Source organism: Streptomyces sp. NPDC059861, from assembly GCF_042731435.1.
GTDB lineage: Bacteria > Actinomycetota > Actinomycetes > Streptomycetales > Streptomycetaceae > Streptomyces.
Window position 1 is genome coordinate 1 of the sequence record NZ_JBHWJQ010000035.1, and the last position, 56079, is coordinate 56079.

A 56079-nucleotide genomic window follows, 5' to 3' on the forward strand; every position below is an offset into this window, starting at 1 on the left:
CCCGCCGCCTGCGCCCAGTCCTCTGCGGTGGGCTCGCCCCGGTCGCCGGGCCCGAACAGCACGGCCTGCGCACCCACCGGCGGCTCGTCTCCCCCTAGGTCGACGACGAACTGGTCCATCGCGATCCGTCCCGCGACGGTCCGCCACTTCCCGCCGATCAGCACCGGCCCGGTCCCCGAGGCGTGCCGCGGGATGCCGTCGGCGTAACCGAGCGGGACGAGGCCGAGGGTGGTGTCGCCGGGCGTGGTGTACCCATGGCCGTAACTGACCCCGTGCCCCCCGGGCACCTGCTTGACCAGTGCCAACGACGCCGACAGCGTCATCACCGGCCGCAGCCCGAAGTCGGCCGGCGTGCCGATCTCGGGGCTGGGGGAGATGCCGTAGAGGGCGATCCCCGTGCGTACGAGATCGAAGTGGGCCTCGGGAAGCGTGAGGGTGGCGGGCGAGTTGGCGATGTGCCGCACCTCGGGGCGGACGCCCTCCCCCTCGGCGTACGACACCATCTCCCGGAAGCGGCCGAGCTGGAGGGCGATGGAGGGGTGCCCCGGCTCGTCGGCGCACGCGAAGTGCGACCACAGGCCCGTGACCCGGACGAGCCCCTCGGCCTCCGCCTGTACCGCCGCCGCGACGAGCTCGGCCCAGTCGTCGCCGGGCTGGCATCCGTTGCGCCCGAGCCCCGTGTCGGCCTTGAGCTGCACGCGGGCGGGCCGGCCCGCGCGCCGGGCGGCCTCGGTGACCTCGCGCAGAGCCCACATACCGCTCAGGGACACGTCGATGTCGGCCTCGACGGCCGCACGCCAGGGCCCGCCGGGCGTCCACAGCCAGCACATGATCCGGACATCCGCCGGGATGCCCTCGGCCGCCCGCAACGCCAGGGCCTCCTCGGGCGTGGCGGTGCCCAGCCAGCCGGCCCCGGCCGCCACGGCCGCCCGCGCGCACGGCAGCGCGCCGTGCCCGTACGCCTCGGACTTCACCACGGCCATCAGGGCCGCGCCGGGCGCATGGGCGCGCAGCGCCCGCACGTTGGCGCGCAGCGCGCCAAGATCGATCTCAGCCCGACCGCGCAACGGGGCGGTGCTCGGCAACTGTGCAGTGGTACTCATCGCGCCCAGTCTCTCAGAGCGATCGGACACCCCTTCGACCCCGACCCCACGGACCGGGGCGCGGAGCGGCACGCTCCGGCTGGGGCCCCGTGGGGGCGCACTGCTCAATCCCGCCGCACATCCCGCCAGGCCCCCGGAATCGCCTCCGCCACATCGAGGGCCCCCACCGGCGCGCCGTCGGCCGCGAGCCTTCCGGCCAGCCCATGCAGGTACGCCCCCACGCTCCCCGCGTCCCGCGCCGAGAGCCCGGCCGCCAGCAGCGACCCCGCGAGCCCCGACAGCACGTCGCCGCTCCCGGCGGTGGCCAGCCAGCCCGTCCCGGTCGGGTTCACCCGTACGGCGACTCCGCTCCCCGCGTCGGCCACCAGCGTCGTGGATCCCTTCAGCAGCACCGTCGCCCCGTACCGCCCCGCCAACTCCCGCGCGGCGCCCAGCCGGGCGCCCTCGACCTCCTCCCGGCTCACCCCCAACAACGCCGCCGCCTCGCCCGCGTGCGGAGTCATCAACGTCGGCGCGCTCCGCCCCCGCACCGCCCCGGCCTCCGCCAGCCGCAACCCGTCCGCGTCCACCAGCACCGGCACATCGGCCCTCAACACCTCGGCGACCGTGCCCGCGTCGTCCCCGGCCCCCGGCCCCACGACCCACGCCTGCACCCGCCCCGCCCGCCGCGGCCCCCGGTCCGACACCAGCGTCTCGGGGAACCGCGCGATCACCGCGTCCGCGGCAGGCCCCACGTACCGCACGGCCCCCGCCCCGCCCCGGAGCGCCCCGGCGACCGCCAGCACGGCGGCGCCCGGATAGCGGGCCGACCCGGCGGCGATCCCCACGACCCCGCGCCGGTACTTGTCGCTCTCAGGAGCCGGCACCGGGAGCAACGCGGCCACGTCCGCGTACTGGAGGGCCTCCAACTCGGCGCTCCCGCCCGGCAGCGCCAGCCCGATCTCGACGAGCCGCACCGACCCGGCGTACTCCCGCGCGGGATCCACCAGCAGCCCCGGCTTGTGCGTCCCGAACGTCACCGTCAGCTCCGCCCGGACAGCCGCCCCCCGCACCTCCCCGGTGTCGGCGTCGACCCCGCTCGGCAGGTCGACGGCCACCACGGCCGCCCGTGCCCGGGCAGCGGCCTCCGCCAACGGCACGGCCTCGGACCGCAGCCCGCCCTTCCCCCCGATCCCCACGATCCCGTCGACGACGAGATCGGCCCGCTCGATCAGCGCCTCGGCCCCGTCCACCCTCGCGAGGGAACCTCCGGCCCGCCGCAGCGCGGCGAGCCCACCCGCATGAGCCCGCTCCGGCGAGAGCAACACGGCGGTCACGCCCGCGCCCCGCCGGGCCAACCGCGCCCCGGCGTAGAGCGCGTCGCCCCCGTTGTCCCCGCTCCCGACCAGCAGCACCACGCGGCTGCCGTACACGCGCCCCAGCACCTCCGCGCAGGCGACCGCGAGCCCGGCCGCCGCCCGCTGCATCAACGCCCCCTCCGGAAGTCGCGCCATCAACTCCCGCTCGGCCGCCCGGACCGTCTCCACGCTGTACGCAGTACGCATACGCCCGAGTCTCCCGCACACCACCGACACCGGCCCACCCAGGGACGGGTTGCCACCCCGTTGCCATGGACAACCCTCGGTCGACCGGCCGACGCGTCCGCCCCTCGACTCGGCCCGGGGGTCTCACCCTTCCGCGATGACGACGGCGGAGGCCACCCCGGCGTCGTGGCTGAGCGACACGTGCCAGGACCGCACGCCGAGCTCCGCCGCCCGCGCGGCGACCGTCCCCACCACGCGCAGCCGCGGCTGCCCGCTCTCCTCGACGTAGACCTCGGCGTCGGTCCAGTGCAGCCCGGCCGGCGCGCCGAGCGCCTTGGCGACCGCCTCCTTCGCGGCGAACCGCGCCGCCAGCGAGGCGATACCCCGGCGCTCCCCGCTCGGCAGCAGCAACTCGCTCCGGAGGAACAGCCGCTCGGCCAGCGCGGGCGTCCGCTCCAGCGACGCCCGGAATCGATCGATCTCGGCCACGTCGATCCCGACCCCGATGATGCTCATGCCGAGCACCCTAAGCGCGAGGCCGGGCGCCGGCATGGAGGCGCTGGTTCCCTTGCGCACCGGCGCCCGGTGCGACGCGAGTGCCCGGCGGGCGGGAAGTGATGCCCGATTTCACACATTCCGCGCACTGTGCACCCTGATGGGTCACATCACCCGGGAGTGAACGCCCGAAGGGCCCGGTCAGTGACCGGGCCCTTCGTTTCGACGCGCACCCTTCGGAACGCTCTACCAGCGATACCAGCGGCCACGCTTCCCACCTGTACCTGCGGGCCGGACCAGGAAGCCCAGCAGCCACAGCACGATCACGATGATCGCGATCCACCACAGCGCCTTCAGTGCGAAGCCGGCACCGAAAAGGATCAGAGCCAGCAGAAGAACGAGAAGAAGGGGAACCATATCTATCAACCTCCAGGACGACGAGTTCCCCGCTTCCGAGCGGACAAGCACACGGGATTTTCGATCGTTTAGCCCTCGCCGAAGCGGTAACCCGGACATCACCAAACGCCGTGACGACGTTGGGATGTGGAAACTCATGACTGGCAACCAGAAGGCGAAGGCCAAGGCGGAGCAGCTGGTGGGCATGGCGAAGGAGGCCCTCGGCCGCACGTCCGGCAACCGCCGCATGCACGCTTCGGGCCGCTCCAAGAGCGCCCAAGGCGACGCACGCCAGGCCTGGGAGAAGGCGAAGGACGCCTTCCGCCACTGAGCCCGGACGGGACACCGGGACAGGGACGGTAATGGGTGCGGGCCCCTTTTCGATCGGGGTCCCGCATCCATTACCGTCCCTTTTCATGCCGCACGGATCTCACACCACACGAATTTCCCCCGATCGCCCTCCCGCGCCAATGGCTGCCACCCCCACACATCGGCGCACGCCCGCACGAGCGCCATTCCCCGCCCCGCCTCCACCTCCTTGAGCTCGCCCCAGGACCGCGGCGGTTCGGGTGGCTCCGGATCGGCATCCCACGCCCCGATCCGCAGCACCCCTTCCGCCCACCTCACCCGCATCGCGGCGGGCCCCTTGGTGTGCCGCACGGCGTTGGACACCAACTCGGCCGCCAGCAACTCGGCGACATCCACGAACCGGGCCAGCCCATGCAGGGCGAGGATCACCCGGAGCGTCCGCCGACTGACGGTGACGGCACGGAGGTCGTTCGGGATGTGGAGGGAGTACTCCCAGGACTCGCTGTCGGGCATGCGTGAACCCCTGTCGTTCGAGGTGAGGTTGGAGACGCGACGGCCACCTACGAACTCCACAGAGTGCGCGTCGCGTCACTGAAGGTAGGGCCACAATTTGGGACGGTGCAAGTCGTTGCCATAATCTTCCCCTCGAACGAGTCACTGCTTGAGGGCAGTTGGGGCCGAGGAGAAGCCGTGCCGCGCAGACGACAGCCCACCGCACGCCAGGAGCGCCTGGGCGCCGAGCTACGCAAACTGCGCGAGGCCGCAGGTCTGAAGGGCCGTGAAGCCGCCACGCTGCTGGGCACCGACTCGGCCCAGGTGAGTCAGATCGAGTTCGGCACGGCGGGCGTCAGCGAGGAACGCGTCCGACGGCTCGCATCGCACTACGCCTGCACCGACCCCGATTACGTCGAGGCCCTCGTGGCCATGGCAACCGACCGAACACACGGCTGGTGGGAGGAGTACCGGGGAGCCCTGCCCACACCGTTCCTCGACCTCGCCGAACTGGAGCACCACGCCACGCTCCTGCGAGAGGTCGCCCTGCTGTTCATCCCGGGCCTCCTGCAGACGGAGCAGTACGCCCGTGCCGTCTTCTCATCCAGGGTCCCCGAACTCACGGACGACGAATTGGAGTTGCGGATCCGCCACCGGATGGCTCGCCGTGCGATCAGCGAGGGTCCCTCCCCCGTCCCGTACGCAGCGGTGATCCACGAGGCGGCACTGCGGATCAGGGTCAGCGACCGCGCGACCTCACAAGCCCAACTCGCCCACCTCCTGGAAACCTCCGAAGCGGAGCACATCACCGTGCGCGTCATCCCCTTCGACCTGGACGGCTTCTCCAGAGCCTCAAGCACCATGACCTACGTGGGTGGCCCACTGCCCAGGCTGGACACCGTGGTGCGCGACGCACCCCACGGCTCGGTCTTCATCGACTCCGAGGCACAGCTCAACGCCTATCGAACGCGCTTCCGTAAAGTGGAAGCCGTGTCACTTGAGCCCGCACGGTCGCGCGAGTTCATCCACAAGCTGGCGAAGGAGCTGTGAGGCGCCATGACCACCCCCGACAACTGGCGGAAGTCGTCCTACTCCGGCGAGGGCGACGGCAACGCCTGCGTGGAAATCGCCAACTCCCCCACCCAGGTGGCCATACGCGACTCCAAGTCACCCACCGCCACCCTCACCGTCCCCACCGAAGCCTTCTCCACCTTCGTGAAGGCCCTCAAGATCACCCGCGCCTGACCGGCGGAGCAGCCCTCACTCCACCGTCACCGACTTGGCCAGGTTCCGAGGCTGGTCCACGTCATTCCCTCGCGCCGTCGCCAGCTCGCACGCGAACACCTGCAACGGCACCGTCGCCACGAGCGGCTGAAGCAGCGTCGGTGTCACCGGGATCCGGACGAGATGGTCTGCGTACGGCACCACCGCCTCGTCGCCCTCCTCCGCGATCACGATGGTGCGCGCGCCCCGGGCCCGGATCTCCTGGATGTTGGACACGATCTTGTCGTGGATCAGCGACCGCCCCCGAGGTGAGGGGACGACGACCACCACGGGCAGGTCCTGCTCGATCAGCGCGATCGGCCCGTGCTTGAGCTCGCCCGCCGCGAAGCCCTCGGCGTGCATGTACGCCAGTTCCTTGAGCTTCAGCGCGCCTTCGAGGGCGACCGGATACAGGACGTGCCGCCCGAGGAACAGCACCGTGTCCTTCTCGGCGAGCGAGCGCGCCAGCTCTCGTACCGGCTCCATGGTCTCCAGGACCCGCTCCACCGCTCCACCGATGTTCGACAGGTCCCGGATCACGTCCTGGACCTCGTCACCCCACTTGGTGCCCCGCACCTGGCCGAGATACAGCGCGACGAGGTAGCAGGCCACCAACTGCGTGAGGAACGCCTTCGTTGACGCCACCGCGACCTCCGGCCCGGCGTGCGTGTAGAGCACCGCGTCCGACTCGCGCGGGATCGTCGAGCCGTTGGTGTTGCAGATCGCCAGCACCCTGGAGCCCTGTTCGCGGGCGTGCCGCAGCGCCATCAGGGTGTCCATGGTCTCGCCGGACTGGGAGATGGCGATGACCAGCGTCTGCTGGTCGAGGATCGGGTCCCGGTACCGGAACTCACTCGCCAGCTCCACCTCGCACGGGACACGCGTCCAGTGCTCGATGGCGTACTTCGCGATCAGCCCCGCGTGGAACGCCGTACCGCACGCGACGATGACGACCTTGTCGACCTCCCGCAGCGCCCCCGCAGGGATCCGCACCTCGTCCAGCGTCAGCGAGCCGGACGCGTCGATGCGCCCCAGCAACGTGTCGGCGACCGCCTTGGGCTGCTCGGCGATCTCCTTGAGCATGAAGTAGTCGTAGCCCCCCTTTTCCGCGGCCGACGCGTCCCAGTCGATGTGGTACGAACTCACGTCCGCGGGGCGGCCGTCGAAGCCCGTCACCCTGACACCGTCCCGGCGCAGCTCCACCACCTGGTCCTGCCCCAGCTCGATCGCCGACCGCGTGTGGGCGATGAACGCGGCGACGTCGGAGGCGAGGAAGGACTCGCCCTCGCCGACGCCCACCACCAGCGGCGAGTTCCGCCGTGCCCCCACCACCACGTCCGGCGTGTCGGCGTGCACCGCGACCAGCGTGAACGCCCCCTCCAGCCGCCGGCACACCAGCCGCATCGCCTCCGCGAGGTCCGCGCTCGCCGCGAACTCCTCGGCGAGCAGATGGGCGACGACCTCGGTGTCGGTCTCGGACGTCAGGTCGTGCCCTCGCTCCGCCAGCTCGGCCCGCAGGCTCGCGAAGTTCTCGATGATGCCGTTGTGGACGACGGCGACCCGCCCGGCGTTGTCGAGATGCGGATGCGCGTTCGCATCCGTGGGGCCGCCGTGCGTGGCCCACCGCGTGTGCCCGATCCCCGTCGAGCCGGTCGGCAGTGGCCGCTCCACCAGCTCCTTCTCCAGGTTGAGCAGCTTCCCGGCCCGCTTCGCCGACGCCAGCCCGCCGTCCGCCAGCACGGCGACGCCCGCCGAGTCATAACCCCGGTACTCCAGCCGCTTCAGCCCGGCCGTCACGACCTCCAGCGCCGACTGCGACCCCACGTAACCCACGATTCCGCACATGACGGGCAGCCTACGATCCGACAGCCACCCAAAAAGGCTTCCGCGTGCCCGAAATCGGAAATACCCACGAGAGTACGAACGCGGGCGGGCACCCGACGGAAGACCGATATTCAGCCATTCTCAGGGAGGCGCCCCAGGCGACGTCATCACTGCTCCCACACAGGAAACACACAGAAAGCCCCTGATGCGGGAGAGGGCTGGCGCCTCCGATGGGGTTACCGCGCGGTAGCACTGTTCGCGCCAGCCTCATCGGCAACCGAAATCACTCCTTGCCCCAGCCTGTCGCCATATGGCTATGGTTGGGCCGCGCATGACCGGATCATGACCAGTTCCGTCATCGCGCACGTCATTCGGCGGCCGGGGGAACAGTGCCGTCACGGGGGAAGGATCACCATGCCGCGATACCGGCCTGTTGCGAACGCCTGCTTGAAAGCTGCTGCCGCCTGCAGCCCCGCCGGCACCGGTACGGCGAGCTGACACGCGCGTATCCCACTGCCTCTTCCTGCGGTCACCCCCGCCTGCTGTCGCTCACCACGAAGGATGCTCCTTTGCGCTTCAGATCGAGGCTGTACAACCCCAGATCACGAACATCCGCAGTGTTCACCTCTGCCGTCACCTCCGTTGCCGCCCTGGCGGTCCTCGGTGGCCTGACCGTCCAGCCTGGCCAACTCGGCCGGCACACCCAACAGCGTGTGGCCGCGGCGGGCGACTCGTACGACGGCTTCGACACGAAAGCGGCTGAACAACTGCGCGAGGATCAGTGTGTTGCCGCTGACGCACTGCGCACAGGTGGCCCCAACTTGTTCGCCCTCGCGCAGAACTCCATCGGGCTGCCTCCCGATCAGCTCCACCAGAAACTCAAGCGGGACCTCTTCGACGGCACCACGCCCCTGCACCAGGCCAACAACGCGGACAGCGCGGGCACCGACCAGTGGGTCAAGAAGGTCAATGACCAGGAGCGTGCGTTTTCCACCTCCGTCTCCGGCCTCAGCTCCTACCCTGGCGAACCGCGCGGCGAAAACGAGATCTACGACAAGACCGGCCTGCTGCCGTGGCTGTGGCAGGCGTACGGCAAGTCGGTCGACTTGTTCTCCCCGTTCTACGATCCGTCGCCCACGGCCGACGACAAGACGAAGGCCGCCGCGCTCACGATCGGCGATCAGCTGTACACCACCGGAGGGACACCGGAGGAGCAGCAGGCGTGGAAGCTGTGGAAGAAGAACTCCGGCAAGATCGAACCCAATCAGTTCTTCGTTCCCCGTGTCTTCGCCGATGACGCCCGCATCTTCCTCGCCTCGGGCGGCTTCCCTCGCACGGCCCCGGCCCCGGACACCCCGGAATTCCGCATCGCGGTCGAGGACTTGAAGGCGCGCTTCGCGTCGTGTGCCTGGCATGCCCCGATCGACCCGAACCGCGTTCTCGGCAAGGAGGTGGCGCAGGCTTCGGCCGAGTGGCAGCAGGAGATCGTCTCGCAGGCGAAGCAGCGCCAACAGATCCTCGCTGCCAGCGCCACCGCCACGAAGGCATTGCAGGACGGCTCGTTCATCCTGGGCCAGGTCCTCGGCCAGTCGTGGCTCGCGGACTACGCCACCCGTTGGCAGGACTACTGGTCGGCCGGCGGATTGGGCTGGATCGGCGACAGCCATGTGACGATCGAGGTGCCGGGCGCCAGGGGCAACTGCCTGGACGTCCAGGGCGGGGGCAAGACCAACGGCACGCCCGTCCAGATCTACACCTGCAACGGCGGCGCGGCCCAGCAGTGGACGCTCGAGGGCAGCGAGGACGACCTCCACCTCCGCAACGTCGGTTCGCAGAAGTGCCTTGATGTTGCCGGGAACGCGTCGTCGAACGGCACGAAGATCCAGATATCGGACTGCTACAAGTCCGCGGGGCAGTCATGGGAGGGCGACGTCCGTGCCACCTCGCCGCTGAAGAGCGCGACCACGGGTAAGTGCCTGGACCTGAGCGCGTTCACCAAGAGCACGGACGCGCGGCTGTGGGACTGCAAGAACGCTGCATCGCAGAAGTTCCTGATCAAGCCGTCCGGTCACCAGGGCACGGACAGCCCCCTGTACCCGGAAAAGGCGGAGTTCGACAAGGCGAAGAAGGTCGTCACCGGCGCCCAGACGTCGGCGAAGCAGTATCTGACGGCTCTTAAGACCCAGTTGGAGAACGCCAAGAAGGCGGCCACGGCCTCCGACTCCGCCGAGCAGGCGGCGTACGGCATCGCGGATGCCGTTGGTATGCCGCGGGGTCGCGGTCTTCTCGTCGGACAGCAGAAGGCGCAGGTCACCAAGGGCACAGTCGCGGCGCTGACGGCAATGCTGAAGGCCGCCGAGACCGCCGAGGCAGCGACCCGGGCATCCGCCGGCGACAGCCAGACCATCGCACAGCGGGCTCTCGCTCAGGCCGCGCAGTCAAACGCGGAGTTCCGCAAGGAAGCCGCCCGGATCGCGGAGTTGCAGGCGAAGGCGGCGTCCGACGCGGCGAAGGTCCACCGGGACAACGCGAAGAAGGACAAGGAGACCGCCGAGGCCAAGCTGGCCGTGGCGCTGAAGGCGGAGGCCGACGCGAAGTCGGCGGCCGCGGACGCCCACGCGAAGCGGCTGGCCGCCGAGGCCGAGGAGAAGACGGCGAAGGCGGAGAAGGAAACCGCCGCAGCCAAGCAGGCCGAGGCCGCGCAGCACCGGCGGACCGCCGAGACAGAGGCGACGAACGCCAAGGACGCCAAGACCAGGGCGGAGGCCGCCGAGGCGACGGCGGTCGAGAAGAGGGACGCCGCGGTCAAGGCCCGCGACAACGCCCGCGACCTGCGGGACGACGCCTGGGACGCCGAGCAGAAGGCCGACGCCGCGCGCGCCAAGGCCGACGCCAAGGAGGCCTACGCCCAGGCCCACGAGTCCGACAGCAACGCCCAGGAGGCCAGGGCTGCGGCCGACGCCGCGGCCGGCCACGCCGACGACGCCGAGGCGGCCGCAGGACGGGCCCGTACGGCGGCCGACGCCGCGACCGAGGCGGCCGCAGACGCGGACGCCGCGGCCACCCGGGCCGAGGCCGCCGCCAAGCGGTCCCGCGCGCACGCCGACGCCGCCCAGGCGGCGAAGCTGAAGGCCGACGCCGCGGTGAGGACCGCGACGGCCGCGGTGGCGGACGCCATCGCCGCGGCCAAGCACGCCGCGTCGGAGGCGAACGCCGCGGTCACCATGGCCGACGAGGCGGAGAAGCAGGCCAAGGCCGCGAAGAACAACGCGGACGCGGCGAGCAAGGAGGCGGCCAAGGCCGTCGCCGCCTCGGCGAAGGCCGCGGGCTTCGCTTACGTCACCGCCCAGGCGGCGGCCGACGCGCACGCCGCCGCGGCGCAGGTCGCCCAGCCGGCCAACGACGCCATCCAGATCGGCTCGCCGTACGTCGACGCCGACTCGGCGGCCTCCCTGGTCGTCCTGTCCGGACAGGCGTCGAAGTCGATCGCCGACCAGCAGAAGGCCGTCGCCGACGCGCACGCCCGGAACGCGCAGGCGGAGGCCGCGGCAGCGAAGAACCTCGCCGAGCAGGCGCAGGGCGACGCGAAGCAGGCGTACGTCCACGCCGCGAACGCCGCCGCACACGCTGCGACCGCCCGCGGCTACGCCAAGGAGGCCCTCGGCTACGCAGCCGACGCCGCCAAGGCCGCGTCCCAGGCGTCGGCCTCGCTGGCCCGCACGATCGAGTACGACCGCCAGGCCACCGAGGACGCGGCGGCGGCCGACCGTGCGGCGGGACGCGCCGAGGGCTACGCCCAGGAGGCCCGCGACTCGGCCGACCAGGCCGCGCTCGACGCCTCCGCGGCCCGCGCGGCCGCGGCCGAGGCGGAGCAGGCGGCCAAGGACGCCCGAGCGGCGGCCGACCGCGCCGACGCGGCGGCGACGGAGGCCGAACAGGCGGCCAAGGACGCGGAGAAGTACGCGAAGGAGGCCCAGGAGGCCGCGGAGTCCGCGGAGCGCAAGCAGGCCAACCAGCAGGTCACGAGCGGCGCCGGAACCGGCGTCGGCGGCACCTTCTTCGTCGTCGACGAGGACAGCATCGAGGTCACCGAAGCGAAGCAGGACAATCCCTGTGAGCTACCGCCCGGCTTCGGTACGAGCTGCACCGTCACGTTCACGTTCAAGTTCAACGCCACCGTCGACTTCTACCTGTGCACCAAACCCGACGTGCCGGCCACCCAGTCCGGGTGCCCGTCGTCGGACACGGTATTCCTCGGTTCGGAGCCGTTCAAGGGCCTGCAGAAGAAGGTGACCCGCACCTTCACGCAGGCCGACATCCTCAAGGGGCTCATCGACACCTATCTCAAGATCGGAAAGGCGCTGCTGGTCCAGGACTTCGTGGACTGCTGGCACGGCAGCGCCAGCGGCTGCGCCTGGGCGGCCTCCAACTTCATCCCTGGCAAGGCTCTCGGCAAGGCGGTCGAAGCGCTGCACGCCCTGGACGCCGCGATGCGTACGGGCATCGGGGTCCGCGAGGCGTTCACCGCCCTGAAGGCCCTCGACCTCGACCCCTCGACCCTCGCCAAGATCGAGAGCACGGTCAATGGATATGAGGACGTGGTCACCGCCTGCAGGGTCAACAGCTTCCCGGGCGACACCGACGTCCTGATGGCCGATGGCACCAGCAAGGCCATCCGCGACGTGCGCGTCGGTGACCTCGTGCTGGCCACGGACCCGGAGACCGGGAGGCCGGCCACCCAGTCGGTGACCGACACGTTCCGGCACGACGCCCGGCGGCTCGTGGACATCACCGTGGCCGGCGGGCTGCTGACCAGTACGGCGGGCCACCGGTTCCACGTCGACGGACGGGGCTGGACGCTGGTCTCCGAGCTGCGCGTGGGCGATCGGCTACGCGCACCCGACGGTTCGCGCGACACGGTGACGGCCCTTCGGGACCGTAGTGGCCTGGCTCCGCGCACGGTGTACGACCTGACGGTCGACGGGATCCACACCTTCTACGTCGGCACCAGGGGGCTCCAGCCGCGGAACGTCCTCGTCCACAACTGCACCGACATCATCGGCGACGAGGGCCTGGAAGGCGCCCACACCCTGAGGGACCACGTGAACCGCACCGACAGCGAGATGGCGGACAAGGCCGATAAGTCGAAGAACGGCATCGCGACCAGGTGGACCAACGAGGCTACCGCCGCCCAGGCTGTCCAAGAGGCCATGGACCAGTGGATCAAGCAGTCGGGCAAGGCACGGGAGCTGGATGCCTGGAAGATCAGGCAGGCCCAGCGCATCGGCAAGAAGGAGCCCTTCATCCCGGACAGGGACCTGAAGACCATCCGCTGGGACGTCCGGAACATGGGAAGCTCACTCGGGAAGAAGTGGGTGAGGAACGGTCCGCAGGGCGCACCGGCGGGCACCACCGTGGTCATCCAGTTGAAGTACGTGGGCAAGCAGCACAAGCCCAGCAAGTTCGTCGTCTACACCGCCTACCTGGAGGGCTGACCATGGCGGACGACATCGGGCTGACATGGCTGGCCGCGCAGTGCGACGACCTGGAGGACCTCCCTCCAGAGGAGCTCGACTGCCTCGCCGAACAAGGTCCGGTCGCGGCCGTGCTCCGCGTCGCGGAGAGGACGGTGACCGATCTCGGCCGCACCGCGGCGCTGCAGCTCGGGCGGGATGTACGGCGGCTGCTGGACTCCCCGCTCCCCGACGAGACGCTCCGAACGGTGTGGCTCGGCGCCACGGACAACGTCTTCGATCCGGCCAAAGACGGCATCAGCTCCCGTACCTGGCTGCGCAGGATCGAGGAGGCGTGGCTCGCGGCGGAGCGTCGCGGCGACCCCACGTTCGTCGCGCCCCCGGCCGATCCGGTGACGGACGAGGAACTGCGGCAGGCCGTCGTGCGGACGATCCAGTCGGTCGTCGGTGATCTGACGAACGCGGTGGAGAACCGGACCTACCCGCTCCCGTTGCCCGGTCTCGTACCGGCACTGGAGCAGGTAGCTCTCCAGTCCTGCGCGGATCTCGGATACCGGCTGTTCCTGCGTGCGCTGAAGGCGTCCTTCCTGGAGATCGACAAGCACAGCCACGCCGCGTTCATCGCTCTCGGGGAACGCCTGGGTCATCCGACGTCGCTTGTCGACCACGGCCTGAACATCCGCCAGTGACCAGCGCGCAGCAGCGTGCCTGAGGCCCGGTGATCGGCGGGGGTGGAGATGCATTCCGCCCCTGCCGATCACCGGGCCCCTCCCCACTCCCCCGCGTGACGCATCCCACGCCCCCCTCCGTCCACACTCCCGTAACAATGGACTGTGATCTCTCCGGTCTCCCCGACGCGGAGCGCCCACCGGCCCCGGCCGGAGGCGACTCCCTACGTCGACCTCACCCGTGCCGAGTGGAGCGCGCTGCGCCACAAGACCCCGCTGCCCCTGACGGCGGAGGAGGTCGAGAAGCTGCGCGGCCTCGGCGACGTCATCGACCTCGACGAGGTGCGGGACATCTACCTCCCGCTCTCCCGTCTGCTCAATCTCTACGTCGGCGCCACCGACGGCCTCAGAGGCGCGCTCAACACCTTCCTCGGTGAGCAGGGCTCCCAGTCCGGCACCCCCTTCGTCATAGGGGTGGCCGGCTCGGTGGCCGTCGGCAAGTCCACCGTCGCCCGCCTGCTCCAGGCCCTGCTCTCCCGCTGGCCCGAGCACCCACGCGTCGAGCTGGTCACGACCGACGGATTCCTGCTCCCCACCAAGGAACTGGAAGCCCGCGGCCTGATGTCCCGCAAGGGCTTCCCCGAGTCGTACGACCGCCGCGCCCTGACCCGCTTCGTCGCCGACATCAAGGCGGGCAAGGACGAGGTCACCGCCCCCGTCTACTCCCACCTCATCTACGACATCGTCCCCGGCGAGCGGCTCGTCGTCCGCCGCCCCGACATCCTGATCGTCGAGGGCCTGAACGTCCTCCAGCCCGCCCTCCCCGGCAAGGACGGCCGCACCCGCGTCGGCCTCGCCGACTACTTCGACTTCAGCGTGTACGTCGACGCGAGCGCCGAGGACATCGAGACCTGGTACCTCAACCGCTTCAAGAAGCTCCGCCACACGGCCTTCCAGAAGTCGGACTCCTACTTCCGCAAGTACACCCAGGTCACCGAGGAAGAGGCCGTCGACTACGCCCGCACCCTCTGGCGGACCATCAACAAGCCCAACCTCGTGGAGAACATCGCCCCCACCCGCGGCCGCGCCACCCTGATCCTCCGCAAGGGGCCGGACCACAAGGTCCGCCGCCTGAGTCTGCGCAAGCTGTGACCCGGCCCTGTTAGAAAGGCGTCATGCTGCATCTCCGGGTCATCACGCCGTCCGACAGGACCGAAGCCGTTGTCCGCGTCATCGAGGAAACGGTCGGCACCACGCACCTGTGCGTGATGGCGGGCGCCGCCCGCAACCCGGCCGGAGACGTCGTGACTTGCGACGTGGCCCGCGAGGCGGGCGACGAACTGCTCGACAGGCTCCAGGAACTGGGTATCGAGGACACCGGCTCGATCGCCGTCGAGGACATCGACCTGTCGCTTTCCAAGCGCGCCGACCAGGCCGAGAAGGACGCCCCCGGCGAGGCCGCGGACGCGGTGCTCTGGGAGCACCTGACCGACGCGACCCACGAGGAGTCGACTCTCTCGATCACCTATCTCGCGTTCATCACGCTGGCCACGATGATCGCGGCCTGCGGCGTCGTCCTCGACAACGCGATCCTGATCGTGGGCGCGATGGCGGTGGGCCCGGAGTTCGGCCCGCTGGCGGGCATCTCCACCTCGGTGGTGCAGCGCCGCCCCCGCCTGGCCCTGCGCTCAATGATCGCGCTGCTGGTGGGCTTCGCGGCGGCGATGGCGGTGACCGTGCTCTTCAGTCTCCTGATGGACGCGCTGGGCCTGTTCACCGAGGCACAACTGGAGGCCGACCGCCCGCAGACCGGCTTCGTCTACGCCCCCGACGCCTTCTCCTTCGTCGTGGCCGTCCTGGCCGGCATCGCGGGCACTCTCTCGCTGACGTCCTCGAAGTCGGGCGCCCTGGTGGGCGTCGCCATCTCGGTGACCACGATCCCGGCCGCCGCCAACGCGGCGGTCGCCCTCAGCTACGGCGACACCAGGCAGACGGTCGGCTCCACCGAGCAACTCCTGCTCAACCTGCTCGGCATCATCGTCGCCGGCACCCTGACGTTGCTGGCCCAGAAGTGGTTCTGGGCCAGACAACGAGCCGAGCACAAAAACGCCGGTTAGGGCGACCCCTCAGGGACGCGGGAACTGCGCGACCAGCCGAGGCGGACCCGCGGCCCGCCGGCCACAGCACCGGCCTCCGCCTACCCGGCGATCACCCCAGCACCGACTTCACCCCAGCGCCGACTTCACCGCATCGGCCAACCGCCCCGCCACGGACCGAGCCTGATCGATATCCGCCGCCTCGACCATCACCCGCACCAGCGGCTCCGTCCCGGACGGCCTCAGCAGCACCCGCCCGGTGGCCCCCAGCTCCCGCTCCGCCTCGCCGACGGCCGCCGCCAGATCCGCGGACGTACGCACCCGCGACTTGTCGACGTCCGGCACATTGATCAGAACCTGCGGCAACCGCTCCATCACACCGGCCAGCTCCCGCAGCGAGCGCCCGCTCTCGGCGACCCGCGCCGCCAGCAGCAGCCCCGTGAGCGTGCCGTCCCCGGTCGTCGCGTGGTCGAGGATGATCACGTGCCCGGACTGCTCACCGCCGAGGGCGTAGTCGTGCTCCTTCATCTCCTCCAGCACATACCGGTCGCCCACCGCGGTCTGCACCAGCTGGATGCCCTCGCGCTCCATGGCCAGCTTGAAACCCAGGTTCGACATCACGGTCGCGACAACGGTGCCGGAGCGCAGTGCGGAACGCTCCCGCATCGCCAGCGCGAGCACGGCCAGAATCTGGTCGCCGTCCACCTCCTCACCGGTGTGGTCCACGGCGAGGCACCGGTCCGCGTCACCGTCGTGCGCGACACCGAAGTCGGCCCCGTGCTCGAGCACCGCGGCCTTCAGCTGTCCCAGGTGCGTCGACCCGCACCCGTCGTTGATGTTCAGCCCGTTCGGCTCGGCCCCGATCGTGACGATCTCGGCGCCGGCCCGCGTGAAGGCCTCCGGCGACACCCGGGCCGCCGCCCCGTGCGCCTCGTCCAGGACGATCTTCAACCCGTCCAGCCGGTTCGGCAGCACGGCGACGAGGTGGCCGACGTACTGGTCGAACCCCTCCTCGTAGTCGCGCACCCGTCCGACGCCGGACCCGGTCGGCCGCTGCCAGGGCTCACCGCGCCGGTGCTCCTCGTAGACGGACTCGATCCGGTCCTCGAGGTCGTCCGCCAGCTTGTGCCCACCGCGCGCGAAGAACTTGACGCCGTTGTCCGGCATGGCGTTGTGGCTTGCGGAGAGCATGACACCCAGGTCGGCCTCCAGCGCCCCGGTCAGATACGCCACCGCCGGCGTCGGCAGAACGCCGACCCGCAGGACGTCCACACCCGCGCTGGCGAGGCCGGCGACCACTGCGGCCTCCAGGAACTCTCCGGACGCGCGCGGGTCCCGCCCGACCACCGCCGTCGGCCGGTGGCCGGCGAAGGTGCCCGCCTCGGCCAGCACGTGGGCCGCCGCGACGGACAGACCGAGCGCCATCTCGGCCGTCAGATCCGCGTTGGCGACACCGCGCACGCCGTCCGTGCCGAAGAGTCGTCCCACTTGTCCTCCTGAGGAAACGTCAGTTCGGGTAGCCCCGCGGACGCGGCCCGCGCCCGCGGCTCCCGTATCCCAGGCATACGATGCCTGGACATCCCATCACACAAGACTTTGAGCGTCTTGTGCCGTTATACGCCTGTGTCTGTGATAAACGAACGCCCCGGCGGCACAGTGGCGTGCCGCCGGGGCGTTCGGAGTACAGCCCGCGGTTTAGCGCTTGCTGTACTGCGGAGCCTTGCGGGCCTTCTTCAGACCGGCCTTCTTGCGCTCGACCGCACGGTCGTCGCGGCGCAGGAAGCCCGCCTTCTTCAGCGCACCGCGGTTGTTGTCGACGTCGGCCTCGTTCAGCGCACGGGCGACACCGAGACGGAGCGCACCGGCCTGGCCGGAGACGCCGCCACCGGCGATACGGGCGATGACGTCGTAACGTCCCTCGAGCTCGAGCACCTTGAAGGGCTCGTTGACTTCCTGCTGGTGCACCTTGTTGGGGAAGTAGTCCTCGAGGGTGCGACCGTTGATCTTCCACTTGCCGGTGCCCGGAACGATCCGGACACGGGCGATGGCGTTCTTGCGACGGCCCAGGCCGGCGGCCGGCTGGGGCTCGCCGAAGCGGGACGCCATCGACTCCGAGGTGTACTCACCCTCGACGGGGACCTCGGACTCGGTGGTGTAGCTGTCGATGTCAAGCTCTTCGAGCGGCTGCTCGGCAGTGGTCTCGGCCACGATTCTCCTCAGATTCTCTTCGGTCTTAGGGGGTGGCCGGACTTACTGCGCGACCTGGGTGATCTCGAACGGAACCGGCTGCTGGGCAGCGTGGGGGTGGTTCTCGCCGCGGTAGACCTTCAGCTTGGAGAGCATCTGACGGCCCAGGGTGTTCTTGGGAAGCATGCCCTTGACGGCCTTCTCGATGGCCTTCTCGGGGTTCTTGTCGAGCAGCTCGTCATAACGGACGGAGCGCAGACCACCCGGGTAGCCGGAGTGGCGGTACGCCATCTTCTGCGTCCGCTTGTTGCCGGAGAGGTGCACCTTGTCGGCGTTGATGATGATGACGAAGTCACCGGTGTCGACGTGGGGAGCGTAGATCGGCTTGTGCTTGCCCCGCAGAAGGGACGCGGCGGTGGTGGCGAGACGACCCAGGACGATGTCCTGAGCGTCGATGACGTGCCACTGGCGCGTCACATCGCCGGGCTTGGGGCTGTACGTACGCACGGTTCGTAGCCTTCGCTTCGAGTGAATGGTCCTGAACAGGTCACCGAAACGATCACGACAGCCCTGACCGCACAGCGGTGACGCAAACCGCGTGCTGGTCGCTGGTCATCGGCCCGGTGGACCGGTGTAAGGGCCCGTCCCGTGAGAATGAGCAAGCCAATACACAACGAAGAAGCAGGATACCTGTGGCGTGTCCACCCGGTCAAAACGGGTGCACCACGAGCACGGCATCCAGCTTTCCTGCCCATTTTACGGCCTCGCCACCCACCATTTCTCAGGACCTCACCCGCTCGCACCGCATGGTGACGGCCGCCGCACAGAACGTGAGCGCCCGCCGCGCCCGCCGGCGCACCCGCACCGAGCAGCAACGCGGCACGACCAGCAGCAGAAGGTCGTACGACGGCCCCGGCACCCGGGTCCCCGAGAGCACCAGACCCACGGCGATATCGACGAGCACCCCCCACAGACCGCCCGCGACCCTTCGTACCAACCACCCGGAGATGCCGTATTTGCCCGTGCTCATGGAGCGAACGCTAGGGCTTTTAGGGCTCGTTGAGACGGACCAGCACACCCCTCGGCCCGTCTAAACTGCGCCCCATGAGCTATGGGCAGGGGGGACCCCAGTCCCAGTGGGATCCCTGGAAACCGCAATCGCAGCAGCCCTGGAACAGCGGCAGCGACCAGACACCGGACTGGGCGGCACTCGCCGAGGCGTCCGAGTCGCGCCACAAGCGGCGTCGGCTGCTGTTCATCGGCGGCGGCGCGCTCGCGACCGTGGCGGTGGGCGCCGCCGTCGCGGTGGCCGTCGTGTCCGCGAACGGCAACAACCAGGCGTCGAACAACCAGACCTCCCAGTTGCCCGCGACCGCCGACATCCCCAGCGAGTCCGGCGCGCCGGCGCCGTCCTTCGCACCGACCAGCGCGCCGCCGCCGCTGGACCCGAAGGACTTCATCTCCAGCAAGACCAAGGACACCGCCCCGCTCAGCGTGGCCGGTCTCTTCCCGGGCACCCAGCTGACCATGGGCGAGACCGTCTACAAGAAGGGGCCGACGGCCGACACCAAGAACTGCGCCACGGCCGCCGCGGGAAGCCTCCCGAAGGTGCTCAAGGCCAACGACTGCACCCGAATGCTGCGCGTCACCTACACCAAGGACGGCATGGCCGTGACGGTGGGCGTGGCCGTCTTCGACACCGAGGCCCAGGCCGCCAAGGCCAAGAAGCAGGCCGACAGCAAGAGCATCGTGAAGTCGCTGTCCGGCGGTGGCGTCAAGGCGTTCTGCAACGCCGCGGTCTGCCGCTCCACGACCAACTCCCACGGCCGCTACGCCTACTTCACCATCGCCGGCTTCACCAACGGCAACGACGTGACCCCCAAGGACACGGCGGTCTTCTCCACCGGCGACGACCTGGCCGAGTTCACCTTCCGCCAGATCCGCAGGCGGGGCGAGGCCCAGGCCTCGGCGGCGGCGAACGAGTAGGCGCCGCCGGGCGGCGCCCAGGTCAGCAGCAGCCCGCGGCCGGCAGCGACCGCTTGTTGCGCGCCTCCTTGTTGCGCGCGGCCAGCTGGTCGTCCGCCGGGTAGCCGACCTCCTCCAGCGTCAGCCCGTGCGGCCGTACGACATGCACCGCCGAGTCCCGTACGCCGACGGCGAGCACCTTCCCCGGCCAGTCCGCCGGGCGGTGCCCGTCCCCCACGAACAGCAGCGCGCCTATCAGCGAGCGCACCATGTTGTGGCAGAAGGCATCGGCCCGCACGGTCGCGGTGATGATCCCGTCGTCACCGCGCACCAGGCTCAGCTCCTGCAGGGTGCGGATGGTCGTGGCCCCCTCCCGCTTCTTGCAGTAGGCGGCGAAGTCGTGCTCCCCCAGCAGCGCCCGGGCCGCCTCGTTCATCGCGTCGACGTCGAGCGGCCAGTCGTGCCACAGGACGTGGCTCCGCAGCAGCGGGTCGACGCCGCCGGGGTTGTCGGTGACGCGGTAGGCGTAACGCCGCCAGACGGCCGAGAAACGGGCGTTGAAGCCGGCCGGGGCCTCCCGCAGGGCCCACACCCGCACGTCCTTCGGCAGCCGCCCGGCGAGCCGCTTGAGCAGCTTCTCCTTCTGCTCCGCCCACACCTCCCGGGGCAGATCGACATGCGCCACCTGGCCTCGCGCGTGGACACCGGCGTCGGTGCGGCCGGCCACGGTCAGCTCGTACGTCGTGTGCCGCGACCGCGTCACGGTCCGTAGCGCGTCCTCGATCTCCCCCTGCACGGTCCGCTTCCCACCGGCCTGCTTGGCCCAGCCGTGGAACTCGCCGCCGTCGTACGACAGGTCGAGGCGGATACGCACATGGCCGGGCTGTACTTCGTCACTCACCCCTGGATCCTCTCACCCGCACGAAAGCGGGCCCGCCCCGAAGGACGGACCCGCTTCACGCAAGGCGGCTGCCTCAGGCGTCCTTGGACTCCTCGTCCTTGGACTCCTCGGCCGGAGCCTCGACGGCCTCGTCGGACTTGGCCTCGGCGGCCTCGTCCTTCTTGAGGGCGTCTTCCTTGACCGCACGCTTGGTGGCGGCCTCGGCCTCACCAGTGGCCTGCTGTGCGACCGTCAGCGCCTCGACCAGCTCGATGACAGCCATGGGGGCGTTGTCGCCACGGCGGTTACCGATCTTGGTGATACGGGTGTAGCCACCCGGACGGTTCTCGTAGCGCGGGCCGATCTCGGTGAAGAGCGTGTGGACGATGCTCTTGTCCGTGATCACCTGGAGCACCTGACGGCGGTTGTGAAGGTCGCCCTTCTTCGCCTTGGTGACCAGACGCTCGGCGTACGGACGCAGCTTGCGCGCCTTCGCCTCGGTGGTGGTGATACGGCCGTGCTCGAAGAGCGCCTTCGCGAGGTTCGCGAGAAGCAGCTTCTCGTGCGCGGCACTGCCGCCCATACGGGCACCCTTGGTGGGCTTCGGCATTTTCCATCTCCTGTGTCTCTGCCCCGGCCGTATCAGGTACCGAGGTCAGTATCCGAGCAGGCGGTCGCCTGTCGGAGATCCGAAGCGTTCTACGACTCCGGAAGAACCGCGCCCCGTGAGGGGCGCGGCAGCCGCATCAGTACTGCTCGGTCTCCACGAAACCGGCGTCGGCGTCGTCATCGGCACCGAACGCGTCCGCGGCGGCGGTGGGGTCGAATCCGGGCGGGCTGTCCTTCAGGGCCAGGCCCATGCCGGCCAGCTTCGCCTTGACCTCGTCGATCGACTTCGCACCGAAGTTGCGGATGTCGAGCAGGTCGGCCTCGGAACGCGCCACGAGCTCACCCACGGAGTGGATGCCCTCGCGCTTGAGGCAGTTGTACGACCGAACGGTGAGCTCCAGCTCCTCGATCGGCAGCGCCAGATCGGCGGCGAGCGCGGCGTCCGTCGGGGACGGACCCATGTCGATGCCCTCGGCGTCGATGTTCAGCTCACGCGCGAGACCGAACAGCTCGACCAGCGTCTTACCGGCGGACGCCATGGCGTCGCGCGGCCGCATGGCCTGCTTGGTCTCGACGTCGACGATCAGCTTGTCGAAGTCGGTGCGCTGCTCGACACGCGTGGCCTCGACCTTGTACGTGACCTTGAGCACGGGCGAGTAGATGGAGTCGACCGGGATACGGCCGATCTCCTGGCCCACCTGCTTGTTCTGCACGGCGGAGACGTAACCGCGGCCACGCTCGACCGTCAGCTCCATCTCCAGCTTGCCCTTGCCGTTGAGCGTGGCGAGGACGAGGTCGGGGTTGTGCACCTCGACACCGGCCGGCGGCGCGATGTCGGCGGCGGTGACCAGACCCGGGCCCTGCTTGCGCAGGTACATCACGACCGGCTCGTCGTGCTCCGAGGAGACGACCAGCTGCTTGATGTTGAGGATCAGGTCGGTGACGTCCTCCTTGACGCCCGGCACGGTGGTGAACTCGTGCAGCACGCCGTCGATGCGGATGGACGTGACCGCCGCACCCGGGATCGAGGACAGGAGGGTCCGGCGCAGGGAGTTGCCGAGGGTGTAGCCGAAGCCCGGCTCCAGCGGCTCGATCACGAACCGGGAGCGGAACTCGTCGACGACCTCTTCGGTCAGCGAGGGACGCTGAGCAATCAGCATGTTGCGTTCCTTCTGTCAGGGGCGCCCGCTATTTGACGCCCTGAGCCACCGGGCGGTAGCCCGATGTCGATTCCTTACAAGGGTACGGGCGATACGACCCGAAGGAGTCGTACCGCCCGAAAACCTCAGACCGAACGGCCCGCGCCGAAGATCAGACGCGACGGCGCTTGGGCGGGCGGCAGCCGTTGTGCGGGGTCGGGGTGACGTCCTGGATGGAGCCGACCTCGAGACCGGTCGCCTGGAGCGAACGGATGGCGGTCTCACGACCGGAACCCGGGCCCTTGACGAACACGTCGACCTTGCGCATGCCGTGCTCCTGGGCGCGGCGGGCAGCCGACTCGGCGGCCATCTGCGCGGCGAACGGCGTGGACTTCCGGGAGCCCTTGAAGCCGACGTGGCCGGCGGAGGCCCAGGAGATCACGTTGCCGGACGGGTCCGTGATGGAGACGATCGTGTTGTTGAACGTGCTCTTGATGTGCGCGTGGCCGTGAGCGACGTTCTTCTTTTCCTTGCGGCGCACCTTCTTGGCAGCGCCCTGACGTCCCTTGGGGGGCATCTCTTACTCCTACGGGAGGTGGTCGGTCCTACAGCGAAGACCGCTGGACGGCGAGTCCGCTGCGGACTACTTCTTGCCCGGCTTCTTCTTGCCGGCGATGGCGCGACGCGGGCCCTTGCGGGTGCGGGCGTTGGTGCTGGTGCGCTGACCGCGGACCGGCAGGCCGCGGCGGTGACGCAGACCCTGGTAGCAGCCGATCTCGACCTTGCGGCGGATGTCGGCCTGGATCTCGCGACGGAGGTCACCCTCGGTCTTGATGTTGTTGTCGACGTACTCGCGGATCGCGACGAGCTGCTCTTCGCTCAGGTCGCGGACGCGGGTGTTCGGGTCGATGCCCGTGGCGGCCAGCGTCGCCTGCGAGAGGGTCCGGCCGATGCCGAACACGTAGGTGAGGGCGACCTCCACGCGCTTTTCGCGCGGGATGTCGACACCGGAAACGCGTGCCATTCAATGGCTCCTGGTGATCTTCGGAGGTCTTCCACAGGACCGGTTCCCAGTCGCCGTATGAGGTACGAACTGGGTCCCCGGCCTCCGACCGGGGGTGTCAAGCCATGGCGCGGCTCGGGCCCTGCGTATGAACATATTCAGCTCGCGTCGCGCGAATCTCTGCGAAAGCGGTGCAGAGGGAGAGGTCCTGCGGTCAGCCCTGGCGCTGCTTGTGGCGCGGGTTGTCGCAGATGACCATGACCCGGCCGTGACGGCGGATCACCCTGCACTTGTCGCAGATCTTCTTGACGCTCGGCTTGACCTTCATGGGGTGAGGTTCTCCGGGTCAGTTGCCGACGGCCCCGCGTCGGAGACACGGGGCGAGGGCAAGATCTACTTGTAGCGGTAGACGATCCGGCCACGCGTGAGGTCGTACGGAGACAACTCCACCACGACCCGGTCGTCAGGGAGGATGCGGATGTAGTGCATACGCATCTTGCCGCTGATGTGTGCCAGGACCTGGTGGCCGTTCTGGAGCTCGACCTTGAACATGGCGTTCGGCAGAGACTCGACGACAGTGCCCTCGATCTCGATGGCACCTTGCTTCTTGGCCACGCTTCGCCCTTCGGAATCGACTACCTTGATCGACCCCTGGACTTTTCCCTTACGGGCGCATGCAGACATGCGGGTGCACAAGAGCCGACGAGTCAGTCTACGTCAGCGCACCCGGAAAGACGAATCGAGGCAGTCTGCCCCAAGCCCATGATCATTAAGCGACCGGATCCGGCGCCGCCGTGATCCCGTACTCCGCGAGCTTCGCCTTGCCTCCGTCGGGTGCCGTCAGGACCAGCGGGCCCTGGTCGGTCAGGGCGATGGAGTGTTCCCAGTGGGAGGACCAGGTGCCGTCGGTCGTGATGACCGTCCAGTCGTCCTTGAGGACCTCGGTCCTCGGGGTGCCCAGCGACACCATCGGCTCGATGGCCAGGCAGAAGCCGGGGACCAGCTTCGCACCCTTGCCCCGACGCCGGTCGACGTAGTTCAGCAGGTGCGGGTCCATGTGCATCTCGGTGCCGATGCCGTGGCCGCCGTAGTCCTCGATGATCCCGTAGCGGCCGCCGCCGGGCTTCGGCTGCCTGCGGATGTACGTCTCGATGGCCCGGGAGATGTCGACGAGCCGGTTGCCCAGCTTCATGGCCGCGATGCCGGCCCACATCGACTCCTCGGTCACCCGCGACAGCTCGATGAGCTCCGGGGCGTGACCGGAGCCGACGAAGGCCGTGTACGCGGCGTCGCCGTGCCAGCCGTCGACGATCGCGCCGCAGTCGATCGAGATGATGTCGCCGTCCTTGAGGACGACGTCCTCGGACGGGATGCCGTGCACGACGACCTCGTTCACCGAGGTGCAGATGGTCGCGGGGAAGCCGCCGTACCCCAGGAAGTTCGACTTGGCACCGTGCTCCGCCAGCACCTTGCGCGCCACCTCGTCCAGATCCTTCGTACTGGCCCCGGGCACCGCCGCCGCACGCGTGGCCGCGTGAATGGCGGCGACGACCAACCCGGCCTCACGCATCTTGGCGATCTGCTCGGGACTCTTGATCTGCACCATGAAGACGACGGCCTTTCTGGACCGGGAAGGGACGGACTGCTTCCACGATACGGGGCGACCACGGCCGCCCACCCCACGCAGCGGCCGCGGTCCCCTCAGGGGGAACCGCGGCCGCCGACCACGTACGACGAACGACTACTGACCGTCGTCCTCGCGCTTGAGCGCCTCCAGCGCGCGGCCCGTGACCTCGTCGACCGCACCCATCGCGGAGATGGTCACCACCAGGCCCTGCGCCTTGTAGTAGTCGATGATCGGCTCGGTCTGCGTGTGGTAGACCTCCAGCCGCTTGCGCACGGTCTCCTCGGTGTCGTCGTCCCGCTGGTACAGCTCGCCGCCGCAGACGTCGCAGACGCCCTCCTGCTTCGGCGGGCTGTACGTCACGTGGAAGACGTGCGCGGAGTCCTTGCGGCAGATGCGCCGCCCGGCGATCCGCTTGACGACCTCGGTCTCGGGCGCCTCCAGGTCGAGCACGGCGTCCAGGGTGATGCCCTCGTTGTGCAGCAGCTCGTCCAGTGCCTCGGCCTGCGAGACGTTCCGGGGGAAGCCGTCCAGCAGGAAGCCGTTCACGGCGTCCGGCTGCTCCATGCGGTCCTTCGCCATGGCGATGGTGACCTCGTCCGGCACCAGGTTGCCGGCGTCCATGTAGGACTTCGCCAGCTTGCCGAGCTCCGTCTGCCGACTGATGTTGGCGCGGAACAGGTCGCCCGTGGAGATGTGCGGGATCGACAGCTTCTCGGCAAGGCGAGTGGCCTGCGTACCCTTACCGGCACCCGGCGGGCCGACGAGGACGATTCGCATCAGCGGAGGAACCCTTCGTAATTGCGCTGCTGGAGCTGGCTCTCGATCTGCTTCACCGTCTCGAGACCGACACCCACGATGATCAGGATGCTGGTACCACCGAACGGGAAGTTCTGGTTTGCCCCGAAACCAACCAACGCCATCGTCGGCACGAGAGCGATCAGACCCAGATACAGCGAACCCGGCCAGGTGATCCGGTTGAGTACGTAACTCAGGTACTCAGCGGTCGGTCGGCCAGCCCGGATGCCCGGGATGAAGCCACCATACTTCTTCATGTTGTCGGCGACTTCCTCGGGGTTGAAGGAGATCGCCACGTAGAAGAACGCGAAGAAAACAATGAGCAAGAAGTACAGAGAGATGTAAATCGGGTGGTCGCCCTGGACCAGGTGACCCTCGATCCAGCTCTTCCAGCCGGAGTTCCCGCTGGAGAACTGCGCGATCAGCGCCGGGATGTAGAGCAGCGACGAGGCGAAGATGACGGGAATCACACCCGCCTGGTTCACCTTGAGCGGGATGTAGGTGGATGTACCGCCGTAGGCGCGGCGGCCGATCATGCGCTTGGCGTACTGCACCGGGATCCGGCGCTGGGCCTGCTCGACGAAGACCACCAGGCCGACCATGAACAGGCCGACGAGGATGACCGTGCCGAACTCGATCCAGCCGTCGGCCAGCGTGCCCTGCTGCTTGATGGCCCACAGGGCGGACGGGAAGGTGGCGGCGATCGAGATGAACATCAGGATCGACATGCCGTTGCCGATGCCGCGGTCGGTGATGAGCTCACCGAGCCACATCACCACGGCCGTACCGGCGGTCATGACGATCACCATGGTGATGGTGACGAAGATCGACTGGTCCGGGACGATCTGGCCGGCGACCGGGCAACCCTGGAACAGGGCGCCGCTGCGGGCGGTGGCGACGAGGCCGGTGCCCTGCAGGATGGCGAGCGCCACGGTCAGGTAGCGGGTGTACTGCGTGATCTTCGCCGTACCCGCCTGGCCCTCCTTCTTGAGGGCTTCGAGGCGGGGAATCACCACCGTCAGGAGTTGCAGGATGATGCTCGCGGTGATGTAGGGCATGATGCCGAGCGCGAAGATCGTGATCTGCAGCAGGGCGCCGCCGCTGAACATGTTGACCAGACCGAACAGACCCTGGTTGCCCTTGGCTACGTCGATACAGGTCTGGACGTTCTGGTAGTCGACGCCCGGAATCGGGACGTGTGTACCGACTCGGTACACCACGATGATGCCGAGCGTGAAGAGCAGCTTCTTGCGCAGGTCGGGCGTCTTGAACGCCCGGGCGAACGCGGTGAGCACGGTGCCTCCTGCGACCCCCGCGCGTCTGCGTCAAGGGTGACGGTCTTGAGGTTCCAATAGAACAACGACATGGATAACGGTCAACTGCCGCTCAAAGTGCCCGACGTGCGACAGCTGTGAAAGTTGGCAGTGCAGGCCACCTTACCCGCGGGACTGCCACCCTTGGAACGACCAACCGGGGATACCCCATTTGTGGGGTATCCCCGGTCGGGATCGCTCAAGTCATCGAGGCGCCTGTTGCGTTCAGACGAGCTCGGTGACGGTACCGCCGGCGGCGGTGATCTTCTCCTTGGCGGAGCCGGAGACGGCGTCGACCGTCACCTGCAGCGCCACGGAGATCTCGCCCTGGCCGAGGACCTTGACGAGGCTGTTCTTGCGAACGGCACCCTTGGCCACCAGACCCTCGACGGTGACCTCGCCACCCTCGGGGTAGAGCGCGGCCAGCTTGTCGAGGTTCACGACCTGGAACTCGGTCTTGAACGGGTTCTTGAAGCCCTTCAGCTTCGGAAGACGCATGTGGAGGGGCATCTGGCCACCCTCGAAGCGCTCCGGAACCTGGTAACGAGCCTTCGTACCCTTGGTACCACGACCGGCCGTCTTACCCTTCGACGCCTCACCACGACCCACACGGGTCTTGGCGGTCTTGGCGCCCGGGGCGGGACGGAGGTTGTGGATCTTGAGCGGGTTGTTCTCCGCCATGATCAGTCGACCTCCTCGACCGTCACGAGGTGGCGGACGGTGTGCACCATGCCGCGGAACTCGGGGCGGTCCTCCTTGACGACCTGCGTGTTGATGCCCTTGAGACCAAGGGAACGCAGGGTGTCACGGTGGTTCTGCTTGCTGCCGATGTAGGACTTGACCTGCGTAATCTTGAGCTGCGCCATGATTACGCACCCGCCCCGGCACGCGCACGGAGAAGAGCCGCGGGGGCGACGTCCTCGAGCGGCAGACCACGGCGCGCCGCGATCTCCTCGGGACGCTGCAGGCCCTTCAGGGCCTCCACGGTCGCGTGCACGATGTTGATCGCGTTGTCGGAGCCGAGCGACTTCGACAGCACGTCGTGGATACCGGCGCACTCCAGCACGGCACGCACGGGACCACCGGCGATAACACCGGTACCCGGCGACGCCGGCTTCAGGAGCACGACACCGGCAGCCTTCTCACCCTGGATCGGGTGCGGGATGGTGCCCTGGATCCGGGGGACCTTGAAGAAGTGCTTCTTGGCCTCCTCAACACCCTTGGCGATGGCGGCCGGCACCTCCTTGGCCTTGCCGTAACCGACACCCACGGTGCCGTCACCGTCGCCCACCACGACCAGCGCGGTGAAGCTGAAGCGACGACCACCCTTCACAACCTTGGCGACGCGGTTGATCGCGACGACGCGCTCAACGTACGCGGTCTTCTCGGCGGCAGCTGCGCCGCCGTCACGGCCCTTCCGGTCCCGCCGCTCGCCGCCACCGGCACCGCCACCGCGGCGCTGGGGTCCAGCCATTGGAATTACCTCTCTCTGTCTCCGCTAGCTACGGAACCGACTCAGAACTTGAGTCCGGCTTCGCGGGCGGCGTCCGCCAGGGCAGCGATGCGCCCGGCGTACTGGTTGCCACCACGGTCGAATACGACGGCCTCGACGCCCGCGGCCTTGGCGCGCTCGGCGACCAGGGCGCCGACCTGCTTGGCCTGTGCGGACTTGTCGCCCTCGCCACCGCGCACCGAGGTGTCCAGGGTGGACGCCGACGCCAGGGTGTGACCCTTGATGTCGTCGATCACCTGGGCCACGATGTGGCGGTTGGAGCGGGTAACGACCAGACGAGGACGCTCCGCCGTACCGGCGATCCGCTTGCGGATCCGGATGTGACGGCGCTTGATCGCGGCGCGCTTGTAGGCGTCGCCCTTGAGGATCTTCTGTCCGTATGCCATGGCTTACTTACCCGCCTTTCCGACCTTGCGGCGGATGACTTCGCCCTCGTACTTGACGCCCTTGGCCTTGTACGGGTCGGGCTTGCGCAGCTTGCGGATGTTGGCCGCAACCTCGCCGACCTTCTGCTTGTCGATGCCCTCGACCGAGAAACGGGTCGGGTTCTCCACCTTGAAGGAGATGCCCTCGGGGGCCTCGACCACGATCGGGTGGCTGTAGCCGAGCGCGAACTCAAGGTTCGAGCCCTTGGCGGTCACGCGGTAACCGACACCACTGATCTCGAGCTTCTTCACGTAACCCTGGGTCACGCCGGTGATCATGTTCGCCACCAGCGTGCGGGACAGGCCGTGGAGGGCCTTGTTCTGACGCTCGTCGTTCGGGCGGGTGACGTTCAGAACGCCGTCCTCACCCTTGACGATCTCGATCGGTGCCACGACGGTGTGGGTCAGCTCGCCCTTGGGGCCCTTGACCTTGACCGTACGGCCGTCGATGGTGACGTCCACGCCGGCGGGAACCGCGATGGGGAGCTTGCCGATGCGCGACATAGCTGTTTCCTCCGTTCCCTTCCGTTACCAGACGTAGGCGAGAACTTCTCCGCCTACGCCCTTCTTGCCGGCCTGCTTGTCGGTGAGAAGCCCGTGCGACGTGGAGATGATCGCCACGCCGAGGCCGCCGAGCACCTTCGGCAGGTTGGTGGACTTCGCGTACACCCGGAGACCGGGCTTGGAGATCCGCTTGATGCCCGCGATGGAGCGCTCACGGTTGGGGCCGAACTTCAGCTCCAGGACGAGGTTCTTGCCGACTTCGGCGTCCTCGACCTTCCAGCCCGTGATGAAGCCCTCCTGCTGGAGGATCTCCGCGATGTGCGACTTGATCTTCGAGTGCGGCATCGCCACGGTGTCGTGGTACGCCGAGTTCGCGTTCCGCAGACGCGTAAGCATGTCTGCGATCGGATCAGTCATGGTCATGAATTGGCCTTCGGCCTCTCTCGCCGGGGTTTCCTGGTGCGCCATCCCTCTCCCCGATCCGAGACGGGACGGGTGCGGCGCGGTGGACCTACGGCGTAGTAAGTCGTACGGGCGGCAGACGCCCAACCCCGCAAGCCTAAGGCATACGGAGAAGGGCTCCTGCCGACCCAGATGCTTACCGAGAGCTTCAGGAATCCCCTATTACAGGGATTACCAGGAGCTCTTGGTCACGCCCGGCAGCTCGCCACGGTGAGCCATCTCACGAAGGCACACGCGGCACAGGCCGAACTTGCGGTACACGGAGTGCGGGCGGCCGCAGCGCTGGCAGCGGGTGTAGCCACGCACACCGAACTTGGGCTTGCGAGCAGCCTTAGCGATCAGAGCCTTCTTCGCCATCTCGCTCACGCCTCCTTGAACGGGAAGCCGAGGTGACGAAGGAGCGCGCGGCCCTCAGCGTCGTTGGTCGCCGTGGTGACCACGGTGATGTCCATACCCCGGACGCGGTCGATCTTGTCCTGGTCGATCTCGTGGAACATGACCTGCTCCGTGAGACCGAAGGTGTAGTTGCCACGGCCGTCGAACTGCTTGGGGGACAGGCCGCGGAAGTCGCGGATGCGCGGCAGCGCGAGCGACAGGGTGCGGTCCAGGAACTCCCACATGCGGTCGCCACGGAGTGTGACGTGGGCACCGATCGGCTGTCCCTCACGCAGCTTGAACTGCGCGATGGACTTGCGGGCCTTGGTGACGGCCGGCTTCTGACCGGTGATCGTGGTGAGGTCGCGGATGGCGCCCTCGATCAGCTTGGAGTCGCGGGCGGCGTCGCCCACACCCATGTTGACCACGATCTTGACGAGGCCGGGGATCTGCATGACGTTCTCGTAGGAGAACTCCTCACGCAGCTTGCCCGCGATCTCCTCGCGGTACTTCGTCTTCAGACGCGGAGTGGTGGTGGTAGCCATCAGATGTCCTCACCCGTCCGCTTGGCAACGCGGATCTTGTTGCCCTCGTCGTCGAAGCGGTAACCGACGCGAGTCACGACCTTGTTGCCGTCCTTCTCCACGACGAGCGACACGTTGCTCACGTGAATGGGGGCTTCGGTGGTGATGATGCCGCCGGCCTGCGAACCGCGAGCCGTGGGACCGGCCTTGGTGTGCTTCTTGACCCGGTTGACACCCTCGACCAGGACGCGCTCGTCGCGCGGGTAAGCGGCAATGACCTTGCCCTGCTTGCCCTTGTCCTTGCCGGTGATGACCTGGACCAGGTCGCCCTTCTTGATCTTCATGCTTACAGCACCTCCGGCGCGAGCGAGATGATCTTCATGAACTTCTTCTCGCGCAGCTCACGGCCGACGGGGCCGAAGATACGGGTGCCGCGAGGGTCGCCGTCGTTCTTCAGAATGACGGCGGCGTTCTCGTCGAAGCGGATGTACGAGCCGTCCGGACGGCGGCGCTCCTTGACGGTGCGAACGATGACCGCCTTGACGACGTCACCCTTCTTCACGTTGCCACCGGGGATCGCGTCCTTGACGGTGGCGACGATGACGTCACCGATACCCGCGTAGCGGCGACCGGAGCCACCGAGCACACGGATGCAAAGGATCTCCTTCGCACCAGTGTTGTCGGCGACACGCAGTCGCGACTCCTGCTGGATCACGTCTATCTCCTGGTTGTCTGCCGGTTCCCGGGGCGGGTGCGCAATGCACACACCCGCCCCGAGCCTGGCGGAACGATGCCTAGGGGGTCCCCCTAGGAGGGATTACTTGGCCTTCTCGAGGATCTCGACGATGCGCCAGCGCTTCGTCGCGGACAGCGGCCGGGTCTCCATGAGGAGGACACGGTCGCCGACGCCCGCGGCGTTCTGCTCGTCGTGCGCCTTGAGCTTGTTCGTACGGCGGATGACCTTGCCGTACAGCGCGTGCTTGACGCGGTCCTCGACAGCGACGACGACGGTCTTGTCCATCTTGTCGCTGACGACAAGACCCTCACGGGTCTTGCGGAAGCCGCGTGCCTCGGTGTTCTCAGTCACGTTGTTCTCGCTCATCAGGCGTTCTCCACCGTCTCGATGCCGAGCTCACGCTCACGCATGAGGGTGTAGATCCGGGCGATGTCCTTGCGGACCGCCTTGAGACGGCCATGGTTCTCGAGCTGGCCGGTCGCCGCCTGGAAGCGGAGATTGAACAGCTCTTCCTTGGCCTCGCGGAGCTTCGCCAGAAGCTCCTCGTTGCCCAGCTCGCGCAGCTCGGACGCCTTGGTACCGGCCGACATCACGCTTCACCTGCCTCGCGCTTGACGATCCGGCACTTCATCGGCAGCTTGTGGGCCGCACGAGTCAGCGCCTCACGGGCGATCTTCTCGTTGGGGTAAGACAGCTCGAACATGACCCGACCCGGGTGCACGTTCGCGACCCACCACTCCGGAGAACCCTTACCGGAACCCATGCGGGTCTCGGCGGGCTTCTTGGTGAGGGGGCGGTCCGGGTAGATGTTGATCCAGACCTTGCCGCCACGCTTGATGTGGCGGGTCATCGCGATACGGGCCGCCTCGATCTGGCGGTTGGTCACGTACGCCGGAGTCATGGCCTGGATGCCGTACTCGCCGAACGCAACCGTCGTACCACCCTTGGCCATACCGCGGCGCTTCGGGTGGTGCTGCTTGCGGTGCTTGACCCTACGGGGGATCAGCATTTCGGTCAGGCCTCCGTTCCGGTGCTCTCAGCCGGAGCGGCAGCCGCGGGGGCCTCGGCCTTGGGGGCCTCGGCACCAGCAGCCTGCTGCGGCTTGCGACCGCGCCCGCCACGCTCGCCGCCACGGCCACCACGGGCCGGACGGTCGGCGCCGCCACCGCGAGCCGGGCGGTTACCCGCACGGGCGGCAGCGTTCTCGGCACGGACCTCGGCGATGTTCTTGACGTCGCCCTTGTAGATCCAGACCTTCACACCGATGCGGCCGAAGGTCGTCTTGGCCTCGAAGAAGCCGTAGTCCACGTTCGCGCGGAGCGTGTGCAGGGGCACACGGCCCTCGCGGTAGAACTCCGAGCGGGACATCTCGGCGCCACCGAGGCGGCCACCGCACTGGATCTTGATGCCCTTGGCGCCGGCCTTCATGGCGGACTGCATGCTCTTGCGCATGGCCCGACGGAAGGAGACGCGGGAGGAGAGCTGCTCGGCGACGGCCTGGGCGACCAGCTGAGCATCGGTCTCGGGGTTCTTGACCTCGAGGATGTTCAGCTGGACCTGCTTGCCGGTCAGCTTCTCCAGGTCGCCGCGGATGCGGTCGGCCTCGGCGCCACGGCGGCCGATGACGATGCCCGGGCGAGCGGTGTGGATGTCGACGCGGACGCGGTCACGGGTGCGCTCGATCTCCACCTTCGAGATACCGGCGCGCTCCATGCCGGACGTCATCATCCGGCGGATGGCGACGTCTTCCTTGACGTAGTCCTTGTACAGCTTGTCGGCGTACCACCGGGACTTGAAGTCCGTGGTGACACCGAGGCGGAACCCATGCGGGTTAACCTTCTGGCCCATTACCGGGTTCCTTCCTTGCTGCTGACGACCACGGTGATGTGGCTGGTCCGCTTGCGGATCCGGTAGGCACGGCCCTGGGCACGCGGCCGGAACCGCTTCAGGGTCGGGCCCTCGTCGACGTACGCCTCGGAAATGAAGAGGCTGTCGGCGTCGGTGTGGTCGTAGTTGTGCGCGGCGTTGGCAATGGCGCTGTCGAGCACCTTGCCGACCGGTACGGAGGCGGCCTGCGGAGCGAATCGCAGGACCGCCTGGGCCTCCGTGGCATCCATGCCACGGATGAGGTCCACCACACGGCGGGCCTTCATGGGCGTGACGCGGATGTACCGCGCCTGGGCCCTGGCTTCCATGGTTGTCCCTTTCAGGTTTCTTTGTCTGAATGCGATCCGCGTTAGCGGCGCTTCGACTTCCGGTCGTCCTTGACGTGGCCCCGGAAGGTGCGCGTCGGCGAGAACTCGCCGAGCTTGTGGCCGACCATCGACTCGGTGACGAACACCGGGATGTGGGTCTTGCCGTTGTGCACCGCGAGCGTGTGACCGAGCATGGCCGGCACGATCATCGAGCGACGGGACCAGGTCTTGATGACGTTCTTGGTGCCGGCTTCGTTCTGGGCGTCCACCTTCTTCAGCAGGTGGTCGTCGACGAAGGGCCCCTTCTTCAAGCTACGAGGCATCTCAACCCGTCCTTAGCGCTTCTTGTTCGTCTTGCGGCGGCGGACGATGTACTTGTTCGACGCCTTCTTGGGCGAACGAGTACGGCCTTCCTTCTTGCCCCACGGGGACACCGGGTGGCGTCCACCGGAGGTACGTCCCTCACCACCACCGTGCGGGTGGTCGACCGGGTTCATGACCACACCACGCACGGTCGGGCGAACGCCCAGCCAGCGCTTACGGCCCGCCTTACCCCAGTTGATGTTCGACTGCTCGGCGTTGCCGACCTCGCCGACGGTGGCGCGGCAGCGCACGTCGACCAGGCGGATCTCTCCGGACGGCATGCGGAGGTGGGCCATCGAGCCCTCCTTCGCGAGCAGCTGCACGGAGGCACCGGCGGAGCGGGCGAACTTGGCACCGCCACCGGGACGGAGCTCGATCGCGTGGATCGTGGTACCGACCGGGATGTTGCGGAGGGCCAGGTTGTTGCCCGGCTTGATGTCGGCCCCGGGACCGTTCTCGACGCGGTCACCCTGCTGCAGGTTGCGCGGGGCGAGAATGTAGCGCTTCTCGCCGTCGGCGTAGTGCAGCAGCGCGATACGCGCGGTGCGGTTGGGGTCGTACTCGATGTGCGCGACCTTCGCCGGCACGCCGTCCTTGTCGTGACGACGGAAGTCGATCACTCGGTAGGCGCGCTTGTGTCCGCCACCCTGGTGGCGAACGGTCACACGACCGGCGTTGTTACGGCCGCCCTTGCTGTGCAGCGGGCGAACCAGCGACTTCTCCGGCGTGGACCGCGTGACCTCGACGAAGTCGGCGACGCTGGAGCCACGACGGCCCGGAGTCGTCGGCTTGTACTTGCGGATTCCCATTTCTCAGTCCTCGTCCGATATCGGACGATCCGGACCTCCGTCAGGAGGTCGGACCGCCGAAGATGTCGATACGGTCGCCCTCGGCGAGGGTCACGATCGCGCGCTTGGTACCCGCGCGCTGGCCGAAGCCGGTGCGGGTCCGCTTGCGCTTGCCCTGGCGGTTGATCGTGTTCACGCCGGTGACCTTGACCGAGAAGACCGCCTGGACGGCCTGCTTGATCTGGGTCTTGTTGGCGTTCGGGGCCACGATGAACGTGTACTTGCCCTCGTCGAGAAGCGCGTAGCTCTTCTCGGACACGACCGGCTTGAGCAGGACGTCACGGGGGTCCGTGAAGGCCTTGCTCGCCGGGGTGACGACGGTGTTCTTGCCCTCGGCCTCGTGGCGGCGCGCCTTGGCGACGCGCGCGGCCTTGGCGACCTTGGCCGCCTTGGAGGCGATGCTCGGGTGACGCGTAGCCATCAGGCCTCGCTCCCTTCGGTGTCAGTGGCCTTCGGGCCGGACACGAAGGACTCGAAGGCGGCCTTGGTGAAGACCACGTCGTCCGAGACGAGAACGTCGTACGTGTTCAGCTGGCCCGGCTCCAGGATGTGGACCTGGGGCAGGTTGCGGGCGGACAGCCACGCGGCCTCGTCGGCGCGGTCGACGACCAGGAGCAGGTTCTTGCGCTCCGAGATCTTGCCGAACAGCGTCCGGGCGGCCTTCGTCGACGGGTTCTCACCCTCGACGACGCCGGAGACGACGTGGATGCGGTTGTGGCGGGCCCGGTCGGTGAGGGCGTGACGCAGAGCGGCAGCCTTCATCTTCTTCGGGGTCCGCTGCGAGTAGTCACGCGGCTGCGGGCCGTGGACGACGCCACCGCCGGCGAACTGCGGCGCGCGGGTCGAACCCTGGCGGGCGCGACCGGTGCCCTTCTGGCGGTACGGCTTCCTGCCGCCACCACGGACTTCACCGCGGGTCTTGGTCTTGTGCGTGCCCTGACGGGCAGCGGCCAGCTGTGCGACGACGACCTGGTGGATCAGCGGAATGCTGACCTTCTCAACGCCGAAGATCTCCGCGGGGAGCTCGACGGAACCGGCCTTGTCGCCCGCCGGCGAAAGGATGTCAACAGTGCTCATCGGTTACCTCAGGCCCCCTTGGCCGCGGTGCGGACCAGGACGAGGCCGCCGTTCGGACCGGGAACCGCGCCCTTGATGAGCAGCAGACCCTTCTCCGCGTCAACGGCGTGGACGGTCAGGTTCTGGGTGGTGACCCGCTCGTTGCCCATGCGACCCGCCATGCGGAGGCCCTTGAACACGCGGCCCGGGGTGGCGCAGCCACCGATGGAACCGGGCGAGCGGTGCTTGCGCTGGGTGCCGTGTCCGGCGCCGAGGCCCTTGAAGTTGTGACGCTTCATGACACCGGCGAAGCCCTTGCCCTTGCTCTTGCCGGTCACGTCGACCTTGATGCCGGCCTCGAACACCTCGGCGGTGATCTCCTGGCCGAGGGTGTACTCGCCGGCGTCAGCGGTACGGATCTCGACGAGGTGGCGGCGGGGAGTGACGTCGGCCTTGGCGAAGTGGCCCTTGAGGGGCTTGTTCACCTTGCGCGGGTCGATCTCGCCGAACGCGATCTGGACGGACTCGTAGCCGTCGGCGTCGTTCGTGCGGACCTGGGTGACGACGTTGGGGCCGGCCTTGACGACGGTGACCGGAACAACACGGTTGTTCTCGTCCCACACCTGCGTCATGCCGAGCTTCTCGCCCAGGATGCCCTTGATCTGCTTAGCCATCTCTCAGATCACCGGCCTCAGAGCTTGATCTCGATGTCGACACCGGCCGGGAGGTCGAGTCGCATCAGGGAGTCAACGGTCTTGGGCGTCGGGTCGAGGATGTCGATCAGGCGCTTGTGCGTGCGCATCTCGAAGTGCTCGCGCGAGTCCTTGTACTTGTGCGGCGACTTGATGACGCAGTACACGTTCTTCTCAGTGGGCAGCGGCACCGGGCCCGCGACCGACGCACCAGTGCGGGTCACCGTCTCGACGATCTTCTTCGCCGAGGAGTCGATGACCTCGTGGTCGTAGGCCTTGAGCCGGATGCGGATCTTCTGTCCCGCCATGGCTACTTCGTAGTCCTGTCTCTCTACAGCTCTGGAACCCGGTGTTCCCGTCCTCTTCTCCGACCCACGCGGTCGGGCGTGTCGCAGTCTCGCTGACAAAGATGTCCCTTGTTCGAACATCCCTGCGGGATCGCACACAGCCCTGCCGGAACCGTGAACCGGGGGCGAGAGGCCCACCGGGTGCCTGGTCGGTGCCGCACTGACACTTCCCGGAAGATTCCCGTACGTCCGCCCCGCATGGGGACGACGAGTACTGTGGGACTCGCTTCCGGTCCTCCCGGCGGGAGGCGCACAGCATCAACACTCGACCGAGCAACTCGGACAGTCTGCCATATGGGGCACTGCCGACGCCAATCGAGCCGGAGAGAATACCCCGAGGGTGACGCAGGTCAAACCCTGGCCCGGAGCACCGGAAGCCGCCCAACCCCGGGCGCGGCCCCGCTCAGTCCGGCTCCCACGTCCGCCGTCGCGGCATCGCCCAGAACACCACGCCCAGTACCAGGGCCGACGCCGCGGGCACCAGCAGGAGCACCGCGGGGCGCACCGCCTCGTGCAGGAGCCAGGCGCCCAGCAGGCCGCCCGCGAACATCGCGCCCACCGAGACGAAGCGGCGGCCCTCGACACGCGGGCCGGAGCCGATGCGGCGGTCAGCGGCCGGGACGAGCCCGCCGAGGAGTGCGGTGAGCGGGCGCGTGGACACAGTGGTGGGCACGTCCGGGACCTGTACCCGCATGGTGGTGACGTTGCGTACGCCCATGGCCGCGGCCACCAGGGCGATCACGAGCAGATGGTGGCCGGTGACGGGTCCGCCCGGCTCGTCGGCGCTGATCCGCCACGCGACCAGGCCGCCGCACCCCAGGAGCAGCGCCTCGGTGGTCAGGCCGGGCACGAACCAACGGCGGCCGTGGATGTCCACGTAGGCCTCGAACAGGGAGCCGGCCACCGCGCCGACCACGAAGCCGGCGAGGGAGACCCCCGCCGCGGCCGGTGAGAGCTCGGCCGCGCCGATGAGCGCGAAGGCGAGGAAGAGGAGGTTGCCGGTCTGCACGGCCGTGAAGGTCGGGCCCAGCACGAGAAAGCTGACGGCCTCGATCATGCCGGTCGTCAGCGTGAGCACCACCATGGCCGAGGTGAGCCCGACGCCCGCCTTGGGCTTCACGCGGGGGTCCGCTTCATACGGGGACCGTAAGCCGCGACCCACGCGTCCGGCCTCCGCTGCCGCGGGCCGCTACGCCGATCAGGTTCCGTCCCGCGAAAGGCCCCGGCGCCGCCGCCCTTCGGGCCGATCACGCGGACGGCTGTCTTCCGCGGCCCGCCTGGCGTGATCATGGTCGGCATGTCGATCCCTTCCCGGCGCAGCCTGCTCGCCACCCTCGCCGCCTCTGCCGCCTCCGTCCCGCTCGGTGCTCTGGCCGCCACCCCGGCGCGGGCCGCCGGACCGGTGCACGCCGTCGAGCCGTTCGCCGTGCCGGCGGGTCCGACCTCGGGCCGTTCCACGGTGACGCTGCCGCCGCTGGACGCGTCCTACTTCACGCAGGTGACGCTGGGCACGCCACTCACCGCGACCGTGCTGCCGGGCACCCCGGCCCGCACCGAGGCGACCTCGGCGGGCCGGCGCGTCGCGCTGCTGACGCACGGGGCCCGGACCGTCGTACTGCCGGGCCCGGAGCGGACCTTCACGGAGAACAAGAAGCCCTTCGCCGACGACTTCGGGCGCACGCTGCAGGACTCCTGGGGCAACTCCCCCGGCGGCGGCAGCTGGTCCACCCTCGGCCCCGCCGACCCGGACTACTCGGTGCTGCCCGGTACCGGCGTCATCGCCCTGACCACCGACTACGCCAGCCGGCACGCGACCGTCCGGGACGGCGAGATCACGGACGTGGACGTCCGCTCCGTGGCCCGGTTCGACAAGGTGCCCGTCGGCCAGGCCTGCTCCTACGCGCTGTCCTTCGGCTACCAGGACACCCACAACAACTACCGGGCCCGGCTCTCCTTCCTCACCACCGGCACGGTCGAACTGCGGGTCGAGAAGGAGGTCGCCGACACGGTCACCCAGCTGACCTCCGCCGTCACCCTCGCCACCGGCGTCCCCGCGGGCACCGACTGGACGATCCGGGTCCGCCGCGAGGGCAGCCGTATCCGCGTCAAGGCCTGGCGCTCGGCCGCCGCGGAGCCCTCCGGCTGGGCCACCGACGTCACCGACGCCACCTTCGGCAAGGGCCGGGTGGGCCTGCGCGCGCTGGCCAACGACGGCTGCACCAACCTGCCGGTCAGGCTGCTCGTCGGCCACTTCGAGGTGAGCGCCGCGAACTGGGCGACGCCGCCGGCGGTCACCCACCGCGACTGGGTGCGCGTACTGCCGGAGCCCTTCGACGGCACCTGGACGCCGGAGGTCGAGAAGACCGTCCGCGGCTGGGCCGGCTCCACCGCGCCGGACGTCCTGGCCCACGCGGCGATGTTCCTCCCTGGCGCGCCCGCGGTCACCGCCGGCTCCGGACCGGCCGAAGGCGCACAGGTCCTCGGCGAGTCCGGGTACGGCTACCTGGACCCGCAGGGCAACCGCTACGAGGGCGCCGACTTCCACGAGTACATGAACCTCGGCTGGACCTTCCCCCACGGCACCCACACCGGGCCGTCCAGCAAGCAGGCGGGCAACCTGGACTGCTCGGGCTACACACGGATGGTGTACGGCTTCCACCTGGGCGTACCGCTGGCCGCCGGCCAGGACACCTCCGGCACCCGGATACCCCGCAGGTCCCGCGACATGGCCGACCACGCGCCCGGCGTCCGAGTCGACCGCACCGACGGTACGAACCCGCCCCCCGCGCCCCTGCTCCAGCCCGGCGACCTGGTCCTGTTCAACGCCGACTCCGGCGACGACAACGCCACGGTCACGGTCGACCACGTCGGGATCTACCTCGGGAACGACACGGCGGGCGGCCGCCGCTTCCTCTCCAGCCGCAAGACGGTCAACGGCCCCACGATGTCCGACCTGGGCGGCGCGTCACTCCTGGACGGCACGGGCACGTACGCGACGAAGCTGCACACGGTCCACCGCATCTGACACCGCCCGAAGCGGGCGGCCGCACCACCTGGTCCTTCCGCGTCTCAGATGACCCCCTGCGCGACCATCGCCTCCGCCACCCGCTCGAAGCCCGCGATGTTCGCGCCCGTCACGTAGTCGCCGGGGCTGCCGTAGCGGGCGGCGGTCTCGCGGCAGGTGGTGTGGATGTCGGCCATGACGCGGGCGAGTTCCTCCTCGACGCGGACCGCCGGCCAGGCCGTACGGGACGCGTTCTGGGCCATCTCCAGGGCGCTGACCGCCACGCCGCCGGCGTTCGCCGCCTTGGCGGGGCCGAAGGCGACCCCGGACCGCTGGAACAGCTGGACCGCCTCCGGGGTCGCCGGCATGTTCGCGCCCTCCGAGACGGCCTTCACGCCGTTGCGGATCAGGGCCGCGGCGTCGTTCCCGTCCAGTTCGTTCTGGGTCGCGGACGGCAGGGCGACGTCGGCCGGAACCTCCCAGACCCGGCCGCCCGGCACGAAGCGCGCCGAGGCGCCCCGGCGCTGCGCGTACGTGCCGATCCGGGCCCGCTCCACCTCCTTGACCTGCCGCAGCAGGTCCAGGTCGACACCCTTCTCGTCGACCACGTAGCCGGAGGAGTCCGAGCAGGTGATCGGGTTGGCGCCGAGAGCCGTCAGCTTCTCGATGGTGTGGACCGCCACGTTCCCGGAGCCCGACACGACCACGGACTGGCCCTCCAGGTCCTCGCCGCGCTCCCGCAGCATCGCCGCCGTGAACAGGACGTTGCCGTACCCCGTCGCCTCCGGGCGGATCAGCGAGCCGCCCCAGCCCGGGCCCTTGCCGGTGAGGACGCCGGCCTCCCAGCGGTTGGTGATGCGGCGGTACTGGCCGAAGAGATAGCCGATCTCCCGGCCGCCGACGCCGATGTCACCCGCCGGCACGTCCGTGTGTGCGCCGATGTGGCGGTGCAGTTCGGTCATGAAGGACTGGCAGAACCGCATGACCTCCGCGTCGCTGCGTCCCCTCGGATCGAAGTCGCTGCCGCCCTTTCCCCCGCCGATGCCGAGGCCGGTCAGCGCGTTCTTGAAGATCTGCTCGAAGCCCAGGAACTTGACGATGCCGAGGTTCACCGAGGGGTGGAAGCGCAGGCCGCCCTTGTACGGGCCGAGCGCGCTGTTGAACTCCACGCGAAAGCCCCGGTTGACGTGCACCCGGCCCCGGTCGTCCTGCCACGGGACCCGGAAGATGATCTGCCGCTCCGGCTCGCACAGCCGCTCCACCAGCCCCGGCTCCGCGTACTCCGGGCGGTCCGCCAGCACCGGTGCCAGCGTGTCCAGCACCTCGGCGACGGCCTGGAGGAACTCCGGCTGCGCGGGGTTGCGGTCCTCGATCTCCGCGCGGAGGCGGTCCAGCGTGTCCGTCGTCCTGGTCTCGTCGCGTCGCTTCGTCACGGGCTCCCTTTCATCCGGTTCCTCCGGCCCGACCGCTGGTACGGCCTACCCGCCCCGCGCGTTCAGGACACGTGCCCCGCGCTCGGCGCGTCCACCCGGACCAACGGCCGGGTCGAGCGGGACCGAGCACCGGGAGACGCTTCAACTGGTCTGTACCAACCCCTTGGCCCCGCCCCTCCCCCGCCGCACGCTCGGCTCATGGAGCTGGAGCTGCGACATCTCAGGACGGTCCGGGCCATCGCCGACGCCGGGAGTCTCACGAGGCTGGGCGCCCTGGTGGACCGGCTGGCGGATGTCCTGCCCGACGCCCGCGTGTCGACCTGCGCCTCATGGTCCGAGCGGCGGAACGGGGCGCGAAGGCCACGGTCGTCCGCCACTCCCTCCCCGACCGGGACGCCGCCAAGGCCCGCCTGGACCGGGCGTCCCAGCGGCGGGGCACCACCGACGCGCCCGTCTGGTATGTCGACGTGCGCGGCAACGCCGTCGTCGCGCAGGCGGTACGTCCGGCCGCCGCGCGCGCCCTGCTGGGCGCGGCGGGCGTCGACGGCTCGCTCGCCCGGATCGGGACGACGGCCGAGCGGCCCCGCGCGCTGTACGACCTGCGCGGCGGCGAGGCGTACTACATCGACAACAGCGGACGCTGCTCCATCGGCTTCCCGGTCACCGAGGGAACCCAGCAGGGCTTCGCCACGGCCGGTCACCGCGGCCGGGCCGGCGCGAGCGCCAGGCCACAACCGGGTGGCGCAGGGCACCTGCACGAGGCACCCGGACCCGGCCTGATCACGCCGCCCGCTGGAAACTCCGCAACCGTACGAACGACGACTCCAGCCCGTTCTTCAGCGCCCGCGCCACCGGCCGTTCCACGAAACGGTGCACCAGCCAGCTCAGCACCAGGAACCCTGCGATCAGCGTCGCGACCAGGAGGCGGGGGTCCATCGTGCCGCGGAGGTGGTGGATGAGGACTATGCCCGCGAGGTAGTGCATGAGGTAGAGCGGGTACGTCAGGCAACCCGCCGTCACCAGCCACTTCCAGCGGATGCGGTCGGTCCAGCCGAGGGCGACGGCCACCATCACCAGCATGAACACGGTGAAGATGACGACCGCGCCACGCCAGCTGCTGACCTGCTCGTACTCGACCCGCTCCCCCAGCTCCAGCTGGCCCATCAGCCAGGACATCGCGAGGATGCCCCACAGGAGGAGGTCCTGGCCGAAGCGGTGCATGAGGTAGAGGGCCAGACCGGCGATGAAGTACCAGGCGGCGCTCGGGTCGGCGACCAGCGTCAGCAGCGGGAACTTGGAGATCGGCGCCAGCATCGCCGCGGCGCCCCAGACGCAGCAGAACACGACGACCCGGCGGTACGTCAGGCCCATGGCGACGACGACGAGGAACAGCAGGTAGAAGCGGAGCTCCGACCAGAGCGTCCAGTACACGGGGTCGACGTTCGGGATCTTGGAACCGGACTGCAGCATCGTCAGGTTGAAGAGGATCTCCCGCAGCCGCAGCCGCTCCTGCACCCCCGGCAGCAGCACCAGCACGGCCGTCGTGAAGAGGACGGCGAACCAGTACGCGGGGTAGAGGCGGATCACGCGCGAGACGAAGAAGTCCTTCGGCGTGCGGCCCCAGCACGACATGCAGATCACGAAGCCGCTGATCACGAAGAAGATCTCGACGCCTATCCAGCCGAAGGAGGCGACGCGGAACACGCTCGGCATCAGCTCCGACACCGGGCGGTCCCAGATGATGTTGCCGGCCTCGTTCGCCCGGCGGGTGCCGACGAAGTGGTGCAGGACCACCATCAGGGCGGCGGCGAGACGGATGCCGTCGACGACGTAGAGCCGGGGCCGCTGCCGTCGGGCACCGCGAGCCGAGGTGTCCACCTTCGGCGCGCCCAGCGGCTGTGGCGGACGTTCGGCCACCGCGACCGGCATAGGTATCGACAATCCGCTGCGCGCACCCTGCATCAGGAGTCCTAGCCATCCTCGGGAGAGACTCGGGGCCCGACGGCCACTGAACGACGGTTTCACGCTACGTCGGCACTTTCCGCCCCACGAGGACAGAAGAGAACAATTCCCCAGGGCGCACAGGGAAGTTGCCGCAACCCTCGCCATTCCGCCGCACAGTGTTCGACCAGTTTTCACTCAGGCTCGGGACAACCCTCTGATGTGTTCGACCAGGCCGGGTACGGCAAAGGGGCCCGTACGACCGAAGTCGTACGGGCCCCTTCAGGCCTTTTCAGGTCAGGCGACCTTCAAGCAAGCGGAACTTACTTGACGATCTTGGTGACCTGGCCGGCGCCCACGGTCCGGCCACCCTCACGGATGGCGAACTTCAGGCCCTCCTCCATGGCGACGGGCTGGATCAGCTCGACGCGCATTTCGGTGTTGTCGCCCGGCATGACCATCTCGGTGCCCTCGGGGAGGTGCACGACACCGGTCACGTCAGTCGTACGGAAGTAGAACTGCGGGCGGTAGTTGTTGAAGAAGGGGGTGTGACGACCACCCTCGTCCTTCGACAGGATGTAGGCCTGGGCCTCGAACTCGGTGTGCGGGGTGACAGAGCCCGGCTTGATGATGCACTGGCCGCGCTCGACGTCCTCGCGCTTGATGCCGCGGAGCAGCAGACCGACGTTCTCACCGGCCTGGCCCTCGTCGAGCAGCTTGCGGAACATCTCGATGCCGGTGACCGTGGTGGTGGTCTTCTCGGTCTTGATGCCGATGATGTCGACGGTCTCGTTGACCTTGAGGACACCACGCTCGATACGGCCGGTGACGACCGTACCGCGACCGGTGATCGTGAAGACGTCCTCGATCGGCATCAGGAACGGCTTGTCGACGTCACGCTCGGGCTGCGGGACGGACTCGTCGACAGCCTTCATCAGGTTGAGGACGGAGTCGACCCACTCCTGCTCGCCCTCGAGGGCCTTGAGCGCGGAGACCTTGACGACCGGCAGGTCGTCGCCCGGGAACTCGTACTCGGAGAGCAGCTCACGGACCTCGAGCTCGACGAGCTCCAGGATCTCCTCGTCGTCCACCATGTCGGCCTTGTTCAGGGCGACCACGATGTACGGCACGCCGACCTGGCGGGCCAGGAGCACGTGCTCCTTGGTCTGCGGCATCGGGCCGTCGGTGGCGGCGACCACCAGGATCGCGCCGTCCATCTGCGCGGCACCGGTGATCATGTTCTTGATGTAGTCCGCGTGACCAGGGCAGTCGACGTGGGCGTAGTGACGCGCCTCGGTCTGGTACTCGACGTGCGCGATGGAGATGGTGATACCACGCTGACGCTCTTCCGGCGCCTTGTCGATGTTGTCGAACGGGGTGGCCTCGTTCAGGTCCGGGTACGCGTCGTGCAGCACCTTGGTAATGGCGGCCGTGAGGGTCGTCTTACCGTGGTCGATGTGACCGATGGTGCCGATGTTGACGTGCGGCTTAGTCCGCTCGAACTTCGCCTTCGCCACTGGGGTCCTCCTGTGGAGTGGTTCTGTACGCCTTACTTCATCGGCGCCAGGTGATCTTTGCTGTTAAGTCCCGGGCCCCGGGCATTCACCCGGGATTGCGGGTGAATGCCCCGTGAGGCTCCGGAGTCAAGCCTACGGCGTATGAACGCGGTGCGTTACTCGCCCTTGGCCTTCGCGATGATCTCCTCGGCGACGTTCCGCGGAACCTCGGCGTAGGAGTCGAACTGCATCGAGTAGCTTGCGCGACCCGACGTCTTGCTGCGGAGGTCCCCGACGTAGCCGAACATCTCCGAAAGGGGCACGAGGCCCTTCACGACGCGGGCACCGGCCCGCTCCTCCATGGCCTGGATCTGACCACGGCGGGAGTTGATGTCGCCGATGACCTCACCCATGTAGTCCTCGGGCGTGGTGACCTCGACGGCCATCATCGGCTCGAGCAGCACGGGGCTGGCCTTGCGCGCGGCCTCCTTGAAGGCCTGCGAACCGGCGATCTTGAACGCGAGTTCGGAGGAGTCGACCTCGTGGTAGGCACCGTCGAGAAGCGTGACGCGGACGCCCGTCATCTCGTAGCCGGCGAGGATGCCGAACTGCATGGCCTCCTGCGCACCGGCGTCGACCGAAGGGATGTACTCCTTCGGGATGCGACCACCGGTCACCTTGTTCACGAACTCGTACGAGGCGTCGCCGCCCTCGATGGGCTCGATCGCGATCTGCACCTTGGCGAACTGACCGGTACCACCGGTCTGCTTCTTGTGGGTGTAGTCCACGCGCTCGACGGCCTTGCGGATCGTCTCACGGTAGGCGACCTGTGGCTTGCCGACGTTGGCCTCGACCTTGAACTCACGGCGCATACGGTCGACCAGCACCTCGAGGTGCAGCTCGCCCATACCACCGATGATGGTCTGGCCGGTCTCCTCGTCCGAGTGAACCTGGAAGGAGGGGTCCTCCTCCGCGAGACGCTGGATGGCGACACCCAGCTTCTCCTGGTCACCCTTGGACTTGGGCTCGATGGCGACCTGGATGACCGGCGCCGGGAAGTCCATGGACTCCAGGATGACCGGGTTCTTGTCGTCGCTCAGCGTCTCACCGGTGGTGGTCTGCTTGAGGCCCATCACGGCGACGATGTCGCCGGCGCCCACCGAGTCGATCTCCTCACGCTTGTTCGCGTGCATGCGGTAGATCTTGCCGATGCGCTCCTTCTTGCCCTTGACCGAGTTCAGCACCGCGGTGCCGGACTCCAGGCGACCGGAGTAGATCCGGACGAAGGTGAGCTTGCCGAGGTGCGGGTCGCTCATGATCTTGAAGGCGAGCGCGGACAGCGGCTCGTCGTCGGACGGCTTGCGCTTGACGACGACCTCGGAGTCCTTGACGTCGTGGCCCTCGATGGCCTCGACGTCCAGCGGGGTCGGCAGGTAGCGCACGACCGCGTCGAGCAGGGGCTGGACGCCCTTGTTCTTGAACGCGGTGCCACAGAACACCGGGGTGACCGTGGTGCCGTCGGACTTGCCGGACGCGATGGTGATGCGACGGATCGCGGCGTACAGCTGCTCCTCGGTGGGCTCCTCGCCCTCCAGGTACAGCTCCATGACCTCTTCGTCGTTCTCCGCGACGGCCTCGACCAGCTTGCCGCGCCACTCCTCGGCGGCCTCGGTGTGCGTGGCCGGGATGTCGACGACGTCGTACATCTCGCCCTTCGCCGCCTCGGCGGACCACACGAGCGCCTTCATGCGGACCAGGTCCACAACGCCCTTGAAGTCGGCCTCGGCACCGATCGGCAGCTGCATGACGAGCGGCTGCGCGCCCAGGCGGTCCGAGATCATGTCCACGCAGCGGTGGAACTCGGCGCCGGTACGGTCCAGCTTGTTGACGAAGCAGATGCGCGGCACGCCGTAACGGTCGGCCTGACGCCACACCGTCTCGGACTGCGGCTCGACACCGGCCACACCGTCGAACACCGTCACGGCACCGTCGAGGACGCGCAGCGAACGCTCCACCTCGACGGTGAAGTCGACGTGCCCCGGGGTGTCGATGATGTTGATGGTGTAGTCGTTGTCCTCGAGCGGCCAGTGACAGGTGGTGGCAGCAGAGGTGATCGTGATGCCACGCTCCTGCTCCTGCTCCATCCAGTCCATTGTGGCAGCGCCGTCGTGGACCTCACCGATCTTGTAGCTGACGCCGGTGTAGAAGAGGATCCGCTCGGTGGTGGTCGTCTTGCCCGCGTCGATGTGGGCCATGATCCCGATGTTGCGGACCTTGGCCAGGTCAAGTGAAGTGGTAGCCATAAGGCTTCAGTCTTCTCTCGGTCTCGATGGGGTCTGCGACTACCAGCGGTAGTGCGCGAAGGCCTTGTTGGACTCGGCCATCTTGTGGGTGTCCTCGCGCTTCTTCACGGCCGCACCGAGGCCGTTCGAGGCGTCGAGAAGCTCGTTGAGGAGACGCTCGGTCATGGTCTTCTCGCGACGGGCGCGGGAGTAACCGACGAGCCAGCGCAGCGCGAGCGTGTTGGCGCGACCGGGCTTGACCTCGATCGGCACCTGGTACGTCGCACCGCCGACGCGGCGGGACTTGACTTCGAGGGTCGGCTTGATGTTCTCCAGCGCGCGCTTCAGCGTGATGATCGGGTCGTTGCCCGTCTTCTCACGCAGACCCTCCATGGCGCCGTACACGATGCGCTCGGCGGTGGAGCGCTTGCCGTTCAGCAGCACCTTGTTGATCAGGGAGGTCACCAGAGGGGAGCCGTAAACCGGGTCGATGATGACCGGGCGCTTCGGGGCGGGGCCCTTACGAGGCATTCTTACTTCTCCTTCTTGGCGCCGTAGCGGCTGCGGGCCTGCTTGCGGTTCTTGACACCCTGGGTGTCGAGCGAGCCACGGATGATCTTGTAGCGAACACCCGGCAGGTCCTTCACACGGCCGCCGCGCACGAGCACGATGGAGTGCTCCTGCAGGTTGTGTCCCTCACCCGGAATGTAAGCAGTGACCTCGATCCCGCTGGTCAGACGCACACGCGCGACCTTACGCAGGGCCGAGTTCGGCTTCTTCGGGGTGGTCGTGAACACACGCGTGCAGACGCCCCGGCGCTGAGGGGAACCCTCGAGTGCGGGCGTCTTGTTCTTCTCGACCTTGTCCTGCCGGCCCTTACGGACCAGCTGCTGGATCGTAGGCACTACTTCTCCGGTTTCTGTGTGCCGATAGGTACAGCTAACCTGGAACGTCGCCGACCCACGCGGTCGGGTGTGTCGAATCCGGCGGACCCCCACCGCGAGGCAGAAGAAAGCGCAGATTACGGTGGCCGCTCTCGGACTCCCCATGCGGTTGAAGACACGCACGGAAGCCAGGGCACACCCCAGGCACAAGGTCTGAGCGTACCTACCGCATACGCTGCGGTCAAAACAAATGCCCGGCGCCCACCGGGCGGCACTGACCACGCCAAACATCCTGTTCGGCCGACCCCGGCCGAACCCGGCCCCCGCGGGCTTGCACACATGTGCGACGCTGTGGGGATCTTATGGCAGATGTTTCGCGATCATCCGGACTGTGATGCCCCGCCCGGGGCCCGGTGATCGGGCCGGAGGGGGACCACAGTCATGAGCACGGCTGCCAGTTCCGAGGCGACGGATTCCACCGAGTCCGGCGACGCCGGCGCGGAGCGGCCCCGTACGTCACGGATACCGCTGTCCCGGATACCGCGGCTCTCCCGGCCCCTCAGGGTGCCGGACGGACTACGGCCGTACGGCGCTCCCCTGCTCCTCTATGGCGCCACCAAGCTGGTCGGTACCGTCGTCTTCGCCATTCTGCTGATGGCCTCCGGCGAGTACCGGGAGAAGAACCCCCGCTTCGGCGGCGGCGCCCACTGGTGGGACGTACTCGCCACCTGGGACGGCTGGTGGTATCTCCAGGTCGCCGAGAAGGGGTACGACCCCGGGCCGCTGCGGCGGCTCGACCCCGGCGGGATGTTCACGGTCGAGCAGAACTCCGTCGCGTTCTTCCCCCTCTATCCCGGCCTGATCCGTGGCACCTCCGAGGTGACCGGGCTCGGGCTGTACGGGTCCGGGATCCTGGTCTCGGTGATCGCCTCCTTCGTCGCGGCCGCCGGTGTCTACGCCGTGATCTCGCTGCTCGCCGGCGCCCGGGCGGGCACCATCGCCGCGGGTCTGTGGGCGGTGGCACCCGGCTCGGGCGTCGAGTGGGCGGTGTACTCGGAGTCCGTGTTCGTGGCGATCGCCGCCTGGTGCTGCTACTGCGTGATGAAGGGCCGCTGGGTGGCCGCCGGGCTGCTCGCCTTCGTGGCCGGCCTGAACCGGCCCACGTCCGCCGCGCTCATCGGTGCCGTGGGGCTCGCCGCGCTGGTCACGCTGGCCCGGCGGGAGGGCCGGGCCAAGCACGGCGTGGCGGGGCCGGTCTACGCCATGTGCGCCGCGCCGCTCGGTCTGCTCACCTATGTCGCCTGGGTCGGGCTCAGCATGGGCGAGCTGACGGCGTACTTCACGCTCCAGCGCGACGGGTGGCTGCACTTCTTCGACTTCGGCGCGTACACCCTCGACGTGCTGGGCAACACGGCGATCGGGAAGCACGACTACATCTTCGCGTTCTCCGTGCCCGACCTGCTCGCCGTCCAACTGGTGCTGGCGCTGCCGTTCCTGGTCGTGCTGATGCTGCGCAAGCGGCCGCCACTGGTGCTGGTCGCCTACACCCTCGCCAGCATCGTCAGCGTCCTGGGCACCCAGCAGATCTTCGGCAACACCTCGCGCTACCTGCTCCCCTGCTTCCCCCTCCTCCTCGCCCCGGCCGCCGCGATGAGCCGGCTGTCATGGCCGGTACTGACCGTCTTCTTCGCGACCGCGGCCCCGGCGTCGGGCTGGTACGCGCACTTCGCGCTCTTCGAACTGGGCATCCCGTAGGCGTCGCACGATCAGGACATATGTCCGGGCGGCCGTTCACCTGGTATCCCCCCGGCGCGATCAGTCGAAAGCTAAGCTGCGCTGCCGACCGCGCCCGGGGAGAGGCGCGGAACCGTGTTCCGGAGGGGGAGAACCGTGTTCGTGCTGTCCATCCTGCTGCTCATAGCGGCGATCGTCGCCTTTCTCATCGGCCGTGCCCGCGCCGAGGGAGGCTGGAAGCTGGGAGCGGCACTCAGCGCCGTGGCAGGCGTGCTGGCCGGCGTCTTCGCCTGCCTCCATGTCGTGACCGCCTACGAGGTCGGTGTGCCGGTGACCTTCGGCAAGATCGGCAAGCCGCTGACCTCGGGCATCCACTTCAAGTCACCGTTCACCGACGTGACGTCCTTCTCCACCCGCCCGGTGGACCTCAATCTCTACGACAAGGACGTCGTCGAGGTCCGCTCCTCCCAGGGCGGCGTCCTCTACGCGGACGTCACCATCAAGTGGGCCGTCGTGCCGGCGAAGTCGGTCGAGCTGTACCGGCTGGCGGGCAGCGAGGAGGCGGTCCAGGAGCGGCTGGTCCTGCCGGACAGCCGCGAGATCATCCGCAACGTCTTCGCACAGCACACCAGCGAGGAGGGCTACGCCTCCGCCCGCGAGCAGATCAGCTCGGAGATCGCCGCCCTGATCAAGGAGCGCCTGGCACCGCGCGGGATCGACGTCACCGCCGTCAACCTGCGCAATGTGAAGCCCTCGGAGAAGCTGCAGGAGCAGATCGACAAGAAGATCCAGCAGGAGCAGGACACCCAGCGGGCCACCGAGGCGGCGCGTACGGCCAAGGCCGAGGCCGAGCGCAAGCGGATCGAGGCGGAGGGCATCGCCCGCGCCAACAAGATCATCGATCAGTCGCTGAGCGACAAGGTGCTCTACAACCAGTGCCTTGAGGCCTACAAGGAAGCGTCCAGGGCCAACCCGGTCTACGCGGTGCCGTGCGGCACCGGCTCCGACGGCACTCCGGTCATCGTGGACGGCACCAAGAACTAGCCGGTGGCCGGCGGGCAGCCGGCCGACCGGCCGAGCGAACGCCGAGGGGCGGCCCCCCTATAGGGACCGCCCCTCAACTCATGCGACTCGCTTACTGGTTGTACGGACCGTAGTCGTAGTCCTCCAGCGGCACGGCCTGGCCGGAGCCCGTGCCGAACGGCGAGTAGTCGATGTCGTCGTAGCCCACGGCCGAGTACATCGCGGCCTTGGCCTCCTCGGTCGGCTCGACCCGGATGTTGCGGTAGCGGGACAGACCCGTACCGGCCGGGATGAGCTTACCGATGATGACGTTCTCCTTGAGGCCGATCAGGGAGTCGGACTTGGCGTTGATCGCCGCGTCCGTCAGAACCCTGGTCGTCTCCTGGAAGGACGCCGCCGACAGCCACGACTCGGTCGCCAGCGAGGCCTTGGTGATACCCATCAGCTGCGGACGACCGGAGGCCGGGTGACCGCCCTCCTGGACCACACGACGGTTCTCGGTCTCGAACTTCGAGCGCTCGACCAGCTCACCGGGCAGCAGCTCGGCGTCGCCGGACTCGATGATCGTCACACGGCGGAGCATCTGCCGGATGATGATCTCGATGTGCTTGTCGTGGATCGACACACCCTGCGAGTTGTAGACCTTCTGGACCTCGCCGACCAGGTGGACCTGGACGGCACGCTGACCCAGGATGCGCAGCACGTCGTGCGGGTTGGTGGCACCCACGGTGAGCTTCTGGCCCACCTCGACGTGCTCACCCTCGCTGACCAGGAGCCGGGCACGCTTCGAGATCGGGAACGCCGTCTCGTCGCTGCCGTCGTCCGGGGTGATGACGAGCTTCTTGGTCTTCTCGGTCTCCTCGATCCGCACGCGGCCGGAGGCCTCGGAGATCGGGGCGACACCCTTCGGGGTACGGGCCTCGAAGAGCTCGACGACACGCGGCAGACCCTGGGTGATGTCGTCACCGGCCACACCACCGGTGTGGAAGGTACGCATCGTCAGCTGGGTACCGGGCTCACCGATGGACTGGGCGGCGATGATGCCGACCGCCTCACCGATGTCGACCAGCTTGCCGGTGGCCAGCGAGCGGCCGTAGCACATGGCGCAGGTGCCGACGGCGGACTCGCAGGTCAGGACCGAGCGGGTCTTGACCTCGGAGACCCCGTGCCGGATCAGCTCGTCGATGAGCACGTCGCCCAGGTCGGTACCGGCCGGGGCCAGCACCTTGCCGTCCACGACGATGTCCTCGGCGAGGCAGCGCGCGTACACGGACGTCTCGACGTCCTCCGCCTTGAGCAGCGCACCGTCGGCGCCACGCTCGGCGATCGACAGCCGCAGACCACGCTCGGTGCCGCAGTCCTCCTCGCGGATGATGACGTCCTGCGAGACGTCGACCAGACGACGGGTGAGGTAACCCGAGTCGGCGGTACGCAGAGCGGTGTCCGCCAGACCCTTACGGGCACCGTGCGTGGAGATGAAGTACTCCAGCACGGACAGACCCTCACGGAACGAGGCCTTGATCGGACGCGGGATCGTCTCGTTCTTGGCGTTCGACACCAGACCACGCATACCGGCGATCTGACGCATCTGCATCATGTTGCCTCGTGCACCCGAGTTCACCATCATGAAGATCGGGTTGGTCTTCGGGAAGTTCTCGTTCATCGCCTCGGCGACCTCGTTGGTCGCCTTGGTCCAGATCGCGATGAGCTCCTGCGTGCGCTCGTCCTTGGTGATCAAACCGCGCTCGTACTGCTTCTGGACCTTCTCGTCCTGCGCTTCGTAGCCCTTGACGATCTCCTTCTTCGCCTCGGGAACGACGACGTCGGAGATGGCCACGGTGACGCCGGAACGGGTGGCCCAGAAGAAGCCGGACGCCTTCAGGTTGTCGAGCGTCGCCGCCACGATGACCTTCGGGTAGCGCTCGGCCAGGTCGTTGACGATCTGCGAGAGCTGCTTCTTGCCGACCTCGTAGTCGACGAACGGGTAGTCCTCGGGCAGCAGCTCGTTGAAGAGCGCGCGGCCCAGCGTGGTCTTCAGGGTGAAGCTGTCACCCTGCTGCCACTCCGGCTCGCCCTCCTCGCGGACCGGCGGCACCCAGCCACGCGGCGGGATGGTGCCCACCGGGAAGCGGATGTCGACGGGCGCCTGCAGCGACAGCTCGCCGGCGTCGAACGCCATGATCGCCTCGGCGACCGAGGAGAACGGACGGTCGGTGCCCTTGATGTCGCGGCCCTCGGCGTCCGTGGTGAGGAAGTACAGACCCAGCACCATGTCCTGGGTCGGCATCGTCACCGGACGGCCGTCGGCGGGCTTGAGGATGTTGTTCGAGGACAGCATCAGGATGCGGGCCTCGGCCTGCGCCTCCGCGGACAGCGGCAGGTGCACGGCCATCTGGTCACCGTCGAAGTCCGCGTTGAACGCGGTGCAGACGAGCGGGTGGATCTGGATGGCCTTGCCCTCGACCAGCTGCGGCTCGAAGGCCTGGATGCCGAGGCGGTGCAGGGTGGGCGCACGGTTGAGCAGCACCGGGTGCTCGGCGATGACCTCTTCGAGGACGTCGTACACCACGGTGCGGCCGCGCTCGACCATCCGCTTGGCGCTCTTGATGTTCTGCGCGTGGTTCAGGTCGACCAGGCGCTTCATCACGAACGGCTTGAACAGCTCCAGCGCCATCGCCTTCGGCAGACCGCACTGGTGCAGCTTCAGCTGCGGACCGACGACGATCACGGAACGCGCGGAGTAGTCCACACGCTTGCCGAGCAGGTTCTGACGGAAGCGACCCTGCTTGCCCTTCAGCATGTCGCTGAGGGACTTCAGCGGGCGGTTACCGGGACCGGTCACCGGGCGGCCGCGGCGGCCGTTGTCGAACAGCGCGTCGACGGCCTCCTGAAGCATGCGCTTCTCGTTGTTCACGATGATCTCGGGCGCGCCGAGGTCGAGAAGCCGCTTCAGACGGTTGTTCCGGTTGATCACACGGCGGTACAGGTCGTTCAGGTCGGAGGTCGCGAAGCGGCCACCGTCCAGCTGCACCATCGGGCGAAGGTCCGGCGGGATGACCGGCACGCAGTCGAGCACCATGCCCTTGGGGCTGTTGCTGGTCTGCAGGAACGCGGAGACGACCTTAAGGCGCTTGAGCGCACGGGTCTTCTTCTGGCCCTTGCCGGTGCGGATGATCTCGCGGAGGCGCTCGGCCTCCTCGTCGAGGTCGAATGACTCCAGGCGCTTCTGCAGCGCCGCGGCACCCATCGAGCCGTCGAAGTAGGTGCCGAAGCGGTCGCGCAGCTCGCGGTAGAGCAGCTCGTCGCCCTCCAGGTCCTGGACCTTGAGGTTCTTGAACCGGCTCCACACCTCGTCGAGGCGGTCGATCTCGCGCTGCGCACGGTCGCGCAGCTGCTTCATCTCACGCTCGGCACCCTCGCGCACCTTGCGGCGCACGTCGGACTTGGCGCCCTCGGCCTCCAGCTCGGCCAGGTCGGTCTCGAGCTTCTTGGCCCGGGCCTCCAGGTCGGCGTCGCGACGCTGCTCGATCTGCTGACGCTCGACGGAGACGTGCGCCTCCAGCGAGGGCAGGTCGCGCGTACGGCGCTCCTCGTCCACGTACGTGATCATGTACGCGGCGAAGTAGATGACCTTCTCCAGGTCCTTCGGGGCGAGGTCGAGCAGGTAGCCCAGCCGCGACGGAACGCCCTTGAAGTACCAGATGTGGGTGACGGGAGCGGCCAGTTCGATGTGGCCCATCCGCTCACGGCGCACCTTGGCGCGCGTGACCTCGACGCCACAGCGCTCGCAGATGATGCCCTTGAAGCGGACACGCTTGTACTTGCCGCAGTAGCACTCCCAGTCCCGGGTCGGACCGAAGATCTTCTCGCAGAAGAGTCCGTCCTTCTCGGGCTTGAGGGTGCGGTAGTTGATGGTCTCGGGCTTCTTGACCTCGCCGTGGCTCCACTGACGGATGTCGTCAGCGGTGGCCAGACCGATCCGGAGCTCATCGAAGAAGTTGACGTCGAGCACTATGCGTCAATCCCTCTCAGGGTTGTAAGTCTTGGGGTCTGAAACGGGGTCCCGGGGTCGACGGGCCTTCTGTGGATGTTCAGAAGGCCCGCCGGACTCCGTCAGACCTCTTCGACGCTGCTCGGCTCGCGCCGGGACAGGTCGATGCCGAGCTCCTCCGCCGCGCGGAAGACGTCCTCGTCGGTGTCACGCATCTCGATGGACATGCCGTCGCTGGACAGCACCTCCACGTTGAGGCAAAGGGACTGCATCTCCTTGATGAGCACCTTGAAGGACTCGGGGATGCCGGGCTCAGGGATGTTCTCGCCCTTGACGATGGCCTCGTAGACCTTCACGCGGCCGGTGACGTCGTCGGACTTGATGGTCAGCAGCTCCTGGAGGGCGTACGCGGCGCCGTAAGCCTCCAGCGCCCACACCTCCATCTCGCCGAACCGCTGGCCACCGAACTGGGCCTTACCACCCAGCGGCTGCTGGGTGATCATCGAGTACGGACCGGTCGAACGGGCGTGCAGCTTGTCGTCGACCAGGTGGTGCAGCTTCAGGATGTACATGTAGCCGACCGAGATCGGCTCCGGGAACGGCTCGCCCGAGCGGCCGTCGAACAGCGGTGCCTTGCCGCTCGGGAGCACCATGCGCTCGCCGTCGCGGTTCGGGATCGTGTGCTCGAGCAGACCCGCGAGCTCGTCCTCACGCGCACCGTCGAAGACCGGCGTGGCGACGTTGGTGCCGGGCTCGACGCTGTCGGCGCCGATGGCCTGCAGACGCTCCGCCCACTCGTCGGCGAGACCGGAGACGTCCCAGCCACGGCTGGCGAGCCAGCCCAGGTGGATCTCCAGAACCTGTCCCGGGTTCATTCGGGACGGCACACCGAGCGGGTTCAGGATGATGTCGACCGGAGTTCCGTCCTCGAGGAACGGCATGTCCTCGATCGGAAGGATCTTCGAGATGACGCCCTTGTTGCCGTGTCGGCCGGCGAGCTTGTCACCGTCGGTGATCTTGCGCTTCTGCGCCACGTACACGCGCACCAGCTGGTTCACACCGGGGGGAAGCTCGTCGCCCTCCTCGCGGT

General features: G+C 68.4%; 61 protein-coding genes and 1 pseudogene (1 of these 62 only partly in view). 12 read left to right on the forward strand and 50 right to left on the reverse strand.

Annotated features, from left to right (window positions below; translation table 11 throughout):
• From alr to ACFV6X_RS26755, 4 genes are all read right to left on the reverse strand, one after another.
• A partial coding sequence (gene alr, locus ACFV6X_RS26740; protein WP_385387508.1) for an alanine racemase occupies nt 1-1103 on the reverse strand: 1103 nt, incomplete at its 3' end.
• Between the two features lie 104 nt (nt 1104-1207).
• Nucleotides 1208-2647, reverse strand: a complete 1440-nt coding sequence (locus tag ACFV6X_RS26745; protein ID WP_385387510.1) for an NAD(P)H-hydrate dehydratase — start codon at nt 2645-2647, stop codon at nt 1208-1210.
• Nucleotides 2648-2770: 123 nt separating this feature from the next.
• Complete coding sequence (locus ACFV6X_RS26750) at nt 2771-3142, reverse strand: holo-ACP synthase (protein ID WP_385387512.1); 372 nt, start codon at nt 3140-3142, stop codon at nt 2771-2773.
• 225 nt (nt 3143-3367) lie between these two features.
• Nucleotides 3368-3538, reverse strand: coding sequence for a hydrophobic protein (locus ACFV6X_RS26755; RefSeq protein WP_365445680.1), 171 nt, complete (start codon nt 3536-3538; stop codon nt 3368-3370).
• Nucleotides 3539-3674: 136 nt separating this feature from the next.
• On the opposite strand from ACFV6X_RS26755, the gene ACFV6X_RS26760 reads away from it, so the two are divergent.
• Nucleotides 3675-3848 carry a CsbD family protein gene (locus tag ACFV6X_RS26760; RefSeq protein WP_365445677.1) on the forward strand — a complete coding sequence of 58 codons (174 nt, stop codon included), beginning with the start codon at nt 3675-3677 and terminating at the stop codon, nt 3846-3848.
• An 83-nt stretch (nt 3849-3931) separates the two neighbouring features.
• Here ACFV6X_RS26760 and ACFV6X_RS26765 read toward each other — a convergent pair whose 3' ends face one another.
• Complete coding sequence (locus tag ACFV6X_RS26765; RefSeq protein WP_385387514.1) at nt 3932-4339, reverse strand: ATP-binding protein; 408 nt, start codon at nt 4337-4339, stop codon at nt 3932-3934.
• Between the two features lie 177 nt (nt 4340-4516).
• Between ACFV6X_RS26765 and ACFV6X_RS26770 the strand changes: the two genes are divergently transcribed.
• Nucleotides 4517-5368, forward strand: coding sequence for a helix-turn-helix domain-containing protein (locus ACFV6X_RS26770; RefSeq protein ID WP_385387516.1), 852 nt, complete (start codon nt 4517-4519; stop codon nt 5366-5368).
• A 6-nt stretch (nt 5369-5374) separates the two neighbouring features.
• Nucleotides 5375-5563 carry a DUF397 domain-containing protein gene (locus ACFV6X_RS26775; RefSeq protein ID WP_385387518.1) on the forward strand — a complete coding sequence of 63 codons (189 nt, stop codon included), beginning with the start codon at nt 5375-5377 and terminating at the stop codon, nt 5561-5563.
• A gap of 15 nt (nt 5564-5578) precedes the next feature.
• On the opposite strand, the gene glmS is transcribed toward ACFV6X_RS26775, so the two are convergent.
• A complete protein-coding gene (gene glmS, locus ACFV6X_RS26780; RefSeq protein ID WP_385387519.1) occupies nt 5579-7426 on the reverse strand; it encodes a glutamine--fructose-6-phosphate transaminase (isomerizing) in 1848 nt (615 codons plus the stop codon).
• Nucleotides 7427-7992: 566 nt separating this feature from the next.
• Here glmS and ACFV6X_RS26785 point away from each other — a divergent pair.
• The 4 genes from ACFV6X_RS26785 to ACFV6X_RS26800 all read left to right on the forward strand — a co-directional run bounded on the left by ACFV6X_RS26785 (nt 7993) and on the right by ACFV6X_RS26800 (nt 15664).
• On the forward strand, nt 7993-12900 hold the full coding sequence (locus ACFV6X_RS26785) for a ricin-type beta-trefoil lectin domain protein (protein WP_385387605.1): 4908 nt from the start codon (nt 7993-7995) through the stop codon (nt 12898-12900).
• A 2-nt stretch (nt 12901-12902) separates the two neighbouring features.
• Nucleotides 12903-13568: a hypothetical protein gene (locus ACFV6X_RS26790; RefSeq protein ID WP_385387521.1), complete on the forward strand. Its 666-nt coding sequence runs from the start codon at nt 12903-12905 to the stop codon at nt 13566-13568.
• Between the two features lie 144 nt (nt 13569-13712).
• Entirely contained in the window at nt 13713-14699 is a 987-nt protein-coding gene (gene coaA, locus ACFV6X_RS26795; protein WP_385387523.1) for a type I pantothenate kinase, read from the forward strand.
• A gap of 23 nt (nt 14700-14722) precedes the next feature.
• The gene (locus ACFV6X_RS26800; RefSeq protein ID WP_385387525.1) at nt 14723-15664 is read left to right on the forward strand and encodes a DUF389 domain-containing protein; all 942 of its coding nucleotides are present in this window, start codon (nt 14723-14725) and stop codon (nt 15662-15664) included.
• 108 nt (nt 15665-15772) lie between these two features.
• Here the strand turns inward: ACFV6X_RS26800 and glmM are convergent, their stop codons facing one another.
• From glmM to ACFV6X_RS26820, 4 genes are all read right to left on the reverse strand, one after another.
• Nucleotides 15773-17131 (reverse strand): phosphoglucosamine mutase, encoded by a 1359-nt coding sequence (gene glmM, locus ACFV6X_RS26805; RefSeq protein ID WP_385387526.1) that lies wholly within the window; start codon nt 17129-17131, stop codon nt 15773-15775.
• 207 nt (nt 17132-17338) lie between these two features.
• Nucleotides 17339-17851, reverse strand: coding sequence for a 30S ribosomal protein S9 (gene rpsI / locus ACFV6X_RS26810; protein ID WP_010036632.1), 513 nt, complete (start codon nt 17849-17851; stop codon nt 17339-17341).
• Between the two features lie 42 nt (nt 17852-17893).
• Nucleotides 17894-18337 carry a 50S ribosomal protein L13 gene (gene rplM / locus ACFV6X_RS26815; RefSeq protein WP_123974783.1) on the reverse strand — a complete coding sequence of 148 codons (444 nt, stop codon included), beginning with the start codon at nt 18335-18337 and terminating at the stop codon, nt 17894-17896.
• A 274-nt stretch (nt 18338-18611) separates the two neighbouring features.
• Nucleotides 18612-18860 (reverse strand): hypothetical protein, encoded by a 249-nt coding sequence (locus ACFV6X_RS26820; RefSeq protein WP_385387528.1) that lies wholly within the window; start codon nt 18858-18860, stop codon nt 18612-18614.
• Between the two features lie 74 nt (nt 18861-18934).
• Between ACFV6X_RS26820 and ACFV6X_RS26825 the strand changes: the two genes are divergently transcribed.
• Nucleotides 18935-19816 (forward strand): hypothetical protein, encoded by an 882-nt coding sequence (locus tag ACFV6X_RS26825; protein ID WP_385387530.1) that lies wholly within the window; start codon nt 18935-18937, stop codon nt 19814-19816.
• Between the two features lie 22 nt (nt 19817-19838).
• On the opposite strand, the gene truA is transcribed toward ACFV6X_RS26825, so the two are convergent.
• The 32 genes from truA to ACFV6X_RS26985 all read right to left on the reverse strand — a co-directional run bounded on the left by truA (nt 19839) and on the right by ACFV6X_RS26985 (nt 38321).
• Entirely contained in the window at nt 19839-20696 is an 858-nt protein-coding gene (truA, locus tag ACFV6X_RS26830; RefSeq protein ID WP_385387531.1) for a tRNA pseudouridine(38-40) synthase TruA, read from the reverse strand.
• A 73-nt stretch (nt 20697-20769) separates the two neighbouring features.
• Nucleotides 20770-21285 (reverse strand): 50S ribosomal protein L17, encoded by a 516-nt coding sequence (gene rplQ, locus ACFV6X_RS26835; protein ID WP_365451849.1) that lies wholly within the window; start codon nt 21283-21285, stop codon nt 20770-20772.
• A gap of 136 nt (nt 21286-21421) precedes the next feature.
• Nucleotides 21422-22444, reverse strand: coding sequence for a DNA-directed RNA polymerase subunit alpha (locus tag ACFV6X_RS26840; RefSeq protein WP_003966937.1), 1023 nt, complete (start codon nt 22442-22444; stop codon nt 21422-21424).
• A 151-nt stretch (nt 22445-22595) separates the two neighbouring features.
• Nucleotides 22596-23000, reverse strand: coding sequence for a 30S ribosomal protein S11 (gene rpsK / locus ACFV6X_RS26845; protein WP_003956432.1), 405 nt, complete (start codon nt 22998-23000; stop codon nt 22596-22598).
• Nucleotides 23001-23066: 66 nt separating this feature from the next.
• Nucleotides 23067-23447, reverse strand: coding sequence for a 30S ribosomal protein S13 (gene rpsM, locus ACFV6X_RS26850; RefSeq protein WP_365451851.1), 381 nt, complete (start codon nt 23445-23447; stop codon nt 23067-23069).
• A 193-nt stretch (nt 23448-23640) separates the two neighbouring features.
• Complete coding sequence (gene rpmJ, locus ACFV6X_RS26855) at nt 23641-23754, reverse strand: 50S ribosomal protein L36 (protein ID WP_003974245.1); 114 nt, start codon at nt 23752-23754, stop codon at nt 23641-23643.
• Nucleotides 23755-23819: 65 nt separating this feature from the next.
• Complete coding sequence (gene infA, locus ACFV6X_RS26860) at nt 23820-24041, reverse strand: translation initiation factor IF-1 (RefSeq protein WP_003948620.1); 222 nt, start codon at nt 24039-24041, stop codon at nt 23820-23822.
• A gap of 154 nt (nt 24042-24195) precedes the next feature.
• A complete protein-coding gene (gene map / locus ACFV6X_RS26865) occupies nt 24196-25032 on the reverse strand; it encodes a type I methionyl aminopeptidase (protein WP_385387534.1) in 837 nt (278 codons plus the stop codon).
• Between the two features lie 135 nt (nt 25033-25167).
• Nucleotides 25168-25830, reverse strand: a complete 663-nt coding sequence (locus tag ACFV6X_RS26870; RefSeq protein WP_385387536.1) for an adenylate kinase — start codon at nt 25828-25830, stop codon at nt 25168-25170.
• Nucleotides 25830-27143, reverse strand: coding sequence for a preprotein translocase subunit SecY (secY, locus tag ACFV6X_RS26875; RefSeq protein WP_385387538.1), 1314 nt, complete (start codon nt 27141-27143; stop codon nt 25830-25832). Before secY ends, ACFV6X_RS26870 begins: the two co-directional genes overlap by 1 nt.
• 243 nt (nt 27144-27386) lie before the next feature.
• A complete protein-coding gene (gene rplO / locus ACFV6X_RS26880) occupies nt 27387-27842 on the reverse strand; it encodes a 50S ribosomal protein L15 (RefSeq protein ID WP_003974249.1) in 456 nt (151 codons plus the stop codon).
• Nucleotides 27843-27844: 2 nt separating this feature from the next.
• Complete coding sequence (gene rpmD / locus ACFV6X_RS26885; RefSeq protein ID WP_003974250.1) at nt 27845-28027, reverse strand: 50S ribosomal protein L30; 183 nt, start codon at nt 28025-28027, stop codon at nt 27845-27847.
• Nucleotides 28028-28029: 2 nt separating this feature from the next.
• Nucleotides 28030-28635 (reverse strand): 30S ribosomal protein S5, encoded by a 606-nt coding sequence (rpsE, locus tag ACFV6X_RS26890; protein WP_009190144.1) that lies wholly within the window; start codon nt 28633-28635, stop codon nt 28030-28032.
• A gap of 41 nt (nt 28636-28676) precedes the next feature.
• On the reverse strand, nt 28677-29060 hold the full coding sequence (rplR, locus tag ACFV6X_RS26895) for a 50S ribosomal protein L18 (protein WP_067018998.1): 384 nt from the start codon (nt 29058-29060) through the stop codon (nt 28677-28679).
• Between the two features lie 3 nt (nt 29061-29063).
• A complete protein-coding gene (gene rplF / locus ACFV6X_RS26900; protein WP_365451861.1) occupies nt 29064-29603 on the reverse strand; it encodes a 50S ribosomal protein L6 in 540 nt (179 codons plus the stop codon).
• Between the two features lie 24 nt (nt 29604-29627).
• Nucleotides 29628-30026, reverse strand: a complete 399-nt coding sequence (gene rpsH / locus ACFV6X_RS26905; RefSeq protein ID WP_015658459.1) for a 30S ribosomal protein S8 — start codon at nt 30024-30026, stop codon at nt 29628-29630.
• Nucleotides 30027-30236: 210 nt separating this feature from the next.
• Entirely contained in the window at nt 30237-30422 is a 186-nt protein-coding gene (locus ACFV6X_RS26910) for a type Z 30S ribosomal protein S14 (protein ID WP_003948630.1), read from the reverse strand.
• A gap of 5 nt (nt 30423-30427) precedes the next feature.
• A complete protein-coding gene (gene rplE / locus ACFV6X_RS26915) occupies nt 30428-30985 on the reverse strand; it encodes a 50S ribosomal protein L5 (protein ID WP_030788262.1) in 558 nt (185 codons plus the stop codon).
• The gene (gene rplX, locus ACFV6X_RS26920) at nt 30985-31308 is read right to left on the reverse strand and encodes a 50S ribosomal protein L24 (RefSeq protein ID WP_385387541.1); all 324 of its coding nucleotides are present in this window, start codon (nt 31306-31308) and stop codon (nt 30985-30987) included. The genes rplE and rplX overlap by 1 nt, the downstream gene beginning before the upstream one ends.
• Nucleotides 31309-31310: 2 nt before the next feature.
• Complete coding sequence (gene rplN / locus ACFV6X_RS26925; RefSeq protein WP_003998823.1) at nt 31311-31679, reverse strand: 50S ribosomal protein L14; 369 nt, start codon at nt 31677-31679, stop codon at nt 31311-31313.
• A gap of 102 nt (nt 31680-31781) precedes the next feature.
• Nucleotides 31782-32066: a 30S ribosomal protein S17 gene (gene rpsQ / locus ACFV6X_RS26930; RefSeq protein ID WP_365451865.1), complete on the reverse strand. Its 285-nt coding sequence runs from the start codon at nt 32064-32066 to the stop codon at nt 31782-31784.
• Nucleotides 32066-32290, reverse strand: coding sequence for a 50S ribosomal protein L29 (gene rpmC, locus ACFV6X_RS26935; protein WP_007494763.1), 225 nt, complete (start codon nt 32288-32290; stop codon nt 32066-32068). The genes rpsQ and rpmC overlap by 1 nt, the downstream gene beginning before the upstream one ends.
• Complete coding sequence (gene rplP / locus ACFV6X_RS26940) at nt 32290-32709, reverse strand: 50S ribosomal protein L16 (RefSeq protein WP_005313579.1); 420 nt, start codon at nt 32707-32709, stop codon at nt 32290-32292. The genes rpmC and rplP overlap by 1 nt, the downstream gene beginning before the upstream one ends.
• A gap of 5 nt (nt 32710-32714) precedes the next feature.
• Nucleotides 32715-33548, reverse strand: coding sequence for a 30S ribosomal protein S3 (gene rpsC, locus ACFV6X_RS26945; protein WP_210572717.1), 834 nt, complete (start codon nt 33546-33548; stop codon nt 32715-32717).
• Complete coding sequence (rplV, locus tag ACFV6X_RS26950) at nt 33548-33895, reverse strand: 50S ribosomal protein L22 (RefSeq protein WP_003974262.1); 348 nt, start codon at nt 33893-33895, stop codon at nt 33548-33550. Before rplV ends, rpsC begins: the two co-directional genes overlap by 1 nt.
• Before the next feature lie 41 nt (nt 33896-33936).
• Nucleotides 33937-34218, reverse strand: a complete 282-nt coding sequence (gene rpsS, locus ACFV6X_RS26955; RefSeq protein ID WP_356692142.1) for a 30S ribosomal protein S19 — start codon at nt 34216-34218, stop codon at nt 33937-33939.
• Nucleotides 34219-34230: 12 nt separating this feature from the next.
• Nucleotides 34231-35067, reverse strand: a complete 837-nt coding sequence (gene rplB / locus ACFV6X_RS26960; RefSeq protein ID WP_217143312.1) for a 50S ribosomal protein L2 — start codon at nt 35065-35067, stop codon at nt 34231-34233.
• A 40-nt stretch (nt 35068-35107) separates the two neighbouring features.
• The gene (rplW, locus tag ACFV6X_RS26965; protein WP_365451869.1) at nt 35108-35527 is read right to left on the reverse strand and encodes a 50S ribosomal protein L23; all 420 of its coding nucleotides are present in this window, start codon (nt 35525-35527) and stop codon (nt 35108-35110) included.
• Complete coding sequence (gene rplD, locus ACFV6X_RS26970) at nt 35527-36183, reverse strand: 50S ribosomal protein L4 (protein ID WP_365451871.1); 657 nt, start codon at nt 36181-36183, stop codon at nt 35527-35529. Before rplD ends, rplW begins: the two co-directional genes overlap by 1 nt.
• Nucleotides 36184-36191: 8 nt before the next feature.
• Nucleotides 36192-36836, reverse strand: coding sequence for a 50S ribosomal protein L3 (gene rplC, locus ACFV6X_RS26975; RefSeq protein WP_385387545.1), 645 nt, complete (start codon nt 36834-36836; stop codon nt 36192-36194).
• Nucleotides 36837-36853: 17 nt separating this feature from the next.
• On the reverse strand, nt 36854-37162 hold the full coding sequence (rpsJ, locus tag ACFV6X_RS26980; RefSeq protein ID WP_003948644.1) for a 30S ribosomal protein S10: 309 nt from the start codon (nt 37160-37162) through the stop codon (nt 36854-36856).
• Between the two features lie 442 nt (nt 37163-37604).
• Nucleotides 37605-38321 (reverse strand): YoaK family protein, encoded by a 717-nt coding sequence (locus tag ACFV6X_RS26985; RefSeq protein ID WP_385387547.1) that lies wholly within the window; start codon nt 38319-38321, stop codon nt 37605-37607.
• Nucleotides 38322-38498: 177 nt separating this feature from the next.
• Here ACFV6X_RS26985 and ACFV6X_RS26990 point away from each other — a divergent pair, with 177 nt between their 5' ends.
• Nucleotides 38499-40226, forward strand: coding sequence for an NlpC/P60 family protein (locus tag ACFV6X_RS26990; protein ID WP_385387549.1), 1728 nt, complete (start codon nt 38499-38501; stop codon nt 40224-40226).
• Nucleotides 40227-40270: 44 nt separating this feature from the next.
• Here ACFV6X_RS26990 and gdhA read toward each other — a convergent pair whose 3' ends face one another.
• Nucleotides 40271-41638, reverse strand: a complete 1368-nt coding sequence (gene gdhA / locus ACFV6X_RS26995; protein WP_385387551.1) for an NADP-specific glutamate dehydrogenase — start codon at nt 41636-41638, stop codon at nt 40271-40273.
• 347 nt (nt 41639-41985) lie between these two features.
• On the opposite strand from gdhA, the pseudogene ACFV6X_RS27000 reads away from it, so the two are divergent.
• Nucleotides 41986-42391, forward strand: a pseudogene (locus ACFV6X_RS27000) (alpha-lytic protease prodomain-containing protein); the annotation flags it as partial.
• Nucleotides 42392-42418: 27 nt separating this feature from the next.
• Here ACFV6X_RS27000 and ACFV6X_RS27005 read toward each other — a convergent pair.
• From ACFV6X_RS27005 to rpsL, 5 genes are all read right to left on the reverse strand, one after another.
• Entirely contained in the window at nt 42419-43600 is a 1182-nt protein-coding gene (locus tag ACFV6X_RS27005; RefSeq protein ID WP_385387552.1) for an acyltransferase family protein, read from the reverse strand.
• 302 nt (nt 43601-43902) lie between these two features.
• The gene (gene tuf, locus ACFV6X_RS27010; protein WP_385387554.1) at nt 43903-45096 is read right to left on the reverse strand and encodes an elongation factor Tu; all 1194 of its coding nucleotides are present in this window, start codon (nt 45094-45096) and stop codon (nt 43903-43905) included.
• A gap of 155 nt (nt 45097-45251) precedes the next feature.
• Nucleotides 45252-47378, reverse strand: a complete 2127-nt coding sequence (gene fusA, locus ACFV6X_RS27015; RefSeq protein ID WP_365451887.1) for an elongation factor G — start codon at nt 47376-47378, stop codon at nt 45252-45254.
• Nucleotides 47379-47417: 39 nt separating this feature from the next.
• The gene (gene rpsG / locus ACFV6X_RS27020) at nt 47418-47888 is read right to left on the reverse strand and encodes a 30S ribosomal protein S7 (RefSeq protein WP_003992340.1); all 471 of its coding nucleotides are present in this window, start codon (nt 47886-47888) and stop codon (nt 47418-47420) included.
• 2 nt (nt 47889-47890) lie between these two features.
• Nucleotides 47891-48262: a 30S ribosomal protein S12 gene (gene rpsL / locus ACFV6X_RS27025; protein WP_003948652.1), complete on the reverse strand. Its 372-nt coding sequence runs from the start codon at nt 48260-48262 to the stop codon at nt 47891-47893.
• Nucleotides 48263-48682: 420 nt separating this feature from the next.
• On the opposite strand from rpsL, the gene ACFV6X_RS27030 reads away from it, so the two are divergent.
• Together ACFV6X_RS27030 and ACFV6X_RS27035 are read left to right on the forward strand one after the other, a co-directional pair.
• Nucleotides 48683-49996 (forward strand): hypothetical protein, encoded by a 1314-nt coding sequence (locus ACFV6X_RS27030; protein WP_385387556.1) that lies wholly within the window; start codon nt 48683-48685, stop codon nt 49994-49996.
• Nucleotides 49997-50131: 135 nt separating this feature from the next.
• Nucleotides 50132-51019, forward strand: coding sequence for a prohibitin family protein (locus ACFV6X_RS27035; protein WP_385387557.1), 888 nt, complete (start codon nt 50132-50134; stop codon nt 51017-51019).
• A 91-nt stretch (nt 51020-51110) separates the two neighbouring features.
• Here the strand turns inward: ACFV6X_RS27035 and ACFV6X_RS27040 are convergent, their stop codons facing one another.
• Nucleotides 51111-55010 carry a DNA-directed RNA polymerase subunit beta' gene (locus tag ACFV6X_RS27040; RefSeq protein WP_385387559.1) on the reverse strand — a complete coding sequence of 1300 codons (3900 nt, stop codon included), beginning with the start codon at nt 55008-55010 and terminating at the stop codon, nt 51111-51113.
• Between the two features lie 101 nt (nt 55011-55111).
• Nucleotides 55112-56079 carry the end of a DNA-directed RNA polymerase subunit beta gene (gene rpoB, locus ACFV6X_RS27045; RefSeq protein ID WP_385387561.1) on the reverse strand. Its footprint extends 2518 nt past the window's final position, so only the last 968 of its 3486 coding nucleotides appear in the window; its start codon lies off the right edge, out of view; the stop codon is at nt 55112-55114.

Coding starts and splice junctions, on each gene's coding strand:
- ACFV6X_RS26745 (WP_385387510.1), bottom strand. CDS start 2,647: ATGCGTACTGCGTACAGCGTGGAGACGGTCCGGGCGGCCGAGCGGGAG.
- ACFV6X_RS26750 (WP_385387512.1), bottom strand. CDS start 3,142: ATGAGCATCATCGGGGTCGGGATCGACGTGGCCGAGATCGATCGATTC.
- ACFV6X_RS26755 (WP_365445680.1), bottom strand. CDS start 3,538: ATGGTTCCCCTTCTTCTCGTTCTTCTGCTGGCTCTGATCCTTTTCGGT.
- ACFV6X_RS26760 (WP_365445677.1), top strand. CDS start 3,675: ATGACTGGCAACCAGAAGGCGAAGGCCAAGGCGGAGCAGCTGGTGGGC.
- ACFV6X_RS26765 (WP_385387514.1), bottom strand. CDS start 4,339: ATGCCCGACAGCGAGTCCTGGGAGTACTCCCTCCACATCCCGAACGAC.
- ACFV6X_RS26775 (WP_385387518.1), top strand. CDS start 5,375: ATGACCACCCCCGACAACTGGCGGAAGTCGTCCTACTCCGGCGAGGGC.
- glmS (WP_385387519.1), bottom strand. CDS start 7,426: ATGTGCGGAATCGTGGGTTACGTGGGGTCGCAGTCGGCGCTGGAGGTC.
- ACFV6X_RS26790 (WP_385387521.1), top strand. CDS start 12,903: ATGGCGGACGACATCGGGCTGACATGGCTGGCCGCGCAGTGCGACGAC.
- ACFV6X_RS26800 (WP_385387525.1), top strand. CDS start 14,723: ATGCTGCATCTCCGGGTCATCACGCCGTCCGACAGGACCGAAGCCGTT.
- ACFV6X_RS26820 (WP_385387528.1), bottom strand. CDS start 18,860: ATGAGCACGGGCAAATACGGCATCTCCGGGTGGTTGGTACGAAGGGTC.
- ACFV6X_RS26825 (WP_385387530.1), top strand. CDS start 18,935: ATGAGCTATGGGCAGGGGGGACCCCAGTCCCAGTGGGATCCCTGGAAA.
- rplQ (WP_365451849.1), bottom strand. CDS start 21,285: ATGCCGAAGCCCACCAAGGGTGCCCGTATGGGCGGCAGTGCCGCGCAC.
- ACFV6X_RS26840 (WP_003966937.1), bottom strand. CDS start 22,444: ATGCTGATTGCTCAGCGTCCCTCGCTGACCGAAGAGGTCGTCGACGAG.
- rpsK (WP_003956432.1), bottom strand. CDS start 23,000: ATGCCCCCCAAGGGACGTCAGGGCGCTGCCAAGAAGGTGCGCCGCAAG.
- rpsM (WP_365451851.1), bottom strand. CDS start 23,447: ATGGCACGCGTTTCCGGTGTCGACATCCCGCGCGAAAAGCGCGTGGAG.
- rpmJ (WP_003974245.1), bottom strand. CDS start 23,754: ATGAAGGTCAAGCCGAGCGTCAAGAAGATCTGCGACAAGTGCAGGGTG.
- map (WP_385387534.1), bottom strand. CDS start 25,032: ATGGTGCAGATCAAGAGTCCCGAGCAGATCGCCAAGATGCGTGAGGCC.
- ACFV6X_RS26870 (WP_385387536.1), bottom strand. CDS start 25,830: ATGCGAATCGTCCTCGTCGGCCCGCCGGGTGCCGGTAAGGGTACGCAG.
- rplO (WP_003974249.1), bottom strand. CDS start 27,842: ATGGCGGAGAACAACCCGCTCAAGATCCACAACCTCCGTCCCGCCCCG.
- rpmD (WP_003974250.1), bottom strand. CDS start 28,027: ATGGCGCAGCTCAAGATTACGCAGGTCAAGTCCTACATCGGCAGCAAG.
- rpsE (WP_009190144.1), bottom strand. CDS start 28,635: ATGGCTGGACCCCAGCGCCGCGGTGGCGGTGCCGGTGGCGGCGAGCGG.
- rplR (WP_067018998.1), bottom strand. CDS start 29,060: ATGGCATACGGACAGAAGATCCTCAAGGGCGACGCCTACAAGCGCGCC.
- rplF (WP_365451861.1), bottom strand. CDS start 29,603: ATGTCGCGCATCGGCAAGCTCCCCATCGCGGTTCCCGCCGGCGTGGAC.
- rpsH (WP_015658459.1), bottom strand. CDS start 30,026: ATGACCATGACTGATCCGATCGCAGACATGCTTACGCGTCTGCGGAAC.
- ACFV6X_RS26910 (WP_003948630.1), bottom strand. CDS start 30,422: ATGGCGAAGAAGGCTCTGATCGCTAAGGCTGCTCGCAAGCCCAAGTTC.
- rplE (WP_030788262.1), bottom strand. CDS start 30,985: ATGGCTACCACCACCACTCCGCGTCTGAAGACGAAGTACCGCGAGGAG.
- rplX (WP_385387541.1), bottom strand. CDS start 31,308: ATGAAGATCAAGAAGGGCGACCTGGTCCAGGTCATCACCGGCAAGGAC.
- rpsQ (WP_365451865.1), bottom strand. CDS start 32,066: ATGAGCGAGAACAACGTGACTGAGAACACCGAGGCACGCGGCTTCCGC.
- rpmC (WP_007494763.1), bottom strand. CDS start 32,290: ATGTCGGCCGGTACCAAGGCGTCCGAGCTGCGCGAGCTGGGCAACGAG.
- rplP (WP_005313579.1), bottom strand. CDS start 32,709: ATGCTGATCCCCCGTAGGGTCAAGCACCGCAAGCAGCACCACCCGAAG.
- rpsC (WP_210572717.1), bottom strand. CDS start 33,548: ATGGGCCAGAAGGTTAACCCGCATGGGTTCCGCCTCGGTGTCACCACG.
- rplV (WP_003974262.1), bottom strand. CDS start 33,895: ATGGAAGCCAGGGCCCAGGCGCGGTACATCCGCGTCACGCCCATGAAG.
- rpsS (WP_356692142.1), bottom strand. CDS start 34,218: ATGCCTCGTAGCTTGAAGAAGGGGCCCTTCGTCGACGACCACCTGCTG.
- rplB (WP_217143312.1), bottom strand. CDS start 35,067: ATGGGAATCCGCAAGTACAAGCCGACGACTCCGGGCCGTCGTGGCTCC.
- rplW (WP_365451869.1), bottom strand. CDS start 35,527: ATGGCTACGCGTCACCCGAGCATCGCCTCCAAGGCGGCCAAGGTCGCC.
- rplD (WP_365451871.1), bottom strand. CDS start 36,183: ATGAGCACTGTTGACATCCTTTCGCCGGCGGGCGACAAGGCCGGTTCC.
- rplC (WP_385387545.1), bottom strand. CDS start 36,836: ATGGCTAAGCAGATCAAGGGCATCCTGGGCGAGAAGCTCGGCATGACG.
- rpsJ (WP_003948644.1), bottom strand. CDS start 37,162: ATGGCGGGACAGAAGATCCGCATCCGGCTCAAGGCCTACGACCACGAG.
- ACFV6X_RS26990 (WP_385387549.1), top strand. CDS start 38,499: ATGTCGATCCCTTCCCGGCGCAGCCTGCTCGCCACCCTCGCCGCCTCT.
- ACFV6X_RS27005 (WP_385387552.1), bottom strand. CDS start 43,600: ATGCAGGGTGCGCGCAGCGGATTGTCGATACCTATGCCGGTCGCGGTG.
- fusA (WP_365451887.1), bottom strand. CDS start 47,378: ATGGCTACCACTTCACTTGACCTGGCCAAGGTCCGCAACATCGGGATC.
- rpsG (WP_003992340.1), bottom strand. CDS start 47,888: ATGCCTCGTAAGGGCCCCGCCCCGAAGCGCCCGGTCATCATCGACCCG.
- ACFV6X_RS27030 (WP_385387556.1), top strand. CDS start 48,683: ATGAGCACGGCTGCCAGTTCCGAGGCGACGGATTCCACCGAGTCCGGC.